The following is a 57,671-nucleotide window of genomic DNA, read 5'->3' as shown; positions in this document are numbered from 1 at the left end:
CAGTACGCCATCAACAAGCTGCACGCCATCCCCAACGTCTACATCTACGTCGACATTGCGCACAGCGGCTGGCTGGGCTGGACCAACAATTTCCAGAACGCTGTGACGCTGATCAGCAACACGATCAAGGGGACCGCAGCGGGCGTCAACAGCATTGATGGCTTCATCAGCAACACGGCCAACTACACCCCGACCACCGAGCCGTACATGACGGCCAACGAGCTGATCGGTGGGCAGCCGGTGCGCTCGGCGAACTTCTACCAGTGGAACAACTACATTGACGAGATGCCCTATGACATTGACATGCGCAATGCCTTCATTGCGCAGGGCTTCCCGAGCACGATCGGCATGCTCATCGACACCTCGCGCAACGGCTGGGGTGGGCCGAACCGCCCGACGGGGCCGAGCAGCGCCACGGATGTCAACACGTTCGTGGACCAGACACGCATTGATCGGCGCTACAGCCGAGGGAACTGGTGCAACCAGCCGGGCGGCATTGGAGCGCGCCCGCAGGCTAATCCGGCACCGGGCTTTGACGCCTTTGTGTGGATCAAGCCGCCTGGGGAGTCGGATGGCTCCAGCACGCTGATCCCGCAGGGGCCGAATAACCCGACGGGCAAGGGCTTTGACCCGATGTGCGATCCCAACTATGGCGGCAACGCCATGAACAACTATCAGCCGACGGGGGCGATGCCGAATGCGCCGGTGGCAGGGGCCTGGTTCCAGGCAGGCTTTGACACCCTGGTCCAGAACGCCTATCCGCCCTTCTAAGGCGGCCTGATAGCGCAGGAGAACCGGGAGAAAGGGCCGGAGAGCGTTACCGGGAGGCTCCCAGACCAGGTCGCTCCCAGGCGATCGGCAGATAGACCTCTTTCTCCCGGGGACTCCTCGTTCGGTCAGAGGCGGGTGCCGTGGCTGGCTCCTCCAGTCCAGTCGCGGCACCATCCTTTTTGGCGAAATACCTCTCTCTGCTGTCCGCCTGTCTGTCTACCGGCCTTTTCCCCGACTCGCACGGCTCTCCCGCTGCCTGCTCTTGCGCGCCCGCTTCCCTTTGCCCTGCCCTCACGGCGCTCGTGCTGCGCGGCAAATGCCCGACCAGGGGCTCTGCTCTGCTTCGTGTCTTGGCTCACAACGGCCTGACCGACCCTGGTCGCTGACCTCTGGCGCTCGCTATAGTATGTTGTGAGCGGGCCAGTGAAGACAGACAGGCAGAGCGCACAAACCTGGCTGGCCTGCCTCCCCGGCCTGGGCCTGTCGCGCCATCCAGGCCGAAGACCATCAGAGCAAACCCGCACACACATCCAAGACAAGAAAGGAGTTGGAGAAGAAGAGTATGGGCCATATCTGGCAATGGCAACGCTGGCCCCTCTGGCTGTGTGCTCCGCTGATCCTACTGCTGGTAGCCTGCGGTGAGGCGGCCTCGTCTCCGGGGGCCGCCTCGGCCCCTGCGGGCGCGCAGACCGTGACCATTACCGAAGGAGACTTTAGCATCAAGGCCTCACTGACCACCTTCAAAGCCGGCCTCCCCTATCACTTCGTGATCACGAATCAGGGCATCGTGGCCCATGAGTTTCTCATTATGCCGCGCAGCATGGGAGCGACAACGCAGCACATGTCAATGGAGGAGATGCATCATCAGGCCCTGGCGGCGGTTGAAAACATTCCGCCCGGGGCAACAGTAACCCTCGACTATACCTTCCCCGCCAGCGCGGCTGGCTCCCATCCCGAATTTGCCTGCTATCTCCCGGGACACTATGAAGCCGGCATGAAACTGGCTGTCTCTGTTCAGCGCTGACGACGCCTGGCCTCCCTGCCTGCCCTGTCTTATCCTATCCTGCCACCGCCGTCCTGGGGCGGGCGGACAGAGAGTCAGGCGAGTATGGGCGGCTGGCTCTCTGCTTGTCGCTGGCAGAGAGCGATGCTATAATCCTTGTGCGACAAGCATGCGCAAAAGCATGCAGAAGAGCAGCACCGACAGGCGCCGATGGTCGCCACGCAGCAGAGTGGCAGGCTCAGGCTGCCAGGCTGGCTGTCGGCGGGGTGCGCTTCCTTCCACCTATGCTATTCTCGATCTGCTCGTTGATTGGCTGCCTGCAGAGCCTGCGCGGGACCGTGGAGAAGTCATGACAGCGCACCATCCCCAGGGCCAGGACCCCAAAGGCGGAGGGGCTGCCGTTCAGACCCGGCTCCTCAAATCGCCGCTTTTTCAGCAATTTCTTGATCTATTGCCAGATGCCCTGATTGTCGTTGACCAACAGGGGCGCCTGGTCCATGCCAATACCCAGGCCACGACAGTCTTTGGCTATAGCCGTGACGAGCTACTTGGCCAGACGCTCGACCTCCTCCTGCCGGAGCGCTTTCGTGAGATCCATCGCCAGCACGCGGCCCACTACTTCAAAGCGCCGCGTCTGCGCCCGATGGGGGTAGGCCTGCACCTCTTTGCCCGTCACAAAGATGGCAGCGAAATCCCTGTTGAAATCAGCCTCAGCCCGCTACGCGTTGGCGAGCAGCTCTACGTCATTGCAGCCGTACGAGACATGACGGCCCAGCGGCGGGCCGAACGAGAGCGCGCCCTCCTTCTCCAGAATCTGAGCGTTCAGGGTGAGCTGCTCAACCAGGCCTATGACGCCATCATTCTGCGCGACCCACTGGACCGCATCCTGCTCTGGAACCGCGGAGCCGAGCGTCTTTACGGCTGGTCGGCGCAGGAAGCGCTTGGGCGCATCAGCACGCGCCTGCTCAAGACCGACTTTCCCGAAGGACAGGCGGCGGTGCGCACCATCCTGGAGCGAGATGGCCAATGGGAGGGGGAACTGACCCAGGTCTGTCGCGATGGGCGCCTGGTCATCGTCGAGAGCCGCCAGGCCCTGGTACGCGACCAGCAAGGCCAGGTTCTGGCCACCCTGGAGATCAACCGAGACATCAGCGAGCGGCGCCAGCGTGAGCGCGAGGCGCGGGCCATGCTGGCGGGCCATCTCTCGCTCCTGGAGCACCTCTTTGAGGCCCTGCCCTTTGCCGTGGCCCTGGTAGCTGGAGAGGCGGCCCGTCTCCTGCTAGCCAATCAAGGCGTCCGCCGCGTCTGGGGGGCAGACTGGCCAACGGGCATCTCCTTCCTGGAATTCCTGCAGACGCATGGCATCATCATCAGCGACATCCGTGGCAAGGCGCTGGCGCCCGAAGAACTCATCACCCTGCGCGTCCTTCGCGAGCAGAGGGCTATTGCACTCTATCAAGAGCAGATTCGCCGGGCTGACGGCTCGACCCTGCCCGTCCTGGTGAGCGCCCTGCCCCTGCGAGTGCCGTCGGAGGCCCTGCGGGGTGAGCTTCTGCGCCAATTAGAGCCTGGGGAGCCGCTGGCCCTAGTCATTCACCAGGATGTGACGCCGCTCAAAGAAGCCGAAGAGCTAAAAGATGAATTCATCAGCATCGCGGCTCACGAACTGCGCACGCCCCTGGCCGCCCTCACCGGCTATGCTGAAATGCTCCTGCGCCAGACCGAGCGCGGGCATGGTCCCCCGCTGGCCCCCTGGCAGCGCGAAGCCCTGGAAGAGATCCAGCAGGGCACGGCGCGTCTGGCCAGCCTGACCGAAGAGCTGCTTGACCTCAGCCGTCTGCAGGCCGGGCGCCTGCAGCTCCAGCGTCTACCGGCGGATATCGTGCCTCTGGTGCGCCAGGTAGGGCGGCGTCTGCAGCAGACGACCGCGCGCCATCAGCTAGAGATCCAGGCGCCGGCGGAGCCATTAGTGGCCCTGATCGACCCCCATCGCCTGGAGCAGGTCCTGACCAATCTCATCGAGAATGCCATTAAATACAGTCCCCAGGGTGGCCCGATCCGCGTGACCGTAGCGCGCGACGCCGGGGAGCAGGCGCCGGCGGTCTTGATCAGCGTACAGGATCACGGCATTGGCATCCCGCGTCATCAGCAGGGACAAATCGGGGGCCGCTTCATGCGGGCCGAGAATGCGCGGGCCTGGGGCATTGAAGGGACGGGCCTGGGCCTCTATCTGGCCCGCGCGCTCGTAGAGCAGCATGGCGGTCGCCTCTGGTTTGAGTCGGAGGAGGGCCAGGGATCGACCTTCTTTGTGCGTCTCCCCCTGTTGGGGGAAGAGAGCGAAGAGCGCTGCGACCGGCTGCCGCGTGCTGAGGCAGAAATCGCGACGCCGGGGATCGCTGAAGCTGGCGGCGGCCAGGCGCTGGGGTAGGCTCTGGGGAGGCGATCACCCCGTGAGGAAGCAGGGCTGCGCTGGTCCGCGGCTGAGCGCGGGCCGAGCAGCCTTTTTGCTGCCTGGCGCGGGGCGTCTCAGCCGCAAGCAAAGCTGAGCGCCTGGGCCGCGAGGAGAGAAGAGAGAGAAGGCCCAGGCGCTCGCTCAGGGCGCAGCCGCTCGTCGGGGAGCGGTGTCGCGGCGCAGCCGACTTGCTGAGTCGGCCATTCATCAGCGATCGTAAATGACCAGCATCACCAGGCCGCCCATCTCGCTCTCATTCTGCCCCGGGTTCATCAGGTGCGAAAGAATGTGACAATGGAAGGGGTAGATGCTGCCTGGGGCGGCCCAGGCTGTAAAGATCAGGTCGTAGGTCTCGCCGGGCGCGACCTGCAGGGTATCGCGCTGATAGGGCTGCGTTAAGGGATGACCATCCTGAGCGATCACCGTGAAGATGTGGCCGTGCAGGTGCATCGGATGGGTAGTCAGCGTATCGGCTCCGATCAGGCGCAGCCGTACCGTCTGGCCGTGCTTGACATGTAGCGGCTGCACATCAGGGAAGCTCTTGCCGTTGATGACGTAGTAGCCGCCGGGCAAGGTGCCGATGAAAGCAGTGTAGTCGACGTCGGCGTGCACTGCCGCGCGGGCCTGGGGCGAACCAGGGCGCGGATCAACGATAAAGGCCCCGTAGCAACCGCCGGCCACCTCGTTCACATCGTTATAGTGGCTGTGGTACCAGTGCGTACCGACGTCCTGGTCGTGGACCGTGAAATCGTAGACGTAGCTCTGACCGGGCTGGATCGGCTGCTGTCCGAGGCCGGGCACGCCGTCCTGTTGGCTGGGCACCTCCAGGCCATGCCAGTGGATGCTTGTAGCTTCATGGAAGTGGTTGATGACGGTAATGCGCACATGGTCGCCGGCAGTGACGCGGATCATTGGCCCTGGCACGGTGCCATTGAGGGTATAGGCCGGGACCCAGGTGCCCTTGACGACCTCCCAGAGCACTTGTTCAGCCACCAGCGTGAAGTGTTTGGCGCCGTCAGGATCGCGCACATAGGTGGCCAGTTGGTTGCCCTGGCTCTGTGTGGCGCGCGGCAGGGCCGCGGCTGTGGCTGTGGCGTTGGCGTCCTGTCCGCTGGTGCTCATGCCGCTCATGTTGCTCATGGCGCTGCTCTGCTCCTGGCCGCTGCTGGCGGGGCCGCCGCCGCTGGCGAGGGTGCTGCCGATGCCGAAGCTGAGGACGGCTACCATAATCAGCAGGGCGGTGACGAGCACGGCCAGGGGCGCTATGATGCGGCGCCAGGGATAGGCGGGCCTCGCCTGACGGCGGCGCACAAAGACGATACTGCCGTCCCCCGCGGCAAGCTGGCGGTAGATCTCCGGGCGATAGCTGCCCGCTTCCAGGATAATGGGCCGCTGCGTTGTGGCTTGCTCCTTGCTGGCCGGCCTGTCGGTCTCGGCCTGGGCGTGCGGCGACTGCTGTTGCTCTTGCTCTTCAAGAGCAGCCTTTCTCTCTTCTGGCGATGCCATGTTGCTGCCTCCTTATCTATGGACAAGGGTGGTTTTGCTCTTCTTTAGTTGATGGGCCTCTCTAGGCTGAGCGACCGTCTGGTGTGTCCTGGAAGCCGATCCGGCTTGCGGAATCAGCTCACATCAGCAACAGTAGGGCTGCCAGGTTTCAGCCGGCTCACAAAGCCGGCTCCTCTTCTCTCAGAGGCGTCACAGCTACGCCTTGGCCCGTCCGCGCTGGCTCAAGGATGAGGTCAAGGGGGGGGTGTCTTATAGTCATAATTGGGAGGATGGGATGGGGCCAGGGCTGGCGAGGAAGAGAGGAAGGAGGCGAAGAGAAGGCGGGTCGCTGGGGGCTGTGACGGCCCTGTGATGGAGGTGAGGGGGGCCGAGAGCGGCTTGTGAGAAAGGTGGGCTATATTCCCTCTCGGAAGCGGTGGAAGGGACTGAGGTAAAGGAAGAAGCAGCGTGGCGGAAGGGAGGGGGGCTAGCTGAGGGCTGGTGCTCACCGCTGCTCGTCTCGACGGAGCCGGGGCGAGCAGCGGTGGCCACCCAGATCGCCCGCCCACCTGCCTGCCTGGAGTTATCGGGAACGCTTATTCGCTCGGATACAGGAGGGAGGACCACCTATGAAAATCATCGGCGTCTTAAAGCCGCGTTCGGTAACGCAGATCCCCGAGCCGCCGCTAGCGCGTTTCCTCTTCGCCGACACGCGCATGGCCTGGCTCTGGCTACTGGTGCGCCTCTACGTCGGCTACGAATGGCTGACCGCCGGTCTAGAGAAGCTCACCGGCTACAACTTCGCCTTCGGGGCCGGCTTTGGCCAGCGGAGTGGCAGCCCCTGGGTTTTCAGTGGCCACGATGGGGTAGCCATCCAGGGTTTCGTCAAAGGAGCACTGGCCCTCAGCAGTGGGCCACACCCGGCGGTTCAGGGCTGGTACGCAGCCTTCCTACAGCATATTGTCCTGCCGAATGCCGGCCTCTTCGCCTACCTGGTGACCTTTGGCGAGGTCCTGGTTGGCCTGGGCCTGATCTTCGGCGCCCTGACGGGGATCGCCGCCTTCTTCGGCGTCTTCATGAATCTCAACTTCCTACTGGCCGGTGCCGTGAGCATTAACCCGGTGCTGGGCACACTCGGCCTCTTCCTGATGCTGGCCTGGCGCATCGCCGGCTACTATGGACTCGATAGCCTGCTGCTCCCCCTGCTGGGGACGCCCTGGACCGGCTCGCTGCTGAGCAGGCTGCGGGCCCAGCGCACAGAGCCACTGGAGGCCGGGACCGGAAGCCGCTAGCAGACAGTAGCGCTCGCTTCCAAAGCCGAGGGAAACGCTGACCGCGCTCTCCGCACTGCTCCCGCCCCAGCCCGGTGCCGGACTGGGAAGCGGGGGCAGCAGCGGACCAACACAGAGAGCCAGGCATGGTCACAATCCATGTCTGGCTCTCTAGCTGGTGTTGAGGGGAGAACAGTTTGACAGACAGCGAGCCGCCCGCCGGCTACGCGCGAACGAGTGAGCACATGGCGCCGAGGCCTGACCGACAGGCGAGCCAGGCCGACTCAAGCCGGAGGCGAACCGGCCTGAGCTGCGAGGTCCTCGGGAGCAACCAGCATGTAGCCGACGCCGACCTTTGTGCGGATGTAGCGCGGATGAGCCGGATCATCTTCCAGCTTGCGCCGCAGGCGATTGATATTCACCTGCAACATATGGCTCTCGCCGACATACTCCGCCCCCCACACGCGTTCTAAGAGCAGGTCCTGTGTCACCACCCGTCCGGCGTGCTGAGCCAGGTAGACCAGCAGCCGATACTCCGTTGGCGTCAGAGCGATCTCGCGCCCGGCCCGCATCACAAGGTGGCGCGTATCATCGATCGTCAGATCGCCGACCGTAATAATCGAGCGCAGCCCGCTCACGCGCTCGCCGCTGCTGAACTGGGCCCGGCGCAGCACGGCGCGCACGCGAGCTAGCAGCTCCTCAATGCTGAAAGGCTTGGTCAAGTAGTCATCGGCGCCCAGATCCAGGCCGCGCACCTTATCCTGATCCTGGCCACGGGCCGTCAGCAAGATAATGGGCACCCCAGAATACTCGCGCACCCGCTGGCAGACACTGAAGCCATCCAGACGGGGCATCATCACATCGAGCAAGATCAGGTCCGGCTGCTGCTCCTTGAATACAGTCAGGGCCTGCTCGCCGTCGCCGGCGGTCAGAACAGCGTAGCCCTCCAGCTCCAGGTTACGCGAGACCAGGCGCAGCAGATGCGGATCATCGTCGACACACAGAATCGTTGTCTTTCGCACCATGCTCCTCTCTTCCTCCTCTTACGAACGCGTGAAGGGGTTCAAACTGCTCAGCAGAGCAGCCAAGTCCGGCTGGCTCTGCTAGCTGCGCGGGCTGGCAGAGCCTGACCTTGCCCTGCCATACTGGGAGGCGGGCCTCACGTGAGCAGGGTCAGCGCCGGCAGCAGCAGATGAAAGCGGCTGCCCTGTTCCGGCTCGCTCTCAGCCCAGATCTGACCGCCCTGCAGCTCGACCAGATACTTACAGAGCGTCAGACCCAGGCCCAGCCCACCGCCCTGGCGCGCCAGCCCCGTATCACCCCGATAGAAGCGCTGGAAAATCTGCGGGAGCTGCTCCGGCGAAATCCCGCGCCCCTGATCGCTGACGCAGATCTCCACCGCTGGCGCGGGCGGGGCCATCCCTGCCGTGGGGGCCGGCTGGGGCTGCGGACGCAGGATCACGCTAATCTCTCCTCCCTCGGGCGAGAAGCGAATAGCGTTCTCCAACAGATGGTCAAGGATCTCGCGCAGGCGCCGGCGATCGGCCAGCACCGGAGGGACCCGCTCCGCTGGCCTGCCATGCGCGTCCAGCAGCACTACCCTAAAGCTGAAGATCCCCATCTGTTCGGCGGGCAGCCGCTGCTCAGCAGCCAACAGAGCTTCATGTACCACGCTCAGCGGATCGACGCCGGTCGGCTCCAAGCGCAAGAGGCCGGCCTCCAGCTCGCTCAGCTCCAGAAAGCGATCGCAGAGCTGGATCAGCCGCTCACTGGCCTCCTCCATCGCGGCCAGCAGTGAGCGCCGCTCGCTCAGGGGAAGGCGCCGCCCATGCCGCTGGAGCGTTGAGACGGAGGCGCTGATGACCGCCAGCGGGCTGCGCAGCTCGTGACTGAGCGTGGCCAATAGCTCGCTCTGGGGGCCAACCGTTCCACCTCTGGCCGACTCGCGAGAAGATCGGCCATCCGTTTCAGGAGGCAGGCGCCCGCTCAGCAGTTCAGCGGCCAGCGCCTGACGTATCAGGGCGGCTACCAGGTGCTGATTGGCCCCGATGACGGCGGTGCTCGCTTCTAACCAGGCCTCGGCCTCGGCTGGCGCTGGCCGACCCGAGCGCCCCAGCAGCGCGAGCAGCACAGGCCAGGAGGCCGCCGCCGCAGCCTGAGCCGTCGCGCGCCGCCCCGTCAGGGGCAGATGCAGCAGCAGCCAGCAGGCGTCAGCGGTCTGCACGCTGCTGTGGCGCAGCTCGCCGGCGTCGGGCATGGCGGATGACCACACGGCGCCGGTGCCGGCCACGCTCGTGAGGGCCCTGGCCTGCTCCTCATCTATACGCAAGACAGCCAGGAGCTGCAGCCCCTCGGTGGACCTGGAACCCTGCTGAGCGGCCTGCCATTGCAGAAAGAGCGCGCCATGTTCGGCGGCTGTCCCCTCGCGCAGCGTCTGGAGCACGGCTGACGCCACCTCAACCAGCGGCGCCGTCGCCAGGGCCGGCAGGAGGGCCTGCAGCTCTCGCTGAAGAGCCGCGGCCCGCTCCTCCTGGGCGACTCCATCGGCGGACAAAGAGCGATCGCGATAGCTCATAAGGAGGCTCCTGACTGGGTTCTTGAGCAAAAAGCCTGCGCCTGCTGCTCGCCTCTCCCCGCCGCGGCTCCGCTCAGGCAGCGGGCGAAGGGTCTGCCTGGCGGGGCCTGAACAAAGGCCGTCGCTGCGACCGGCCACGGTCGAGGCGGGCTGCTCTCATTCTAGCAAAGGCCGAATCACGGTTACCTCACGTCCGGCTTGCCCTCCCTCACAAACGTATCACAACCCGGCCCGCGGCCAGGCGACTTCCGAGATCCCCTGTATGTCGAGTGGCCTTGAGCACGTAAAGTTTCCTGCGCCCGAAAACCAGGCTGCGCCGGGTAAACATAGGCTTGCGCCAATGAGAGAAGCATGGTACCATGCTGCAAGGCACAATCGTGCAACGCGCGCAGAACCGTCAGCTTGCCTGTCTTGGTCCGACTGCAGAGACAGAAGGAGGAATCTCATGGACGAGCGGAGTGAAGAGCAGCCAGGCAGAAATACCTATGTCATTGACTCGGAGGAGGCTGCCGAGCTGGCTCGCCTGATGCAACAGGACCGCATATTGACCGAGGCTCTGGGGGGACTCTTCCCAGAGGGGCGGCTCTTGCCTGAAGATGGGTGCCTGCTTGATCTGGCCTGTGGCCCCGGCGGCTGGGCTTTGGAGGTGGCTTTTGCCTACCCTCACGTTGAAGTCATTGGGGTCGACATCAGCCCTCCGATTGTGGAATACGCCAACGCGCAAGCGGCGTCGCGACGTCTTTCCAACGTACACTTTCGCGTCATGAACGTCATGGAGCCGCTGGCTTTCCCCGACTCCTCCTTCGACCTGATCAATGGACGTCTGATGTGCGGCTTCATGCGTGCCGAGGCCTGGCCCAAATTGCTGGCGGAGTGTCGACGCCTGCTCAAGCCCGGCGGAGTGATTCGCCTGACCGAGATGGAGCCTACGCTGACCACCAGCCCGGCCTTTGAGCGCTTCTCGGCCCTGGGTTCGCTGGCCATGCAGCGCGCCGGCCAGAGCTTCTCACCCGACGCCCGCCACTTCGGAATCACCGCAGTGCTGCCGCGTCTAGTGCGTCGCGCTGGCTTTGTGGACATCCATCTCCACCCCGTCACGATCGAATGGTCGGCGGATACCCCCTATCACTACCCTTTCTTTAAAGACTACCTGGTCTTTCTCGACCTCATCCAGCCGTTCATGGTGCGCATGGGAGTGGCCAGCCGTGAGGAGCTGAGGCGCCTCTACCAGCAGGCCATCGCTGAGATGCAAGAGGAAGATTTCTGCGCTATCTGGAATTTTCTGCTCGTTTGGGGGCAGAAGCCAGAGGAGGAGGCTCGCTAGCTCCCCGCGAGCGGCTCCCCTCTTCTTGGGATGGCCGCCTCACATCAGGAAGCAACTGCGGGTAAGTGCGGCTACAATACAATAGGGATGGGGAGAGCCACTAGCCGGACAGCCGGACAGACCGCCAGCAGAGGCAGCCGGTCGCCGGCCAGCAGCGCTCAACTCCCAGACGAACGACGTAGGGAGCGGCCAGCTAGTGAGCCTCCCTGGACGCGGCGGTCGCTCCAGGTAGCCTCGTCGGCTGTGACCAACTCGCGCAGCCTGCCGGGCTATCAGAGACTGCCAGCGCCGCTCATCGCAGCACAGCAGAGGAGCAAGAAGGAGACGACAGCGCGCAATGCTCTATCCGCTCATGACCGCCACACGGGAAGTCTTTGATCTAAACGGCATCTGGCAGTTTCGTCTAGACCCGGGTCAGGGCCTGGCCGAACGCTGGTATGAGCGCCCGCTGCGCGAGGCGCGGCCCATGCCCGTGCCGGCCTCATACAACGAGCTAGGTGAGGAAGCCGCCTATCGCGAACACGTCGGGCGCGTCTGGTACGAGCGCGAGCTAATCATTCCCCGGCGTCTGCTGACACAGCGCCTTGTCTTGCGCTTCGGAGCCGTAGCCCATGCTGCGCAGGTCTATCTCAACGGGCAGCCGCTGGTCACTCACCGAGGCGGCTTCACGCCCTTTGAGGCTGAGATGAATGCCCTGGCCCAGCCGGGCAAGAACCGTCTGACCGTTCTGGTCGATAACACCCTCGACTACAGCACACTGCCCGTGGCCCACTATCGTGAGGAGCGGCTGCCCGACGGCACACACCTGATCACCGATACCCCCAACTTCGATTTCTTCAACTACGCCGGCATCCATCGCCCGGTCCGCCTCTACACGACGCCCCCCACCTACATCCGCGATATTGTGCTGACCAGCGCCCTGGCTGATGGCGACGGCCTGGTCACCTACCGCGTCGCCGTCGAAGGAGCTGAGCGCGATGCCGTAACTGTGCGCGTGACGCTGCTTGACGCCGAGGGCAGGGCAGTCGCCAGGGGAGACGGCGCCCAGGGCCAGCTACGCATCAAGGATGTCCAACTGTGGGAGCCGGGCCATCCCTATCTCTACACCTGCCGGGTTGAACTCTGGCGGGCTGGCGCGGCCGGCGAGTGCCTGGACAGCTACGAGGAGCCGTATGGCGTGCGCACAGTTGCCGTAGCAGATGGGCAGTTCCTGCTCAACGGCAAGCCGTTCTATTTCAAAGGCTGCGGCAAGCACGAAGATTTTCCCGTGCATGGGCGCGGCCTTGACGAAGCCGTCTGTGTCAAGGACCTCAACCTCCTGCGCTGGCTGGGCGCCAACTCCTTCCGCACCTCGCACTATCCCTACGCTGAGGAAGTGATGCGCCTGGCTGATCGTCTGGGACTGGTAGTCATCGACGAAGTGCCGGCGGTAGGTCTGCACCTCAACCTGAGTCCCAGCGCTGGCCCCGAGCGGCGTCAGACCTGGAGCGAGCTGGCGACTGCCGCCCAGCATGAGCAGGCCTTGCGCGAGCTGATCGCGCGTGACAAGAACCATGCCTGTGTCGTCATGTGGTCGCTTGCCAACGAGCCGGCCACCGAAGAAGAGGGGGCCCGCGCCTACTTTGAGCCGCTGCTGCGCCTGGCGCGCCAGCTTGATCCCCAGCGGCGTCCCCTGACCATTGCCCTGCAAATGCTGGCGACGCCGGCCACCGACACTGTCGCCGACCTGCTCGACGTCATTGCCCTCAACCGCTACTATGGCTGGTACGTCCACGGCGGGCGTCTGGAGGCGGCGCAGGTCCTACTGCGGGCAGAGCTAGAGGAGTGGAGGCGGCGCCTGCCGGACAAGCCAATCCTCTTAAGCGAGTACGGAGCTGATGCCATTGCCGGCATGCATGACGAGCCACCGACCATGTTCTCAGAAGAATATCAGGCGGCGCTCTTACAGACCTATCATGAGGTCCTGGATGCCTGCCCGGCGGTCATCGGTGAGCACGTCTGGAACTTCGCCGACTTCCAGACCGGACAGAGCATCACGCGCGTGCAGGGCAATCGCAAAGGGATCTTTACCCGCGAGCGGCGGCCCAAGCTGGCGGCCCATCTCCTGCGGGCGCGCTGGCGAGCCATTCCCGATTTCGGCTACAAGGCCGGGCTGCGCTAGTCCGTGGGGCGAGACAAGAGGAGGAAGTCGCTATACCTACCTTGCTGGGACCACAACGGCAGCCCCGGCTGGAGGCTGCTGTTGATCCCAGGCCTGCCTCCAAAAAAGGAAAGGGGAGACGTTGTTCCCTTTGGAGGCATCATCATGTGAAAGGAGACGTATTAGATGGGTGACTCCTCCCAGACAGCAGATAAAGGGCGCGCCATAGAGGTGGCTGGAAAGCCGGAGAGCGGAGCGACGACGGCTGGGGCGCTGGTCATCAGCTTGCGAGATGTGTTGATCATTCTTGCGGCTTTCCTAGGCATCTTTCTAGCCTTGATCCTGGTGCTAAGCAATGGGCGGCTCACGACCACCAGTGACATAGTAGCAGTCCTGAGCGTCGTCATTTCCGGCATCAGCACAATTACAGCAGCGGCCTTCGGGGTTGCTGTGGGGGCGCAGGCTGGCTCGCAGGCTGGCCAGGCTGTAGCCGCTGAGACGAAGCGGCAAGTGGCTGGTATCAGAAATCAGGCGCTGCCCAACCTTGAGCGGCTTGAAGAGGGCTTTAAGCTGATGGAGTCCGAGATGCTGAAACTGCCATTAGAGAATCGCGCCTTTGACCTGAACCCCGACGCCACCTCTCGCGGCCCGTCGCAGCCGATCGCCATTCCACAGGAGCTGCTCGGCAAGATGCGTATGAGCCTGGGGGCAATCAGGGGGGCACTGGAGACACTGCCAGGCTAGAACAACCGGAGCCAGGCCCGGCCTGAGCACTTGCCATGCGGGTGCGCGTGCCCAGGGGGAAGCTGCAACCGCTCAATCGGCCCGGCTTGACGTCACCTGAGGCTCAGAGCTACACTGATAAAGTGGTCTGAAAGAGCAACGGCCTGACCAAGGACAAAAGAACAACTACATAGCGATGAGGCCCGCATACCGCCGACTGACCCTGCTCTGCCGTTTCGGCCAGAGTGGTGCGAGCAGTCAGGCTGATGGCTTCTACTCACGGCCTGGAGGCACCGGTACCTGCTGGTGCGCGACGTGGCTGGTGTGTAGGGGCCATTTTTGTTGAGGTCGACCTTCCCTCCTTCCCCTCACTGTATCCTCTTTGCTGACAGTGACCGAGATTAGCAGGCCGAGGCCACTTCCATGCCTCCCTGTTGCAGTGACCTCCAGCTCGACCGCATCATCGAGTCGATCACCGCTCCGAAGCAAGACTACCATCTCAAACCTTTCTTCTACGCACCAATACGCGACCTTGATCTCATTGCCTATCGTCACAAAGTCATATTCTTCCGCTGGACCCTCGTAGGGAGCCGGCGCGATCGTGCTGGGGAGAGAGCCGGGGGACGAGCTGGAGCGACAAGCCAGCCCGGGCACTGGTGTGGGGAGCGGCTGGGGCAGCGACCAGGGAGAGGAGATGATCCCTGTTTGTCCTCTCGCTGGGCTGGCGCTCTGGCCCGCGCTCGGGTACTGTCTTCTCTATCATAGCTGAGCTGAACGGAACGGAGGCAGCCGCATCTGCCGGCTGGCCGGCCTCGCGCCCTGGTCGTGGCGGTCAACGCTGCTTCTGCGCCGGACAGTGGCCTGAGCGGTCTTCGCTTTGCTTTGCTTTGCTTTGCTTCACCCGTGTTCCCTATTTGTTCGCTGACAGGAGGGAGGACCCACTGCCATGAACGTTGAGCAAGGCCACAGTGGCAGCAGCCTCGCTGCCCCCCAGCGTAGTCGCCTCCTTTCGCTGGACTGGTACCGCACTCTGCGCGGCTCCTCCAGACATGCCTTTTGGGCCGCCTTTCTCGGCTACGCGCTCGACGCCTTCGACTACCAGATCTTCTCTTTTGTGCTCACGGCCACCGCGGCGGCCTTTGGCCTGACGACCGGCCAGTCGGGCCTGATTGCCACGGTGACGCTGGTGGTCTCGGCCTTTGGGGGCATTCTGGCCGGCGTCTTTGCCGACCTGATTGGGCGCGTCCGCACCTTGATGCTGACGATTGCCGTCTACTCGCTCTTTACCTTCCTCTCGGGTCTGGCTCCCAACTACGGCTTTCTCCTGCTTTTCCGCTCGCTGCAGGGCCTGGGCTTCGGTGGCGAGTGGGCTGCCGGGGCCATTCTGATCGCCGAGATGGCTGATCCGGCCCAGCGCGGGCGCGTGCTCGGCATGGTTCAAAGCTCGTGGGCTGTAGGCTGGGGGCTGGCCCTGGTGGCCTATACGCTGGTCTTCTCCTTCTTCCCGGCCTCCATTGCCTGGCGTATCTCCTTCTGCCTGGGCATCTTGCCCGGCCTGCTGACGCTCTATGTGCGCGCGCGCGTGCCGGAGCCAGAGGTCTTTGTGCAGACGCGGGCCGCCGAGCAGCAGGCCGCGGGGGGCCAGGTGCGCAGTACGCGCAGCTCGCTGCTGCAGATTTTCCAGCCGGACCTGCTCGGGCGGACGCTGGCGGCCACGTTGCTCGCCATCGGGGCCCAGGGCGGCTATTATGCTATCTTTACCTGGCTGCCGACCTTCCTCAAGACGGTGCGCCATCTCTCGGTCGTCGGCAGCGCCCCCTATCTGGCGGTGGTGATTATCGGTTCCTTTATCGGCTACGTGACCAGCGGCTACATCAATGACTGGCTGGGGCGCCGTCCGACCTTCGCCATCTACGCGCTTTGTAGCGCCGCTTTGATTTTCCTCTATACTCAGATTCCTACGGGGGCCAATGGGTTGCTCCTGGTTCTGGGGGCGCCGCTGGGCTTCTTCGCTTCGGGCATCTTCAGCGGCTTCGGCTCGTTCCTGGCGGAGATCTTTCCCTCGCGGGCCCGCGGGGCTGGCCAGGGCTTCTGCTACAATTTCGGGCGCGGTGTGGGGGCCTTCTTCCCCACGATTATCGGCTTCCTCTCGGCGGCCATCGGTCTGGGCGGTGCCATCGGCTTTGGCGCCTGTGCCTACGCGCTTTGCCTGATCGCCCTCCTGCTACTACCGGAGACGCGCGGCAAGCGCCTGGTGGCAGTCGATTAAAGTCGCTGTTGGGCTGGACTGGGTTAGGTCAGGCTGGGCTGGTGGCGGTCTCTCGGCTGCTCGCCGCCAGCTCGTTTGTCTGCTCGCCGCTTCTCTGAGATGAAAGGAGGTTCTGACGGTTGCCATGCAGAGAGAGGAACTCGCTCGCCTGAGCGCAGCGGAGGCGCGCCAGTTGATCCGTACAGGTCGTTGGCGCCGTCCGACGACTGGCCTGGCGCTGGGCCATGTCCAGGCCAATCTGGTGATCCTGCCGGCTGACTGGGCCGAAGAGTTTGCCGAGTTCTGTCGGCTCAATCCCCAGGCGCTGCCGTTGCTGGAGATGACGGCCCCTGGCGATCCAGAGCCGCGGCGCCTGGCGCCCGGCGCCGATCTGCGTACCGATTTGCCGCGCTACCGCGTTTATCGCGCGGGCCGGCTGGTCGAAGAGCGGGAGGATCTCCTCCCGCTCTGGCGTCCCGACCTGGTGGCCTTCTTGTTGGGCTGCTCGTTCTCGGCGGAGCGGGCCTTGCTAGAGGCCGGCGTCCGTCTGCGCCATCTGGAGGAAGGGCGCAATGTGGCCATGTACCGCACCTCTGTCCCCTGTCGGCCCACGGCCCGCTTACATGGGCCGCTGGTGGTGAGTATGCGCCCCCTCAAGCGCGACGAGGTGGAGCGCGCGACCGAGGTGACGGCGCGCTATCCGCTGGCGCATGGGGCCCCGGTTCACAGCGGCGAGCCGGCGACTCTGGGCATCGCCGATCTGGCCCGGCCCGACTGGGGTGATCCCATCAGCTTGACCTCCGATGAGGTGCCAGTCTTTTGGGCCTGTGGCGTCACGCCGCAGGCCGTGATTATGGAGAGCCAGCCGCCGCTTGCTATCACTCATGCCCCGGGATATATGTTTATTACCGATTGGCGCGACCAGGATATCGACCAGCGCACAGGCGCCTGTGCGCTCTAATCTCATCTGATTGCGTCTCGCGAGCGCGCTGCTCTCGTGGGCGTGGCGCGCTGAGGAACGGAGGAAAGGGCGGCGCCGGCTCTGCCTGCGCTGCGCTGGCCAGCTTGCTGCTTGTCGCTCGTAGTAGAGGAGAGAGGTCTGTCGAGGAGCACAGGAATGACTGCTATTCTTGCTGGAGTTGATACGGGAGGTACGTTCACCGATCTGGTGCTCTTTCAGGAGGGAAGGCTGCGCGTGCATAAGGTCTTCTCGACACCGCATGATCCGTCGCAGGCCATCCTGGAGGGCCTCCAGGAGTTGGGCGCCTTGCCGCGTCTGCGCACGCTGGTGCATGGCTCGACGGTGGCTACCAATGCTGTGCTGGAGGGCAAGGGGGCGCGTACCGGCCTGATTACAACGGCGGGCTTTCGCGATGTCTTGGAGATCGGGCGGCAGACGCGGCCCAGTCTCTATAATCTGCGCGTGCAAAAGGTGCCGCCGCTGGTGCCGCGTGAGCGGCGGGTTGAGGTGGTTGAGCGCCTCAATGAGCGCGGTGAGGTGCTCATTCCTCTGGATGAGAGGTCGCTAGAGGAGGCGCTGACCACGCTGGCGCGCGAGGAGGTGGAGGCCGTGGCGGTGGTCCTGCTCTTCAGTTTTGCCAATCCGGCCCATGAGCGGCGCGTGGCCGAGGCGGCCCGTCAGCGGGGCTGGTACGTCTCAGCCTCGGCGGAGGTCCTGCCCGAATTCCGCGAATACGAGCGCACCAGTACCCTGGTGCTCAATGCCTATGTCGGGCCGCTGATCGATCGCTATCTCGGCCAACTGGAGCAGGCTCTGCCGGCGGGGACGGGGCTGCGCATCATGCAGTCAAATGGCGGCTCGATTTCGAGTGCGATGGCGCGGCGCGAGGCGGCGCGGACGCTGCTCTCAGGCCCTGCGGCGGGTGTGGTGGGGGCGCGCTTTGTGGCTCGCGCCTCGGGCATCGAGCGCCTGATTGCCCTCGATATCGGCGGGACCTCGACCGATGTGGCGCTGGTCGATGGGGCGATCACGGAGACGACCGACGGGCGCATTGGGGGGCATCCGACGAAGCTGCCGATGATCGATATTCACACGGTGGGAGCTGGCGGGGGAAGCCTGGCCTGGTTCGATCTGGGCGGCGCTTTGCGCGTAGGGCCGCGCTCGGCGGGGGCCGTGCCCGGGCCGGCGGCCTATGGGCGCGGCGGTACGGAGGCGACGGTGACCGATGCACATGTGGTGCTGGGGCGTCTGCTGCCCGAGGCCTTCCTTGGCGGCAGCCGGCGGCTCGATGTGGCCCTGGCCCGGCAGGCCGTGGGGCGCATCGCCGAGCGCCTGAGCACGTCGCTGGAGGAGGCGGCCCTTGGTATTGTGCGCATCGCCAATGCCAACATGGAGGCGGCCATTCGCCTGATCTCCGTCGAACGCGGGCTTGATCCGCGTCACTTTACGCTGGTCGCCTTTGGGGGGGCCGGTCCCCTGCACGCCTGCGAGCTGGCGGCGGCGCTCTCGATTCCACGCGTGCTGATCCCGGCGGCGCCGGGCGTCCTCTCGGCCCTCGGCATGCTGGTGGCCGATGTGCTCAAGGACTATGTGCGCACGTTGATGCTGCCCATCGATCAGGAGCAGGCCCAGGCGACAATCGCTGCGACCTTGCAGGCGCTGGAGGAGCAGGGGCGCAGCGATTTGCTGCGCGAGGGCTTTGCGCCCGAGCAGATTCAGATTGAGCGCTACCTGGATCTGCGCTATGTCGGGCAGTCGTACGAGCTGACCATTCCATTTGAGGGCCACTGTGCGCGCGCGGCCCAACAGTTCCATCTGGCCCATGAGCGGCGCTTTGGCTACAGCGATCCCAATGAGCCGGTGCAGGTGGTCAATGTCCGTCTCAAGGCGCGGGGACTGGTTGAGCCGCCGGTCCTGGAGCGCCAGCCGCTGCAGCCCGAGGCGGTGGCCCAGCCGTTGGAGCGGCGGCGGGTCATCTTTGCCGGCGAGGGGGGGCCGGTTGCTCATGAGGCGGCCATCTATGAGCGGGGTGGGCTGGTGCCGGGCGTGCAGTTCGCCGGTCCGGCCATTGTCACCCAGTACGACACGACGACCGTCGTGCCGCCGGGCTGGCGGGCGCGTGTCGATGCCGTTGGCAATCTCTTGATCGAGCTGGCCGGCGATGGTCCGGCGCGCGCCCAGCATGGTCAGCAGCAGCGTGAGGCAGCGGCGCCGGCGACGCGGACGGCTCAGGTCCGGCTGGCGGAGGAGGAGATGCACGCATGGTAGATGCTATCAGTCTGGAGATCTTTCGCAGCGCTTTGACGGCCATCGCTGAAGAGATGGGGGCGGTGCTGATGCGTAGCAGCTACTCGCCCAATATTAAGGAGCGGCGCGACTTTTCGTGTGCGCTCTTTGATGCGCGCGGGCGCCTGGTAGCTCAGGCGGCCCATATTCCGGTCCATCTCGGTTCGATGCCGGACTCGGTGGCTGAGGCCCTGGTCGCCTTCGATCGCTTTGCGCCCGGGGATATTATCGCTCTCAATGATCCGTTTCTGGGCGGGACCCATCTGCCCGATATTACCTTGATTGCGCCGATCTTTGTCGAGGTTGAGGAGGAGCAGCGCCTGATCGGCTTTGCGGCCAACCGCGCTCATCATGCCGATGTCGGGGGCATGGCGCCCGGTTCGATGCCGCTGGCGACCGAGATCTATCAGGAGGGTTTGATCATTCCTCCGCTTAAGTTGTGGGAGGCTGGGCAGCCGAATCGGGCTTTGCTGGCGTTGCTGCTGCGCAATGTGCGGACGCCGGATGAGCGCCGCGGCGATCTGGCGGCCCAGGTGGCGGCCAATCGTACGGCGGCTCGCCGCCTGCAGGAGCTGGTCGATCGTTGGGGGCTGGCGGCTCTGGAGGAGCATATCGATGCCCTGATCGAGTATGCGGCGCGCATGGCGCGGGCGACGATCGCCGCGATTCCCGATGGCTGCTATCGCTTTACCGATTATCTGGATGATGATGGGGTCTCGGGGGAGTGTATTCCAATTGCGGTGACGGTAACGGTGCGTGGTAGTGAGCTGACGGTGGACTTTACGGGGAGCGCTCCCCAGGTGCGTGGCAATGTCAATACGGTGGCCTCGGTGGCGCGCTCGGCGACCTATTATGTGGTGCGCTGCTTGATGCCGGAGGATGCGCCGATGAATCATGGGACGTTCGCGCCGGTGACGGTGATTGCGCCGCGCGGTTCGGTGGTCAATGCGCGTCCGCCGGCGGCGGTGGCGCAGGGCAATGTCGAGACGTCGCAGCGCCTGGTCGATGCGATCTTTGGGGCTTTGGCGCAGGCGCTGCCGGAGGTGGTGCCGGCGGCCAGCCAGGGGACGATGAATAATATTGCGGCCGGGGGGATCGATCCGCGGACTCAGCAGCCCTTTGCCTACTATGAGACAATGGGTGGGGGTATGGGGGCGCGCCCGGGTCTGGATGGGCTGTCGGGCGTGCATACGCATATGAGTAATACGCAGAATACGCCGGTAGAGGCCTTTGAGTATGCCTATCCAATGCGCATTACGCGCTATGCCTTGCGCGATGGGTCGGGGGGCGCAGGCCGGGCGCGTGGCGGCGATGGGCTGGTGCGCGAGATCACGTTTGAGGCGCCCGCTGAGGTGACGCTGCTGACGGAGCGGCGCCGCCTGCCGCCCTATGGGCTGCAGGGGGGTGAGCCGGGCCGCTGCGGTGAGAACTGGCTCTATCGCCGCAATGGTGAGGCGACCTTGCTGCCGGGCAAGGTGCATTTCCGCGCTGAGCCGGGCGACCGCCTGGTGATTGCTTCGCCCGGCGGTGGTGGCTGGGGCCGGGCGGCGGAGCCGCTGGAGGCGCCGGCTGCTGGTGCGGCTGAAGCGGCGCGGGCCTAGCCAGTGAGTGGTTCGCGCCGGGCCGCCGGGCCGCTGCCAGGACCAGGCCGGTCGTCATCTCCTGCTGGGAGTGCCCACGATGAAACCGAATCTGCGTCTGAGACATGAGCGCGAGATGCGAGGCTGGTCGCAGGCCAGGGTGGCCGAGGCCATCGGCTCGTCGGAGAAGAATGTCAGTCGCTGGGAGCGCGGCGTCTCGTCGCCGCAGCCCTATTATCGCGAGAAGCTGTGTCAGCTCTTCGGTAAGAGTGCGCGTGAGTTGGGGTTTGTGGAGGATGAGTTTGAGGTGGGGGCGCCGTCCGCGGCTGGTGCTGCCGCTGGGGAGCGGGGCCGCCAGGAGCGGGTGATTGATCCGACGATCCCGCCGCTGCCCAATGAGGGGCGGGGCCTGGTGGGACGCGGCGCTCTGCTCGCGGAGCTGGTGGGCCAGCTCTGTGCGGGGCGCTCGCTGGCGCTCTGTGGGCTGCCGGGCGTCGGCAAGACGGCCCTGGCTGTGACGCTGGTGCATGATGCGCGTGTGCTGGAGCGCTTCGAGGCCGGGGTGTTGTGGGCCGGTCTGGGGCCGCGCCCCACTGTGGTGGAGCATTTGCGCCGCTGGGAGCAGTTGCTGGGGGTGCCTGCTGCGGCGGCGTCCTCTGCTGAGCTGTCGTTAGAGGCGCGGGCCCGCGTGTTGCGGGCGGCCATTGGGCAGCGGCGCTTTGTGCTCGTCATTGATGATGTCTGGGAGTTGGAGGCGGCTTTGGCTTTCAAGGTCGGCGGGCCGCAGTCGGTTTTGATCGCGACGACGCGCTTTCCGCGGCTGGCGCTGGCGATCGCCGGCGAGGGGGCGCGGACTATCCATGAGCTGGAGAGCGCCGATGGGCTGGCTTTGTTGGCGCAGTGGGCGCCGGAGGCGGTGGCCCATGATCGGCGGGCCGCTCTGACGCTGGTCGAGGAGGTGGGTGGGTTGCCGCTGGCTTTGACTTTGCTGGGCAAGTATTTGCAGGCGCAGGCGCATAGTGGTCAGCCGCGCCGTCTGCAGGCGGCTCTGGCCCGGCTGCGCAGCTCGCATCAGCGCTTGCATGTCAGTGAGATGCGGGGCCCGCTGGAGCAGCCGCCGCATCTGGCCTGGGGGACGCCGCTGTCGCTGCAGTCGGCGATCGCTGTCAGTGATCAGCAGCTTGATGAGCAGGCGCGCGAGGTGCTGCGCGCCTTGTCGGTCTTTCCGCCTAAGCCGAATAGTTTTAGCGAGGAGGCGGCCCTGGCTGTGGCCCAGGCTCCGCCAGAGGCGCTCGATGCCCTGATCGATGCCGGCTTGTTGGAGAGCAGTGGGTCGGGGCGTTATCTGTTGCATCAGACGATCGCCGATTATGCCAGTGCTCATTTGCGCGATCCGCAGGCCGGTGAGCGTCTGGTGGCCTATGTGACGGATCTGCTTGAGCGGCATGGGGATGATGATGCGGCGCTGGAGTTGGAGAGCCGCAATATTGTGGCCGGTCTGCAGTATGCTTTTGAGAATGGGCGCCATGCGCGTTTTATCCGGGGTGTGCTGGCGTTTGCTCCCTTTTTGCGCCGGCGTGGCTTTTATGATCTGGCACGCCTCTATTTGCAGCGCGCCTATCAGATTGCGATCTGGTCGAGCGATATGCTGACGCAGGTGCGCTTGTTGTTGGGGCTGGGCGAGGTGGCGCTGCGCCAGGGCGATTTGAAGGCGGCGGGTGGCTATCTGCGCGAGGGGCTGACGCTGGCGCGCGAGGGCGGGCTGCGGCGCGAGCAGCGGCGGTTGTTGCGGCTGTTGCGCTATCTGGCCTGGCGCCAGGAGGATGCGGAGCGGGCTGCGGCCTATGGGCGCGAGCTGGCGGCTTTGACGGCTGAGGGGGCCGATGGCGACTGAGCGAGGCGGCGACGCGACGAGGGGGCGGGCAGGGTCTCGCGCCTGAGCAGGGCAAGGCTGGGCGGTGTGGTGTTGGCTTGCTTTGTTCGCTGTTGGCGACGGCGGCAGGACGCGGAGGCTGATGTGGGTGTCGCCGCGCTGATGCGCTCTTTTTCAGTGTCGAAGCTGGCCTTCTGCTCTCTGCCAGGTCGGCTCATAGGCGCCGGCTTATTTGTTTCAAGGCTTCAATCACCAGGCGGGGCAGGCCAGCATTCCGACGCTAGCCCCGCTGGCCTGGCGTCTGGAGCGGCCCCTGTCCAGCCTTTTCACCGATCCCCGCTCAGTAGTGACCGCATGTGAGCGGTAATGATGCCAGCCAGAATCGAGCGGGCGCCGCTCCCATGCCTCCGAGAGTCGCTGCGTGAAAAGCCGGGCACCGCGATCCTCGCTGCCAACAGCTTGCACAGCCTGGGATATAATTCGCGTTTACAACGGCAGCAGCAAAACCCAGATCGTCATAGCCTCCCACGGTCCCACGCCGCTCGACTGCCGCTGCAGCGGCTCGCCGGCGAATCGTTTGCCTCTGCAAGCGGACTGCAGTGCTTCTGCAATGGCCAGCCTCCCCCAAAATCACCCATTGTAGACAGAGAACGACCATGTTATACTGTGAAACTGCGTTCCTGGCTGCAGACCACTATGACCGCAAGCCCAGGGATCAGTGACCGGCTTCCTGTCTCGCCTGTCAAGCAGATGGCAAGCCAAAGCACAGCGCCAGCGAGCCAGCCTTGCCCTGCCAGCCGGCTGACCCGGCCCGGCCCAGGCCGCCCGGTCGCGGTCCCAGCGAGGAGGATCTGTATAGTATGACGGCTCTTACCCGGCAGCCGCCCGCCCCCGGCCAGCTTGTCGAAGTGCGCCAGCGGCGCTACGCTGTGGCCAATGTCCGCTTTGGCGCCAGGCGCCCGCTGGTCATCTATGAGCAAGGTCTCTTCTTTGTCCGTTCTCACGTCGTCAACGAGAATCAGTCCTATCATATTGTCACCCTGACCTCGGTCGAGGACGACGCCCTTGGCGAAGAGCTAGAAGTCATCTGGGAGCTAGAGCCAGGGGCCCTCATCGTCGAAGAGCACGCCCTGCCCGAAGTGGATCGCTTCGATCCGCCTAAACGCCTCGATACTTTTCTCAATGCCGTGCGCTGGGGCGCCATCGCCAGCGTCGATACCCAGGCCCTGCAGGCTCCTTTCCGCAGCGGCATCGAACTGGAAGAGTACCAGCTTGATCCTGTCGTGCGCGCCATCGAGATGCCGCGCGTCAATCTGCTGATCGCCGATGATGTCGGCCTCGGCAAAACGATCGAAGCCGGCCTTGTCACTCTGGAGCTGCTCCTGCGCCACCGCGCCCGCCAGGTGCTCATCGTCTGCCCGGCCTCCCTGCAGATGCAGTGGCGCGACCAGATGCGCGATAAGTTCGGCCTGGAGTTCCGCATTCTGGATAGCGAGCGCATGCGCCGCCTGCGCCGTGAGCGCGGCCTCTATGTCAACCCCTGGACCCATTTCCCGCGCCTGATTACTTCGATCGATTTCTTGAAACGCGAACGCCTGCTGAACCTCTTTCGCGAGGCCGTCGAGGCCCAGAGAGAGGAGCTGGCCGAGGAGGCCCGGCAGGCTCAGGCGCAGCAGAGAGAGGCTGAGAAAAGGTCGGGCCGCGACGGGCGGAAGCAAGAGCAGAAGCGCGCAACGCCGGTCTATCGGCGGCCTTTCGATTTGTTGATCGTTGATGAGGCCCATAATGTGGCCCCCGCCGGGCGCGGCCTCTATGCCACCGATTCGCAGCGCACGCGCGCTCTGCGCCTCATCGCCCCCTACTTTGAGCATAAGATTTTCTTGTCGGCCACGCCCCATAATGGCTACCCCGAGAGCTTTACGGCCTTGCTAGAGCTGCTCGATCCGCAGCGCTTCGCCCGCGGCGTCCCCCCGAATCCGAAGCTGCTGCATCAGGTGATGGTGCGCCGCTTAAAGTCGGATCTGCTGGCCTGGGATGGGGCGCCGCGCTTCCCTCGGCGCCGCCTGGAACCTCTGGTCGTCTCCTATACGCAGGAGGAGCGCCATCTGCATCGCTTGCTGCAGGAATATGGGCGCCGGCGCCTGGAACGTACCCAGGAGAGCGAGGAGCGCTTTGCTGCGGAGTTTGTTCTCAAGCTGCTCAAGAAGCGCCTCTTCTCTTCTCCCCAGGCCTTTGAGTTGACTTTGCGCCAGCATCGCGAGACGCTGGCAGGCCGCTCCGCCAGTGCCTCCCCTCGCCCGGCTGTGCGCGGGCGCCAGAAGACGAGTGTGCTGCGCCGCCAGCTTGAGGACCTGGAGGAGGAGAGCGATAACGATGAGGAGCTGGAGGAGGCCCGCCAGGAGGCCATCGAGGAGGCAAGCCGCGTCCTCTCTCTGCCCACGCCCGAGGAGTGGCACTTGCTCGATGAGCTGCTTACGCTGGCCGAGCGCGCCAGCTCCCATGCCGATAGTAAGGCTCAGGTCTTGATCAATTGGCTGCGGCAAACGCTCTGCCCCAACGGCCCCACTGCCTGGCGCGATGAGCGCGTCATTATCTTTACCGAGTATCGCGCGACGCAGAAGTGGCTCTACGATCTGTTGAACCGGGCCGGTCTCAACGGCGCTGGCCGCCTGCTCTTGCTCTACGGCGGCATGCCCCTGGCCGAGCGCGAGCAGGTGAAGGCGGCTTTCCAGGCCGATCCACGTCAGTCGCCGGTGCGTATTTTGCTGGCGACCGATGCGGCTTCTGAGGGCATCGATCTGCAGAATTATTGTCATCGCCTGGTCCATTATGAGATCCCCTGGAATCCAATGCGCCTGGAGCAGCGCAATGGGCGCGTCGATCGCCACGGCCAGCGGGCCCCGGAGGTCAATATCTACCATTTTGTGAGTAGTAAGTATCGCGATGTGCCGCCGGGGGCGCTGGAGAGCTTTGAGGTGGGCGAGTTGGAAGATGATCTGGAGTTCCTGGCCCATACGCTGCGCCGCGTGGAGGCGATCCGTACGGATCTGGGAAAGGTGGGGCCGGTGATCGCCGAGCAGGTGGAGGAGGCGATGCTTGGCCGGCGCCGCTCGCTGGATACGCGCCAGGCTGAGCGCGAGGCCGCGCCGCTGCGGGCACTGCTGAAGCAACAGGAGCGCCTGGAGGAGCGCGTCCGCTTGCTCCATGATCGTTTGCTGCAGAGTAAGCAGGAGCTGCAGATTACGCCCGAGAATGTGCGGGCGGCGGTAGAGGTGGCTCTGGAGCTGGCCAAGCAGCCGCCGCTGCAGCCGGTGGAGGTGCGCGATCCTGCGGGGAAGCGTCCGCCGCTGCAGGCCTTTGCGGTGCCGTCTCTCTCGGGCAGTTGGGCCGCCAGTAAGGAGGGCCTGGCCCATCCTTTTACGGGCCAGGAGCGCCCGCTTGTCTTCGATCATGGTCAGGCCCGCCAGCGCGATGATGTGGTGCTGGCCCATTTGAATCATCGCCTGGTGGCCATGTCGCTGCGCCTGCTGCGCGCCGAGGTCTGGTCGTCCGGCGAGCGGCGTAAGTTGGCGCGCGTGACGGCCCGCCTGGCTCGCGCCCCGCTCTCGGCTCCGCCGGTGGTGGTGGCTCATGCGCGCCTGGTGCTGCTCGGCGGCGATAGTCAGCGCTTGCATGAGGAGCTGCTGATCGCCGGCGGGGAGCTGCGCCAGGGCCGCCTGATCCCGCTGCCCGCCGCGCAGTTGGAGCACTGGTTGTCGCTGGGAACGGATGCTTTGGCCCCGGAGTCGGTGCGCCTGCGCTTGCAGCAGCTCTGGCCTGCCTGTCAGGAGCCGCTGCGCCAGGCGCTGGTGAGCCGCATGCAGGAGCGCCTGAACGAGCTGCGGCGCGTGCTCAGTGAGCGCGAGCGTAAAGAGATGAAGGATATGCGGATGATTCTGCACGAGCTGCGCCGTTCGATCGAGCAGGAGCTGGCTCAGCCTTCGGTGACGCAGCTTTCGCTCTTCTCGAAGTCCGAGTATGAGGAGTATGAGCGCAATTATGCGGCCCTCCGCCGCCGCCTGGAGCAGATCGATCAGGAGCTTGAGCAGGAGCTGACGCTGATCCGTTATCGCTTTGAGAATCCTCAGTCGCGCCTCTTCCCGGTGGCGCTGACGTTCTTGATCCCGGAGCATCTGGCGTCGTGACGTGAGGCGCTGCCGGCCCGCTGGCGCCGGGTACGGCGTACCGGGGGCCCGGAGGTCGGGCCTGGGACGCCCTCGCGTATATTGCTCTTCGACTGGTTGGGTGGTCGCTGGTCGGGTCGGCGCCGCTGCCGCTGCTGGCCCCGCCGGCTCCGTTTGCGCTCTCAACCAGCCGGTATTTTCAGGAAAGGTGGCTGCTGTATGTCGGTTGCTCGTCAGCATGCTGAGTGGCTGTCGTTATTGGAGATATCCGGCCCCTTTTTGAGTCTGGAGGTGGTGCAGCGGGTCTTTCCGCATGGCCTGGAGGCGACGCAGGATGAGGGGGAGGTCCGCCGCGCGCTGCGGGCGGCGTATGGGGAGTGGGCCTCGCCTGAGTCGGGCTGGCGCGTGGAGCCGCGCTTGCATGAGTTGTGGCTGCGCTTTGTGTTGACGGAGGTGCTCGGCTGGAGTGAGGAGCTGCTGGCTGAGGGGGAGCGGCTGCCGTCCGCGTTGGAGGCGCCGGTCCCCGATCCGACCTGTACGGAGCGACTGCGCCCCGATCTGGCGCTGTTGGACCCGCGCTCGGGCCGCCCGCGCGTGTTGGTGCAGTGCTGGCCGCCGACGCAGTCGTTGGAGAAGGCGCCGCCCAAGGCGCAGTGGCGGGCTTCGCCGGCGACGCGCATGATGGAGCTGTTGCGGGCCTGTAATGTGCGTCTGGGCCTGGTGACCAATGGGGAGCGCTGGACGCTGGTGCATGCTCCTCGCGGGGAGACGACCGGCTATGTGACCTGGTCGGCTCCGCTCTGGTTGGAGGAGCCGCTGACGCTGCGCTCGTTCCGCGCGCTGTTGTCGCTGCGGCGCTTGTTTGGGGTGCCTGATGAGGAGACGCTTGAGGGGCTGTTGGATCAGAGCGCGGCTTATCAGCAGGAGGTGACGACGCAGCTCGGCTATCAGGTGCGGCGCGCGCTGGAGGTGCTGGTCCATTCGCTGGATGAGGTCGATCGCGATATGGAGCGCGAGCTGCTGCGCTCGGTGTCGGAGGAGCGTTTGTTTGAGGCAACTCTGACGGTGATGATGCGCCTGGTGGTGCTGCTGTCGGCTGAGGAGCGCGGGCTGTTGGCGCTGGGGAATCCGATTTATGATCAGAATTATGCGGTGTCGACGTTGCAGGCCCAGTTGCGCGAGATGGCCGATCAGGTGAGTGAGGAGGTGCTTGAGCGCCGTTTTGATGCCTGGGCGCGCTTGCTGGCGACTTTTCGCCTGGTTTATGCCGGTTCGCCTCATCCTGAGTTGCCTCTGCCGGCCTACGGTAGTCCGCTCTTCGATCCCGATCGCTTTCCGTTCCTGGAGGGCCGCCCCGAAGGGTCGCCGTGGTATCGGACCTGGGCCCGCACGCCTCGGGTGCATAATCGGACGGTGCTGCATTTGTTGGAGGCGCTGCAGTTTTTGGAGGCCCGCGGGCTGGATGGGTCGCTGGAGCGGCGCCGGGTCTCGTTCCGGGCCCTGGATGTGGAGCAGCTCGGGCATGTGTATGAGGGCTTGCTTGATCATCAGGTGCGCCGGGCGTCGGAGCCGATTCTTGGGCTGGCCTGGCCGCGCCGCCGGGAGTGCGAGCTGCCGCTACGGGTCTTGGAGGAGAAGCTGGCGGAGGGCCGTGAGGTGCTGCTGCGGTATTTGCACGAGCAGACAAAGGCCGATGTGGCGACGCTGGCCCGCGCGCTGGATGCGCCGCCGGAAAGCTGGCCGTTCCGCCTGGATCGCTTGCGCTCGGCTTGCGATAATGATGAGGCGCTCTTTGTGCGGGTGCGCCGCTTCGGGGGGCTGCTGCGAACGGATACGTTCGGGAGGCCGCTGGTGATTCTGCCGGGGTCGTTCTATGTGACGGAGGGGCCGGAGCGCCGGGTGACGGGGACGCATTATACGCCGCGCTGGTTGACGGAGGAGCTGGTGCGCTTTACGTTGGAGCCGCTGGTTTATGAGGGGGTGGCCGAGGGCCGCCCGCAGGAGGAGTGGCGCCTGCGCTCGCCGGAGGAGATTCTGCGGCTGAGGGTCTGCGATTTTGCGATGGGGTCGGGGGCCATTTTGGTGCAGTGCTGCCGCTATTTGGCCGAGAAGTTGCAGGAGGCCTGGAAGGAGGCTGAGGCGCGCTATCCCGGCCTGCCGCTGTCGCTGCGGGGGAGGCCGCTGAGGGCTGAGGAGGCAGCGGCGGACCCGCCGCCCGGGGCGCTGGCTCCCGAGGAGGGTGAGGCGCTGCTGCCCTCGCTGGCCGATTTGACGCCCGAGGGGCTGCCGCGCCGCCAGGAGCTGGATGAGCCGCTGCCCGAGGAGGATGAGGAGCGCGAGAGGCTGGCGCTGCGCCTGGTGGCTGAGCATTGTCTTTATGGGGTGGATCGCAATCCGCTGGCCGTGCAGATGGCGCAGGTGTCGCTGTGGTTGGTGACGATGCAATTCGGGCGCCCACTGCTCTTTTTGGGCCACGCTCTGCGCTGCGGCGATTCGCTGTTGGGGGTGCGCCTGGAGCAGTTGCTGCTTTTTTCGCTGGATGCCGAGGCGAGCGAGGTCCCGTGGCTGGCCGAGCTGGTGCGCCAGGCGCTGGCGATGGCCCTGGAGCGGCGTCAGCGTATTCATGCCCTGGCAGAGAGGGATCTCTATGCGGTGTTGTTGAAGCAGCAGTGGCAGGCCGAGGCCGAGGCGGCCTTGGCGGTGGTGCGCCTGGGGGCCGATCTGCTGGTGGGGCTGGAGCTGCAGCCGGAGGGCGAGCGCCGGCGCCTGAGCGACGAGCTGGCGCCGCAGTACGCTGTTCTGGTGGCGGGCCTGCACGAGCGGTGGCAGGAGCCGCTGACGGCTCTGGCAGAGGCCCTGCAATGGGAGGAGTACCAGCGCCTGCGGACCCGCGTCGATGAGCTGCTGGGCGGGCGCCGCCCCTTCCATTGGTCGCTGGAGTTCCCCGAGGTCTTTGGAATCGAGCCAGGCGCCGAGGTCGAGGGGCCGTGGGCCGGCTTTGATGGCCTGGTCAGCAATCCGCCCTTTATGGGCGGAAAGCGGATTTCTGGGCCTCTGGGGGGAGATTATCGTAGGTATCTAGTGAACCGGTTGGCCGGGGGTAAGCGTGGTAATGCCGATCTGTGCGCCTACTTCTATCTGCGGGCCACCGGGCTGGTGCGCCCGGGCGGGCTGTGCGGGCTGCTGGCGACCAATACGATCGCTCAGGGCGATACGCGCGAGGTGGGCCTGGAGCAGATCGTGGCCCGCAACTGGTGCATCGCACGCGCCGTCAGTAGCCGGCGCTGGCCGGGCACGGCCAGTCTGGAGGTGGCGCAGGTCTGGCTCTATCGCGGGGCCTGGCGCGGGCCGACGCTGCTGGACGAGCGCCCGGTGAGCGCCATTTCGCCTTTCCTGACGGCGGGCGAGGAGGGCCACGGGAAGCCCTATCGCCTGGCGGCCAACGCCAATAAGTCCTTTATCGGCACCTATGTGAATGGCAGGGGCTTTATACTACAACCCGAAGAGGCCGCCGGGCTGCTGGCCAAAGATCCGCGCAACCGCGCCGTGCTCTTCCCCTACCTCAATGGCGACGACCTCAACTCGCGCCCGGACCAGTCGCCGAGCCGCTGGGTCATCAACTTCCACGATTGGCCGCTAGAGCAGGCCGAGCTCTACCCCGATTGCCTGCGCATCGTGCGCGAGCGCGTCAAGCCGCAGCGCGAGCGCCAGAATGATAAGTATGGTAAAGAATATTGGTGGAACTTCTTGCGTACCAGCCCCGGTTTGCGTGATGCCATCGCCGGCCTGGAGCGCGTGCTTGTCATATCAAGGGTTTCTAAATACATGATCTGTGCCTGGCAACCGACAGGTATCGTCTATTCTGAAGCAACCTGCGTTATCGCTACAGACTCTGATGCCGACTTTGCCCTGCTCCAATCGACCATTCATGCGGACTGGGCCAGGCTACATAGCTCCAGCCTGCGTATGGACCAACGCTACACCCCCTCCGACTGCTTCGAAACCTTTCCCTTCCCGGAGGACCTCAGCGGACTGGAAGCGATCGGCCAGCGCTACTACGAGCGGCGTCAGGCCCTCCTGCTGGCCTGGCAGCTCGGCCTGACCCAGCTCTACAACTGCTTCCACGACCCCGACGACGCGCGGCCCGAACTGGAGGAGCTGCGCGCCCTGCACCGCCAGATGGACGAAGCCGTCGCCCGCGCCTACGGCTGGCACGACCTCGACCTCGGCCACGACTTTCACCAGACGGCCCAGGGCCTGCGCTACACCATCAGCGAAAGCGCGCGGCGCGAGGTCCTGCGGCGCCTGCTGGCCCTCAACCACCAGCGCCACGCCGAAGAGGTCGCCCTTGGCCTCAGCCCCAGCCGCAAAAAAGGGAGCGGCCAGCGGAAGAGCCGCGCCAGAGCCAGCGACCAGCCAGAGCGCGAGGCCCAGGAGGGCCAGAGCCGGCGCCTGCGCGAGCAGCCCGCCGCCTACCAGGTCGGGCCACTCATGCCCCTGGCCGGCCCCGGCGAGCGCGCCGCCCAGGACGACGAAGAAGAGCAAGATGACGACGCCTGGCAGGCCGCCCACGGCTAGCCCGGGGGCGCCGCCCCGCCGGCCGGAGCGGCCTCCCCAGCAAGGAGCCGGCGTTTCTACATGAAAAGATCGTCATGTTACTCGATATATTTCCTTTCGTTAAATTGAATAGGAGGGAGTGCGGCCCACGACGCCACAGCCCGGGCCCTCCTTCACGAGCGATGGCCGGTGACCGCCTGCTGAACGGCGAGAGATGAAGCGCTCCCTCCTACACTTGCCCCATGTGCGCGGCCACGGGCCCGGTGGGCGCCGGGGCGGAGCGCGCCAGGGAGGAGGAAGACCAAGGCATGACAAGGAGCCAGCCACTGCCAGAAGAAGACGAAACGCAGCCACGACCAGAGCGGCCCGCGCCGCAGCCGGCGCGGGCCGACCTCAGCCAGCGACCGGACGAGAGCACCGCCCCGGCGCCTGCCGCCGAAGGCGCCGGCGCCCCCCAAACGGCGCGCCAGAGCGGGCCGCAGCCCGGGCCTGTCCCCACGCCCGACCAACTGCGCGACGAACTCCAGCAGCTCATCATCCGCGACCTGCTCGGACCAGCCGACGGGCCAGAAGAAGCAGTCGAAGACCAGCGCCTCAGCGAGCGCTACCTGCTCGGCGTCCTGGCCCCGCGTGGCGCCCGCACCCAGCCCGAACAACTCGACGACCGGCCCCCACTGGCCAACAGCGACGAAGAGGGCAGCGGCGAAGAAAGCACCCTCTACAGCCCCAGCCTCTGCCCCTCCTCCATCGGCCTCAGCTTCACCGTCGACGGCGGAGCCACCGCCCTGCAAATCGAAGCCGCCTGGGGCCACTACCAGCGCACCGACAGCGAGCGCCTGCCCGAGCCCCTCAACCGCGGCCGGGTCTGGAAGCGCCACCAGCGCCGGGGCAGCACCATCCTCCCCCTCCGCGTCGGCGAACTCGGCCCCTGGTCCCCCTGTGAAGAACAGCCCGACGTCCGCGTCCGCGGCCTGGCGCGGCGCATCGGCGAGCGCTGGTCTGTCTCCCTCTTCCTCGTCAACGAACAACAAGAGCCGAAGCGCCTGCCCGACCAGGCCTGGGTCTTTCAGCCCGAACTCAGCGTCAGCGCCCCCGACGGCAGCCCCATCTTTCGCCAGAGCCTCTTCGAGAGCCTGCGCTCCCCCGCGGGAAGCCAGAGCGACCCCGAAGAGCAACAAATGGCCATGCTCTACCGCAACCACCTCACCTTTGCCATCGGCCACAACGTCAGCGTCCATACCGACATCCTGCCCGGCGACCCCACGCGCGCCACGCGCCTCAGCACGTGCGTCGTCCCCGTCTACGAAGTCCGGCCCGTCGAGGCCCCCACACCCGACGAAATCCCCGAACTCAGCGGCCTCGTCCTCGACATGAAAGCCCTGGCCGAGCTGCCCGCCGAGCCCGAGGGCTACCGCGCGCGCCTGCAGCCCCTCGTCGACGCATACAGCGCCTGGATCGAGCGCCAACAAGCCAGCCTGGACGACCCCGCCAGCCGGCTCAAGCCGCACCGGCCAGCCGCCGAGCGCGCCCTGAGCGAATGCCGTCTGGCCTGCGCGCGCATCCAGGCCGGCATCGACCTGCTGACCCAGAGCGAAGAAGCCCGCCGCGCCTTCGCCTTCATGAACGAGGCCATGTGGCAGCAGCGCCTGCATAGCCAGTGGGCCGAAGCGCGGCGCCAGGGCCGGAGCGAGCCCCTGGAGAGCTACGACCGGCCCGAAGGGCGCAGTTGGCGGCCCTTCCAGCTCGCCTTCATCCTCCTCAACCTGCCGGCCCTCAGCGACCCGCGCCATCCCGAGCGCAGCACCAGCCCCGACCAGGCCGTCGCCGACCTCCTCTGGTTTCCCACCGGCGGCGGCAAAACCGAAGCCTACCTCGGCCTCACCGCCTACACCTTCGCCATTCGCCGCCTGCAAGGCACCATAGGCGGGCGCGACGGGCAGCACGGCGTTGCCGTCCTCATGCGCTACACCCTGCGCCTCCTCACCCTGCAACAATTCCAGCGCGCCGCCGCCCTCGTCTGCGCCTGCGAACTCATCCGCCGGCGCGACCCCGAGCGCTGGGGGCAGGTCCCTTTCCGCCTGGGCCTCTGGGTTGGCCAGCGCACCACCCCCAACACCACCGAACAGAGCCAGGAAGCCGTCAACCAGGCCCACAGCCGCCAGCACCTCGGCAGCCTGGGCGGCATCGGCAGCCCGCACCAGCTCCTTACCTGCCCCTGGTGCGGCAGCCCCATCGACCACAACCGCCACATCCGCGTCGAACCCGCAAGCAGCGCCCGCGGGCGCACCATCATCTACTGCGGCGACGACCTGGGGCGCTGCCCCTTCTCCCAGCGCCACAGCGCCCGCGAAGGGCTGCCCGTCCTGGTCGTCGACGAAGAGATCTATCGCCAGCCGCCGGCTCTGCTCATCGCCACCGTCGACAAATTCGCGCAGCTCCCCTGGCGCGGCGCCACCCAGACCCTCTTTGGCCAGGTCAAAAAGCACTGCCAGCGGCATGGCTTCTGGACGCCGGACCTGCCGGACCGCGACCAGCATCCCGCCGTCAACAAAGGCCCATACGCCCCCCTGCCGGCGGCGCGCAGCCAGGAGCATCCGCCCCTGCGCCCGCCCGACCTCATCATCCAGGACGAACTACACCTGATCTCTGGCCCGCTCGGCTCCCTGGTCGCCCTCTACGAGAGCCTCATCGACCGGCTCTGCACCTGGGAAATCGCCGGCCAGCGCATCCGGCCCAAAGTCGTCGCCGCCACCGCCACCGTCCGGCGGGCCAACGAACAGATCCATGCCCTCTTCCTGCGCCGGGCCTGCGTCTTCCCGCCCGCCGGCCTCAACGCCGAAGACAACTTCTTCGCCCGCCAGCGCCCGGACCGGCCCGGGCGGCGCTACCTGGGCATCTGCGCCAGCGGGCGCCGGCTCAAAGCCGTCCTCATCCGCGTCTATGTCGCCTGCCTGGCGGCGGCCCAATACCTCTACGAGCGCTACGGCCCCAGCGTCGACCCCTGGATGACCCTCGTCGGCTACTTCAACTCCATGAACGAGCTGGGCGGCATGCGGCGCCTCGTAGAGGATGACGTCCGCTCGCGCCTGGGGCACATGGACCGGCGCGGCCTGGCCCGGCGTCGCCCGCCTGTCCTCGAAGAACTCACCTCGCGCAAAAGCTCGGTCGACATCCCCAAGGTCCTGGAGCAGCTAGAGCGGCCCTTTGGCGCCGCGGACGGAAGAGCCGAGCGGCAGCCCATCGATGTCCTGCTGGCCACCAACATGCTCTCGGTCGGCGTAGACATCAAGCGCCTGGGCCTGATGGTCGTCAGCGGCCAGCCCAAAACCACCGCCGAATACATCCAGGCCACCAGCCGGGTCGGGCGCGCCGCCCCCGGCCTGGTCTGCGTCGTCTTCAACTGGTCGCGCCCGCGCGACCTCTCGCACTACGAAGCCTTCGAGCACTACCACGCCACCTTTTACCGCCAGGTCGAAGCCCTCTCCGTCACGCCCTTCGCTGCGCGCGCCCTGGACCGCGGCCTGACGGCCCTACTGGTGAGCTACGTGCGCCTGCTCGGCGACGAATTCAACGACAACGGCGGGGCCCAGCGCGTCAGCCAGGACAATTACCGCCTGGCCTTCCAGCGCTACATCAAAGCTGCCCTCAACGAGCTGCCGGCACGAGCGCGGGCCGTCACTGGCGACGAGCGCTGCGGCAAACTCGTTGAAGAAATGCTGCGCCAGCGTATCGAGGCCTGGCAGCGGGAGGCGCGCGAGCGAGAAGGTACCGGCTCGCGGCTCGGCTACAGCGACCAGACGAGCGAGCAGTGGATCGGCCTGCTCAAGCATGCCGGCCGCGGCCCCTGGACCATCTTTAGCTGCCTGGACTCCCTGCGCGACGTAGAGCCGACGGTCAAACTCATTCTCGACGAAAGCGAGCCGATCAGCGAGGCCGGAGCCGGAGCCGGAGCCGGCAACGAGAGCCAGGCCGCAGGGGAGCAGGCTGGCGGCGGCGACGACCCATCCTTGTCGACAGGAGGAGCAACTGAGGTATGAATGGCACGGAATCATGGCAAACCAGCCCAGGCTTGCAGCCGGCGCGCGGGGGGGCGGGAACGAGGGCAGGAACTGGGGCGGGCAAGAAGCGCAATCTACGCCAGAGCGTCGGCGAACTGCGTCCCAGCCAATTTCTCTTCACCTACGGAGTGGGGGCCATCGTCGACCTGCCCTATCTCTCCGTCCTGGTCATGGGGCTAGAGGACTGGGAGAGCCTGCTGCCCTATGACAAGCCGGGCGGCATCGAATTCATACATGAAAAGCGGCTGCTCGAATCCGTAAAAGCCGTACTGGGGCCGCAAGTAGAGCGCCTGCAGGCCCTGCCGCGCGCGCCCGAAGACGGCGGTTCCCCCAACCCCTTTGACCCCAGCCAACTGGTCGGCATTCCCGTCACGCCCTTCCCGCGCTGGCTGCTCTGCCCGACCTGTCGGACGCTGGCCTCAATCAAATCGGGCCTCTTCTCCCTGCGGGCCAACCTCTTCCACCCCGACCGTTCGCGCTACGTCCACACCCACTGTCCCAAGAGCAAGAAGTCGCCGACGGCAGTGCCAGCGCGCTTCCTGATCGCCTGTCGCAACGGGCACCTGGACGACTTTCCCTGGCACTATTACGTTCACCAGGGGAAGCCGTGCCCCCAGGCGCGTTTCAAACTCATCGAAATGGGGGTCAGCGGCGAAGTCACCGATGTGCAGATCCGCTGCGAGGAATGTGAGACCTGGAAGCCGATGTCTGACGCCTTTGGAACCGAAGCGAGCAAATACCTGCCGCCCTGTCCCGGACGGCATCCGCATCTGCGCCAGAGCGAAGACTGCGGCGAAGCGCCGCGCGCCATTCTGCTGGGGGCCTCCAATAGCTGGTTCCCGCTCCTGCTCTCCACCCTGGCCGTCCCTGAAGTTCAGGACCCGCTAGAGGAGCTGGTCATCCGCTACTGGGCGCTGCTCTCCAAGACGGCCAGCGAGCGAGAGATAGCCCTCTTGCGCAGCATTGGCCAGCTTGCAGGTCCTCTGGAGGCCTATGACGACGGACAGATCTGGGAAGTCGTGGCGCGGCGTCAGCGAGCGCAGGAGGAGGCGGAGGCGAGCGGCGAGAACCAGGCTGCCCGGCCCTCGTTGCTCAAAGTACCGGAGTGGCGGGTCCTGAGCCAGCCGCAGGAGGCGCCCGACGTCGACGACTTTCGGCTCAGGCCCGTCGAGGTACCGGAGGGCTATGGAGGAGTGCTGGCGCGGGTAGTCTTAGTTGAGCGCCTGCGCGAGGTGCAGGCCATGATCGGCTTTACGCGCATCGAGGCCCCTGATGAGCTACTGGATCTGCGAGCCAGCAGTGCCCAGAGCAAGCCGGAGCGGGTGCATCTGACGCGCCAGGCGCCGCGCTGGGTGCCGGCCATTGAGGTGCGGGGAGAGGGCATCTTTCTCCAGCTTTGGGAGGAGCCGCTGAGGCGCTGGGAGGAGCGGCTGATGGGCAGCGTCTATGCGCGCGACTTTATCAGGGCGCATAGCGAGTGGCGGCAGCGGCATGGGTTGCTAGCTGATCCGGTCACCTTCCCGGGCTTGCGCTATGTCTTGTTGCACTCGCTGGCCCATGCGCTCATTCGTCAGTTGACCCTGGAGTGTGGCTATGGGGCGGCCAGCATTCGCGAGCGGATCTATGCCCTGGAGCCAGAGGATGAGCATGGGCCGATGGCGGGCATTCTGCTCTATACGGCGGCCCCCGACAGCGAGGGGACGTTGGGGGGGCTGGTCAGTCTGGGGGAGCCGGCGCAGCTTGGGCGGCACTTGCGTGCGGCTTTGGAGCATATGCAGATCTGTACGTCGGACCCGCTTTGTGCCGAGCATGGGGCATTGGGCGATGGTTCGCTCCATCAGGCGGCCTGTCATGCCTGTTTGTTTCTGCCCGAGACCTCGTGTGAGCGGGGCAACAAGTATCTGGATCGCAGTGTGCTGGTGCCGACGATTGTGCCGGAGCGGGCGGGGCTGGCCTTCTTTGGGGAGCTTTTCCCTGAGCTATTGACGGGCCAGTGAGTAAGTGAGTTGGCGCGTGAGAGTGAGTGAGTAATAAGTAAGTAAGAGAACAGATCGGGCCAGGTAGTCCGTGCGGGCGCGCTTCAGGCTCGGGAGCCTGGCCTGATCTGTTTGTTCTCTGAAGGGGTTCTGCTGTCGTTCCCTCGTTCAAGTCCTTCTTTCTGGCTGGCTTGTTTTCTTTCCTCCCTTGCTTCCTCTTGCTTTCAGCCCTAGACGAGCAGAACAAGCCTTCCGACCTGTCGCTATGCGCTTCCAGAGGCTGCTTATGACCCTGGATTCAAACCCCAAGCGGGACAAGCCAGTGTTCCGACTGTCATAGCATCAGCCGACCATATCCTTCCTGGGGTGTTTCAAACCCCAAGCGGGACAAGCCAGTATTCCGACCGCCATGCAGCCTTTGCAAACGTCTATTGCTACGCTCGGTTTCAAACCCCAAGCGGGACAAGCCAGTATTCCGACCACGACAACAATAGCCGCAACTACCCACATGGTTATGTTTCAAACCCCAAGCGGGACAAGCCAGTATTCCGACTTTGACTTCTTTCGGTTGCTCTGGCAGGTCGATGGTTTCAAACCCCAAGCGGGACAAGCCAGTATTCCGACCTCGAATAGCCCGAAGCTGACCTGAAGAAACAAGCCTGTTGTTTCAAACCCCAAGCGGGACAAGCCAGTATTCCGACTGTCAGCAAATTCCCTGCGCATTGACGAACGCAACCCAGGTTTCAAACCCCAAGCGGGACAAGCCAGTATTCCGACTCTGCAGCATGGTTAGCAGCGCGATTGGCTGCTCGGTTTCAAACCCCAAGCGGGACAAGCCAGTATTCCGACCCTGCTCGTGCCCAACCCTCGTGCCCAGCCCTCATGCCGTTTCAATCCCCAAGCGGGACAAGCCAGTATTCCGACAGGGAAGATCCGGTTTAGGGTCTCCGAGACATGGGTGTTTCAATCCCAAAGCGGGACAAGCCAGTATTCCGACACGCTAGGAGCGTCCCTTCCGTTGCGTCCTCCATATGTTTCAATCCCAAAGCGGGACAAGCCAGTATTCCGACACCGTGACTGTGCAACTCTACGCCAAAGACTGGTCGTTTCAATCCCAAAGCGGGACAAGCCAGTATTCCGACTTGTAGTGGAGGATGAGGGCACGACACGAGAGATGCTGTTTCAATCCCAAAGCGGGACAAGCCAGTATTCCGACGCCCGGCAGCAATTTCATCGATTCTTTGACATCTGAGTTTCAATCCCAAAGCGGGACAAGCCAGTATTCCGACACGCTAGGAGCGTCCCTTCCGTTGCGTCCTCCATATGTTTCAATCCCAAAGCGGGACAAGCCAGTATTCCGACCATCTCCCCCCGGCGGACCAACCTCCTGCCAGAGTGCCCAGTTTCAATCCCCAAGCGGGACAAGCCAGTATTCCGACCTCGATTCTGCGGCGGTGGCCGTTGGGCAACTTGTCGGTTTCAATCCCCAAGCGGGACAAGCCAGTATTCCGACCCATTGCATCCGCAAGCCCTCCTCCTCTCTCTCTCGAAGTTTCAATCCCAAAGCGGGACAAGCCAGTATTCCGACCGAGGTAACAGCGTTCGGAAACCAGTGGAAGCTGCAACGTTTCAATCCCAAAGCGGGACAAGCCAGTATTCCGACTCGGCCGCCTCGCCGCTGCCGGTGGTACAGTCTGGGGTTTCAATCCCAAAGCGGGACAAGCCAGTATTCCGACCCGGACAAGAAGCAGGAGCCGGCGGCGAAGAAGGCCGCGTTTCAATCCCAAAGCGGGACAAGCCAGTATTCCGACTGGATTCTCTCTTCTTCTGCCAGGATCGGGATGAGCGGGTTTCAATCCCAAAGCGGGACAAGCCAGTATTCCGACGGTACCCTCTCTAGAGTAGCATCTGGAGCGGCCCCAGTCAAGCCTTTGCGATGATCCCAAAAAAACGGTCAGTAGTGACCGCATTTGAGCGGTAATGATGCCAGCCAGAATCGACCTGGCGCCGCTGCTCAAGCCATTCGATGATCGCTACGTGAAAAGCCGGGAACCGCGATCCTCGCAGCGAACGGCATCAGCGACAAAAGAGGCACGACCTCCGAACCTGGCTGGCCCCAAAAGACCAGCGCGCCGCCCTTGAAGAGCTAGCGCACAGCACAAAGTGAGACTGCTGTACAGCATGCAGTATTGCTTGCCAGACTACAGACAAAGAGAACAGCTCTTCTGGCGTCCACCGCCCGCGCTGCAAGAGAGCAGAGCGGACAGCGCGGGCGAGCCTTGGGCCGTCCATACCAACCCTCCGGCTGGTGACAGGAGGCGAGCATATGGTATCATCTCTGTGTAGCAGGTAGACAGAGAGATAACCAACGGCCTGCCCTGCCCCTCCTGACTGCAAGCCGTGCGTGGCGGAGAGAGAACACGGCCAGGGCCAGGAAGGAGCACAGGCCAGCAAGGAAGGAAGCGAGGGGAGTCCGGAGAGCCGGGCTGAGAGTGCGACCCTGCAATGTCGCAGACCCTGCAGCAGACACCTGATCTGGATCATACCAGCGGAGGGAACGCTTTCTTTCTCCCACCAGCTCCGCTGCCCGACGACTGTGCAGGTCGCGCAGCCGGAGCGCGTCGACAAGAAGCCGTTTCCCGGCCCGTCTGGGGAAGCGGCCTTTTTTTATGGGGCCGCCTGTTCAAGGAAGAGAAAGGCAAAGCCTATGCAACGGCGAACCTATGACGTTGTGGTAGTTGGAGCGGGCATCGTCGGCAGCGCCACAGCCTACCATCTGGCGCGGGCCGGGCAGCGTGTCGCCCTGCTGGACCGCAGCGGCGTCGCTGCCGAAGCCTCAGACGCCGGGGCCGGCATGCTCACGCCCCTGGCCGAGGCCGGCGCCAGCGACCTGAGCGATCCCCTCTTGCGTCTCGGCCTGGCCGGCCTGAGCCACTACGAGACCCTCGCAGCCCAGCTAGAGCGCGAAACCGGCATGTGGGCCGGCCTTGTCCATCTACCGACCCTCTATCCCGCCTTCGACGACCAACAGGCCGAGGCCCTGCGTCGCGACCTGGCCGCCCTGCAGACCCTGCGCCCCGAGCTGCGCTGGCTGGAAGCCGACGAAGTCCGCCAGCGCGAACCGCTCCTGGCTCGCCACGTACGCGGGGCCATTCTCTCGCCCGCCGAAGGCAACGTCGCCATCGGCCACCTCACACGCCTGCTCGTGCGCGCCGCACAACTGCACGGCGCTGAACTGCTGGCCCCCCGCAGCGCCCTGGCCCTGCTCTGGGACGGCGCCCGCGTCCAGGGCGTTCTAACCGAAGAGGACCCCATCGAAGCCCCCCATGTCGTCCTGGCGACTGGCGCCTGGAGCAGCGCCTGGTCTGATCGTGACCAGCAGGCGGGCATCGTCTTCCCGCTCAAAGGCCAGCTTCTGGCCCTGCGTCCCAGCGGCCAGCCCCTGCGCCACACCATCTACGCTGGTCCCCTGGGCTATCTGGTGCCCAAAGCCGACGGCAGCGTCTTTGTCGGGGCCACCTCCGAGCGGCGCGGCTTCGACAAAACGCCGACCGCTGGCGGCCTGATCCAGCTCCTGGAGGTCGTGCAACGGGTGGCCCCTGCCCTGAAAGAGGCCGCCGTTGAACGCACCTGGGCCGGCCTGCGGCCCGTCTCTGTTGATGGCCTGCCCTTCATCGGCGAGGCGCCCAGCAGCCCCGGCCTCTGGCTGGCCGTCGGACACGGGCGAGTCGGCGCCATCACTGGACCTGTCACCGGCTTCATCATCGCCGAACTGATCCAGGGGCGGCCCGTTCCCTACGATCTCGACCTGCACCCCTTTGCCCCCGAGCGCCTCGGCTCCTGGCGCCGCCGGCTTGCTCCCTTCAGCGAGGCCGAGGCCGCGAGCCGCCAGCTCGAACTGTTCAGCCAGCCTTCCAGCCAGGCCAGCCAAACTGTCGCCCAACAAGACCAAGCAGACAGGAGAGAACGACCATGACAGAGGACCTGCTCACCATTGGCTCACGGACCTTCCGCTCCCGGCTCCTGCTGGGCACGGGCAAGTACCGCAGCTTTGAAGAGATGCGGGAGAGCCTGGAGGCCAGCGGCACCGAAGTCGTCACTGTGGCCCTGCGCCGCCTGGACCTCTCGCGTCCCGGGCAGCCGACGCTGCTCGACTATCTCGACACCGAGCGCTACACCATTCTGCCGAATACCGCCGGCTGCAAGACCGCCGAGGAGGCCATTCAGATCGCCCACCTGGCGGCGGCGATGGGCCTGCCACGCTGGGTTAAGCTAGAGGTCATTCCCGATCCCGACTATCTCTTGCCTGACCCCGTCGCCACCCTGGAAGCCACGCGCCAGCTCGTCAGAGAGGGCTTCGAGGTCCTGCCCTACATCAACGCCGATCCCGTCCTGGCCCGGCGCCTACAGGATGCCGGGGCCGTCACCGTCATGCCCCTCGGCTCGCCCATCGGCTCCGGTCAGGGGCTGCTCAACCTGCCACAGATCCAGATCATCATCGAACAGGCGCGCGTTCCCGTGATCGTCGACGCCGGCATCGGCGCCCCCTCGGACGCCGCTTTTGCGATGGAACTGGGGGCCGCAGCCTGCCTGATCAATACCGCCGTCGCCCAGGCCGGCAACCCCGTCCTGATGGCGCGCGCCATGAAGCTGGCCATCGAAGCCGGACGAGCCGCCTTCCTGGCCGGGCGCATCCCACGTCGTCCCCAGGCCGTGCCCAGCAGCCCCCTGACCGGCCTGGTCGGCAGCCCATCCTGAGCGAGCAGAAGAGCGAGAGCGGTATATGTCAGAAGAGAGAGCATCAGAAGCAGGAGGAGAACGAACAGCGGGCCTGCCCCTGGGAGAGAGGCCGCTGCTCTGTCTGGTCACCGACGAGCGGCATCCGGCCCTGGTGGATATCGCGCGCCAGGCCCTGGAGGCGGGGATCGATCTCCTCCAGCTACGCGGTCCGGGGCTGTCGGCGGCCCAGCTCTACGAGCTGGCGACCATCCTGGGGCCGCTGGCGCGCCAACACGGTGCTCGCCTGATCATTAACGACCGCCTCGATGTGGCCCTGGCTGTTGGCGCCGACGGCGTCCAGCTCGGCAGGCGCTCGCTGCCGCTGGCCGTCGCCCGCGCCCTGCGGCAGCGCTGTGGTCAATCCTTGCTGCTCGGGGCCTCGGTCCACTCGCTGGCCGAAGCGGAAGAGGCGGTCGCCTCCGGCGCCGATTATCTGCTGGCCGGCACCATCTTCCCCTCACCTTCCCATCCTGGTGAGAGTGGGGCCGGCCCCGCGCTGATTCGCCAACTGCGCGCCCGCTGGCCCCGACTTCCGCTCCTGGCCATCGGCGGACTGAGCGCTGCCAACGCCGCCCAGGTCATCGCCGCCGGCGCCGACGGGATCGCCGTTATCTCGGCGATCTACAGCGCCGCCTCTGTGGCCCAGGCCGTGGATGCGCTGCGCCAGGCTCTGGCCGCCGGCAACCAGGCCCGCCGGCAGCCAGGCCCGCCGGTGGCTGCCTATAACAGCCAGGCGACCTGAAAGCCAGCCAAACAAAAGAGCAAGCAAACAAGCAAGCAAGAAAGAAAGAAAGAAAGAAAGGAGGAGACACCTGGACCAATGGCAGAAGATGCTGCGTCCCAGGCGGAACTGATGACCATCGTCGCGAACGGCCAGCCCTGGCATGTCCCGCGCGAGAGCACCATCGCCGACTTTCTGGGGCGGCTCGCCCTGACGCCGGGCCGCGTTGTCGCCATGCTCGACGGCGTCATTGTGCCGCGCGAGCGCTTCGCGGAAACCCGCCTGCGTGAAGGCTGTCGCCTGGAGCTGGTCACGATGGTCGGCGGCGGCTGAGCGGCTAAGCCCCGCCTCGCTCTGAGGTGGGGCCGCCTGTGATGGCTGGGAGCCTGACGGCGCCGGCTCCAGATACCTCACGTGCCTCATCGCGCGTCGCTGCCACCTTCCTCCCCAGAAATGCGACTATGCCAACGAAGGAGGAGCTAAGGAGGACCGCCGTAGACATGAGATGGGGAGCGCTGACGCGAAGCTCTCACCTGGGACTGGTCACCATCGCCAGCGGGCGGCTGAACCGGAGCCGTGGCCGCAGCGCAGAGAGCAAGCAAAGAAACTGGCGCGGCTCGCCCCCCGGGGGAGAAGGAGCAAGACCGCGCCAGCCTATCTCAGACGCGGGCCGCGGAGCCGTCGCGCGCCCGGCCCAGCGCTCCCGCGTGGAGTCGGCCCCCTCCTTAGCTGGCCGCTGCGGCGAAGAGATGCAGGTTACTATTGGTCGGCAAGATCAGATAGGCCACCGGCTTGCCGGCCTGCAGCGGCAGCGCCGTATAGTAGACGCTCACCGCATGAGGGCCAAGCGTATCGCCGGGCGGACGGTTCCAGTGATCCGCCGTCGCCAGCAACTCATCGCCCGGAGCTGGCTGGTTGGCATACCAATCAGCCAGCGTCAGCGTAGCCTGCTGCTGCGACCCATCGCTGTAAACGATCGTCAGCGTGCCGCTCTGGGTTCCGAAGGCCGCCGCCCCTAGAAAGGCCAGCTTTGTACCCTGGGCCGAGAAGGCGATCACCTGTCCCTGGGTACGCACATTATCGGGCTGCCCAGGCGGCACATTGGGCCAGGTGAACGTAACCCCAGCGTGGGTTACCGTCGCCCCCGGCGTCAACCCGACCGCCGCCAGCGCCTGAGCCGAATAGCTATAGCCGCCGCCGTCGAAATTGCCCGCCGAGGGATTGCTATCATCGCTGATGCCCACATTGTTGTAGGCTGCCGCCAGCGACGGATAGGGAACCGTCAGGCTGGCTGAAGCCTGCACGCGTCCCGGCCCGTCCGCGCTCACAAAGCTGGCACTCGCCTGCAGACTATAGCTGCCCGGCGCCGTGCCCGCCGGGGCCGTCACCTGCCAGCGCGTCCGCACCGTCTGGCCGGCTCCTACCCTGGCGAACGTACTCGGACTCAGCGCGCGCACCTGCCAGCCCTGGGGAACCTGCAGCCCCAGCCGCACCGCCTGAGCCGTCAGGTCCCCGCCGTTCGTAAAGCTCGTCTCAATCCACTCACTTTCACCGGCGGCCAGCCACTGCGGCGCCTGCACGCTGACGTAGCGCGGACCGTTCGTCACGCGCACCGTGAAGCTGCCCCGCAGGCGGATATCGCGCGACGACGACCCCACCTGCACCGAGTAGGTCCCATCCTGGACAACCCAGGTATGGGCGTGCACGTCCCAGTACGAGAGATCGCGCGGATTCAGCTCAAAATGCACGTGCTTCGTCTGACCGGGCTGCAGAAAGACTTTCTGGAAGCCCTTCAACTGGCGCGGCGGCTCCGGCACATTCGTCGCTGGGATGCCGACGTAGAGCTGCACCACCTCGGCCCCAGCGCGCCGCCCCGTATTCGTCACATCCAGATCGACGGCAATCCGGCTGCGATAGTCCGCCTGCGTCGGCGTCACCCGCAGGTGGCTGTACCGGAAAGTAGTATAGGAGAGGCCATAGCCGAAGGGAAAGAGCGGCACAATACCGCGCTCATCATAATAACGGTAGCCAACAAAGACCCCCTCCGAATAGTCGGCCTGATCGTTGATACCCGGATATTGCGCCGGCGTACTGGCCGGCAGATCGCTGGCCGAGCGCGGGAAAGTCATCGGCAGCTTCCCCGCCGGATTGACATCGCCGAAGAGCACCGCCGCAATCGCGTTGCCATCCTCCTGGCCGGGATACCAGGCCTCCAACAGCGCCGGCACCTGGTCGACCCACGGCATCAGCACCGGCCCACCCGTATTGAGCACCACAATCGTATGGGGGTTGGCCTGAGCCACGGCCTCGATCAACTGATCCTGGGCCCCCGGCAGCTCCAGGCTGCTGCGGTCGGAGCCTTCCGACTCCACATCGTTGACAAAGACAATGGCCACGTCCGAGCTTCGCGCCAGCTCCACCGCCTGCGAGAGGAGTGCATTCTCCTGGCCTGGAATGCTCCAGCCCAAGGCCACATTGCTCGCGCCGCCGTTCTGATAGTACTCGACGCGAATGGCATAAGGCTGGCCTGCCGTCAACTGGATAGTAGCCGTCTCGGTGGTCGTCGCCTGATCGCGCCAGTTATCGATCAAGAGCTGGTTATTAATGTAGAGCCGGCTACCATCGTCGCTCGTCAGCGAGAACGTGTACGTTCCGCTCACCGGCGGCGTCAGGGTGCCAGTCCAGCGGACCGACCATTGCGTGGCTGGCACGCCCGGACCCGGCGACTGGCCGTTCCAGTCAAAATTGATCTGGCTGTCAACGCGCGTCAGCACCGGACTGCCCGAGAGCGTCATATTGTTAAAGTATTCGCCCAGCAAGCCCTGACCGCTGCCCGAAGGCGGCGTCAGATACTGAGCCTCGACCGGCGGCAGCGTGCCGGTCGTCGTAATGCCCTGGGCGTAGCGCACCGTCACCCCGCTCCCGGCGCGCTGCGTAATGCCCTGCAACGGCGTCACCACATAGGGCGGGATCACATGCGCGCTGCCGCCACCGGTCACCTGGGGAGAGAGCGAGGCATCGGGACCGATCACCGCAATGGAGTGGATCTTGTTCGTATCGAGCGGCAGCAACTGGCCATCGTTCTTCAGCAGGACCGTGCCGGCCTCAGCGGCTTCGCGGGCCAACTGCGCATGCTGGGCGTTGGTCACCGTCGCATTCGGGCTGCCGGTCGTCGGATAATCGAAGAGGCCGATTGCGAACATCGTACGCAGAATACGATGCACCGCCTCATCGATCGTCGCCATGCTTACCTGCCCGTTGAGTACCGCCTGCTTCAGAGCGGCGCCAAAGTAGGTGCTGTCCGGCATCTCCATATCGAGGCCCGCCGTAATGGCGGCTACCGTGCTGTGGGTCGCCCCCCAGTCCGACATGACGAAGCCTGGAAAGCCAAAGGTCCCCTTGAGGGTCGTGGCGAGCAGATAGGGGTTCTCACAAGCGTAGACGTTGTTGACCTTATTATAGGAGCACATCACCGCGCCGACGCCGCCCTGCTTGACGGCATACTCGAAGGCCGTCAAATAGATCTCATGCAGGGTACGCTCATCGACATTGGCGCTCACCGTCGTGCGATGGTACTCCTGATTATTGGCCGCGTAGTGCTTGACGGTCGCGATAACATGCTGGCTCTGGATGCCCTGAATATCGGCGCTGGCCAGCATCGCCGTCAGATAGGGGTCCTCGCCCAGCGTCTCGAAACTGCGGCCCCACTGCGGATTACGCAAAATATTGACCGTTGGCGCCAGGGCCACATTGGCCCCTTTCCCCCATTCCTCGCTACCGAGGTCCTGGCCGTACCGGCGCATCAGGCTTGTATCCCAGCTTGCCGCCAGCGCCTCGGGCGCTGGGAAGGCGGTCACGCCCGTCATTCCGTCGGCGACCCCGGCGGGGCCATCCTCCAGGCCGAGGGCCGGAATACCCAGGCGCGTATTGGCCGGAATGTAGCCCACATAGCTACCACCGGACCAGCCATGCAGCATGGCGATCTTTTCATCAAGCGTCATCTGGGCCAGGAGCAGATCAGCGCGCCGGTCGGGCGAAAGCGTGCGGTTCATCCAGGGGCGAGCCGTGGCGGCGGTCCGCGCCTGGACTCCTGGCACAGCGGGGGAGAGGCTCCACAAACCGAGCAAGAGCAGCGTTAGTAGCAGAGTCAGCAGCGTTCTGCGCGCCATCCTGGCGCCATCTGGCAGTCCAAGGTATCGGTATCGCATCTAGCACGCTCCTTCGTCGGCAGACTGAGCCAGAGAAGAGAAGACACTCAGCGTTGCGTGCTCTGGCACCCTTGTTGATCAGCCAGCCCCACGCCTGCGAGCCGCGACAGCGCGGCGACAGCGCGGCGGCGACAGGCGACAGGCGAGAGGATGAGCGCCTTGCGTTCCGGGGCGAGAGAGAGACGCGCGGCCTCTCCACTCAGGTGCCTGTGCCTGCCGTGCCGGCGTGGTACCGAACCGTGTCTTGCCGGGCAATCCCCCATTGCCCGGGCAGTGGCAGGACCCATCGGAGGAAGCGAGACGCAGCGGAGGCAAGCGACTGGGTCCTGCACTCACTCTCCTCTCTTGCATAAAGCATGCCTATAACTGTGCTCTGCCATACGCATGCCCCTCTCAACGACCCCTACCCATTTTTGTCGTTCATAGTGTGTTACACAGGAAAACTCTGTGCTACACTGAAACCTCTGCTCACCCTGTTTCAATGTTCTACCGAAAAGCTCCACAAAAAGCGCCTGTGTCGATTGAACCTCGGCCTTCACGGAAGATAAATCCCAGACGAACCAGCCCCGCGCACGCTAACCATGCGCGCAGCGTCAACTCTCACACCTTCCGTCCATTCATGACCCAGTGGGCAGCCGCGAGCCAGCCACAGCGAGCCGCCTGCCCGGACCGGGCGCCGGCGGCCTCCCTCAGCGCATCTCCCCCTCAAAAGACACAGTGGCGGCGGAGAGGAAGGCTAACCAACGCCTTTCTCCCCGCCGCCGCGCAAAGCAGAAGCCGAAGCGCCTCAGAGAGCACCGTATGAATGAGCAGGCGGACAACAGCAAGACCAGCAAGAGCGGTCTAGTCGCTGCGCCGCAGCCGGCCCTTACTCCGCCTCGCTGGGCACGCGCACCGCCTCGCCCTTGGTCTCCGCCGTCCCTGACTTCGTCATACCGCGGGCCTCCAGCACCTTGCCGATCGTAAAGTCGTAGATGAAAGCACCGACCACACCGCCGAGCAGCGGCGCCACAATGGGAATCCAGAAGTAGTAATTATTGGCCGACAGGCTGGCCCCACCGCTCACGAGGGCGATCCACAAGCGGGGACCGAAGTCGCGGGCTGGATTAATCGCATAACCCGTATTCAAGCCGAAGGAAGCACCGATCGCCACCACCAGCAGGCCAATGATCAGCGGATTCAAATTAGCCTGCACCGGCTGATTGCGCCCGTCGGTGATTGCGAAGATCAGGCCTACCAGCAGGGCCGTACCCACGAACTCATCGCAGAAGGCCCCGAACGTCCCCACGAACGGCTTGGGAGACGTATAGAACACGCCGCCGTAGCCATTGGGATCGGCGATCTGCCCGATGGTCAAGTGATTGAGCGACAGGGCATGCACCAGCGCCCCTTGATAGACGAAGTAGAGAATAGCAGCAGCGACAAAACCACCGAGCACCTGCGCGACCCAATAAGGGACCACCTTGCTCCAATCGAACTTGCCGCGAACGGCCAGCGCCAGCGTCACCGCCGGATTGAGGTGAGCGCCACTGATTGCCCCAGCCACATAGATGCCCAGCATCACCGCCAGGCCCCACCCGAGGATAATGACGATCCATTCATTAGCGAAGGGCGTCGCCGCATTGTTCGCCCCGATATTCGTAAAGAGGGCGAAAGTGGCCACGCAGCCATCGCCGAAGAGCAAAAGGATCATCGTGCCGAAAAACTCGGCGAGGCATTCTCCCCACAGGCCCGCAAGCACTGAGGGCCTGCTTGTAAATTGACGGGCCATTGATCCAAACTCCTTTGTCACTCAGAGAGATAGGAAGAAGAAGGAAAAGAAAGACAAGCATGAGCGAGACAGGCCAGGCCATCCGCCGCGGAGCGGGGCGCAAGCGTGGGCGCGAGCGGCAAGCGTACCCGGCGGATGGCTGGCTGAGCAGCGGGCAAGCCGAGCCTGCACTGACCAACCAGGCGAGGCGAAACTTGCCCGCCCCACCACTCGACGAGAGAGGCCCGAGCCGAAGCGCGGCGGCTAGGCCGAAGCGGGCCGCTCCCACTGCAGCGAGCGCTCCACCGCCCGTTTCCAGCCGGCATAGAGCGCATCGCGCTGATCGGCGCTCATCTGCGGCTCAAAAGTACGGTCGACCGCCCATTGCTCGGCTACCTCCTGCTGGCTGCTCCAGAAACCGGTAGCCAGACCGGCCAGATACGCGGCCCCCAGGGCCGTCGTCTCGGCCACCTTCGGGCGCTGCACTGGCACTCCCAGAATATCGGCCTGGAACTGCATCAGCAGATTATTGACCACAGCGCCGCCATCGACACGCAGCGCCTTCACGCGCACGCCGCTATCCGCCGTCATCGCCTCCAGCACATCGCGCGTCTGGTAGCACATCGACTCCAGGGTCGCGCGCGCAATATGAGCGATGCTCGACCCGCGCGTCAGGCCCACGATCGTCCCACGCGCATAGGGGTCCCAATAGGGCGCGCCCAGACCGACGAAGGCCGGCACCAGATAGACGCCCCCATTATCGGGCACCGACATCGCCAGTTGCTCCACATCGCTGCTCGACGCGATAGCGCGCAGCCCATCGCGCAGCCACTGCACCGCAGCCCCTGTAATGAAGATGCTCCCCTCAAGGGCATAGGTCGTCTGACCATTGATGCGCCAGGCGATCGTTGTCAGCAGACCATTCTTTGAGGCCACCCCGCGGTCGCCGGTATTCATCAGCATAAAGCTACCGGTGCCGTAGGTATTCTTCGCCATACCGACCTCGAAACACGCCTGACCGAAGGTCGCCGCCTGCTGGTCGCCGGCCACACCAGCGATCTTGATCGGCCCGCCGAAGAACTCCGGGTCGGTCTCGCCGTAGACCGTGCTCGACGGCATCACCTGGGGCAGCATAGCCCGGGGGACGCCCAGCTCCTTGAGGATCACATCATCCCAGTCGCCCGTGTAGATGTTGTAGAGCATCGTGCGCGAGGCGTTGGTGGCATCGGTCACATGGACGCGACCCTTGGTGAGGCGCCAGATCAGGAAAGTGTCGACATTGCCAAAGAGCACCTCACCGCGCTCAGCCTTCTCGCGAACGCCGGGCACATTATCCAGAATCCATTTGACCTTTGTGCCCGAGAAATAGGCATCGGTCACCAGCCCGGTGCGCTGGCGGATCTCGCTATCAAAGCCCTTGGCCTTCAGCTCATCGCAGATAGGAGCGGTCAGGCGGCTCTGCCAAACGATGGCGTTAAACACTGGCTTGCCGGTGGCCTTCTCCCAGACGAGTGTGGTCTCGCGCTGGTTGGTAATGCCGATGGCGGCGATATCGGCGGCGCTGGCCCCGGCCTTGTGCAGGGCCTCCTGAGCAACGCTGAGCTGGCTGGACCAGATGGCCTCGGGATCATGCTCGACCAGCCCCGGGGCCGGATAAATCTGCGGGAATTCTTTCTGTGCGAGGCTGACGACCGCGCCGTCGTGATTGAAGACGATGGCGCGCGAACTGGTAGTGCCCTGGTCAAGGGCGAGGACGTACTTCGCCATAGGTAGACAAGCCCTTTCTTGTTGCTGTGACGTCTTCCGTTGTCCAAAGGCAATTGGCCAGACTGGACGCCGCGCCGCTCTCGCCGCGGAACGGACCGCCGCGTCCGTAGCTTCCAGAAGCCTCCAGAAGCTTCCAGAAGTCTCCGGGATGTCCCAGGCTATCCGAGGGCATCCGGGCACGCTACCCGCCTGCTGAACCTGCCGCCAGACTGACTGGCTCACGCCAGGCAACGGCGGCGGGCAGGCTGGCCACTGGGCCACACGACTGCTGGCAACACTGCCATTGACCCATGCTTCGCTGCGCCTGACCTGTGCTGCTGCTGCTACCTAGTCTCCTGCTCCTGTCTTGACGTGACAGATCCCCCTCGCCGGGTAGGCCTCTCTGCCGGCTGTCCGCTTGCTTGCAGACCGGCTCGCTCCGCGTGCCTCCCTGAGCGGACGGCGCCCTCCGGGCCAGACGCCCCCGCCATCGCTGGCGCCCTCCTCGGGAATCGATTGTTAATCGAAGGGGCAGCGCCAACAGTGACGGGCAAGCTCTGCCAGCCAGGAGCAAAAGAAAAAAGTCCCAAGCCGTGTTGTTCACACTGGCTCAGGACTTTTCAGATCACTGTCCTGTCAAATTCTATATTTAGTTGTCTCGTGGTTGCTACAATGGTAGCAGCACAGGCCGGCTAATGACCCGTGCCTTGCTTATAATATAGTTAACCCACCCTGCTTTGTCAAGTACCGAATTGCTGACCGCTCGTCTACGCAGGCCCTGGCCGGTGGCGGGGGACAGGGAGGCGTGGCTGACCAACAGCGGGGGAGGTTGAGAGAGACCGGAAAGGAAGAGCGCCACCATCGGGTGGGCGGGCGAGCGCTTCGCGCCGGGCCTCAAGCCGGTTCACGCTAGACAAAGCGGCTGTGCTCTGACTATAATAACAATAACAGTGGATTACTGCTAGAAGATATTGAGGGACGGTCCTCTTGTTGCACCGAGGCGTGTATACGCAAGCAGCCCTGGAAATCATGCGCCTGGCGCGCCGCTACCCTGTGGCGGCGGCCCTTAAATCTGAGGAGGACATGCGCCTTGCTCTAGAGGCGGATGCTCCTCTGCTCTTCCTGCTGAAAGGCGATGCCTTCCAGCTTGCTCCCTTTGTCGAGGAAGCGCGCCGCCGAGGCAAGCGCGTCGTGGTGCATGTCGACCTGGTCAGCGGCATCGGCAAGGACCGCGCCGGTATCCAATATCTACACCAGATCGGCATCGATGCCATCATCACCAGTAAGTCGCAACTGGTGACGGCGGCGCGTGCCGAGGGGCTGATCACCATTCAGCGCCTGCTCCTGCTCGACGACTCCGGCCTTGAAAAGGGTGTTCGCACCATTGCCCATGCTGGCCCCGACCTCGTTGAGGTGCTGCCCGGCATCATGTTCCCCGAAGTAGCCGCCACCCTGCGGCGCCTGCTGCCCGGCCCCTTCATCGCTGGCGGTTTCATCCGCACCGCCGAAGATGTTGCCCGCGTCCAGCAGGCCGGAGCCATCCTCAGTAGCAGCAGCACGTATAGCCTCTGGCGCAACCTCTCCCTGGCCTGAGCTGGGAGAGCATGGCCAGCGCTCTCCTCTTCCCGTCTGCAAAGCCAGCCGGGGGCGCCAGGCAGCACGGGCCTGCCGAAGAAAAGAAGGGACGCACACCCATCGGGCGACTAAAAGGCTGGCCTTGCTGAGATCGACAGCGTGGCTGAACTCACGGCGGCTCTTCGTCGCCGCTGCCAGTTACGATGGACCAGCCAGAAGAAGAAAAGGACAATGGGCAGAGGCAGGCCGGGGATGTCGATGAGCGCTTTGTTTCCCCAGCTATTCTTCTGACGAATACTACCCACAGTCTCGCCGTTCTGCTCTAGCAGGTAGGTCCCCCACTTCCAAAATGACTGCGGGCGCAATCTATAGTACTGACCCAAATAGTAAGCGTCAATGTGCTTCTTAAAGTAGTAGGTCTGCGCCTGTGCCAGGAGCGTGCCATCCGCCAGGCAGAGAATAAACGGCCCCATCCAGCCGAAGCGCCGAATACTATACGTCTGGTCTTCCGCTGTGGTGATAATGGCCTCTGGGCGAAAGAACCTTCTCTGGATCTCTGCAAGCTCCTGCCCATCCTGACGGATGACATAGGTCATGCTTGAATACCAATGGCGTGGTGCAGCTTCTAGCATGGCAGATGTTCCCTTGCCTGCTTGCTCGTGGCCGCGTGTCTGTTCTTGCTCTGCCTTTGAAGCCTTCTGCGAGGAGAGAGGAAAGAGCCACGGACTGCCTGCCTGTCTGTCTGCCTGCCGACCTCTGCCCGACCCGTGCCCTGCTCGCTCACATAGCTCCGCCGCCAGCGTCGCGCCCCTGAGTATGTATGATGACCAGCCAGAAAACAAAGAGGATCAATGGCAGGGGAAGATCAGGTACATCAAGCACAGCTTTCCGAAGCCACCAGAGGCGCCGCATCTGCGGGCGGATCGTCCCAACGATGGTGCCATTGCGCTCTAAAACAAAGGTCTGGGCCAGCGGTCGCCTGGGACGCAGGCGATAGCCATGCTCATCTCCGCCATAAGAGATGGACCATTGACGTCCAAACCCCGACCCTGAAGGCTGGGCCTGCGCCATCAAAGAGCCATTGACCTCCAGCAGATAGGTCTGAATCAGACCGTAGCGCCCGCGGCGCACGGCCTGCGAACGTCCTACGACCGTCAGGCCGTCCACCCGGCAGGATAGCGCAGGGCCAATTTCGGCCAACAGCGTACCATCCCGGAAAAGACGATAACTGTTTGACCAGCGCGCCCCTGGAAGCGCTTCAAGCATGACTGGCTCAAACTCCTCTCTGCCTGACGGCGCGAAAGACCAACCCACGCTTGAGACGAGCTAGCTAGCTGACCGGTCCCTCCCTGGCCGTCTTCTCCGTCTTTCTTGTCTATCTGCCAGAGACCGGCGGGCTTTGGTCCCTGGCGGGCGAGCAGCATCATGGCCGAGAACCAACCAGGAGCCAAAGCCGCAACAGCGGCGCAGCGCGTCGCCATTGCTCGACGCAGGTCGATCTGTGTTCATTGCGCATCCTTGAGTTTCTTTCCTATTTTGAGGATAGACTCTTCAACAGGCTCTTGTCAAGAGAATAGTGGATCAAATTCTTTACAGCGAACGCTTGACCACAAAGAGCATATCTTGCCCGGCCTGGACCGTGCCACTGGCGCGCCGGACCAGGGTTCCGCTGCCGCTAAAGACCACGGGACTGAGCAGGCTCTTCCCCCGGGCTGCAATGCGAGCGCGATCGAAGCGTACCACCGGCGTGCCGGCCTCGACGCGGTCGCCTTCCTGAGCCAGGAGCGTAAAGCCGTCGCCGGCCAGCTCTACCGTATCGAGGCCCAGGTGAACGATCACGGCGGCCTCCTCCTCACGGTCCTCGGGACCAGCGGCGATCACAAACGCATGGCCGCCCGGAAAGAGGCGCACCAGCCTGCCACTAATAGGGGCAAGCGCAACGCTGCCCCACGGCTCAATGGCCAGGCCATCGCCGACCAGCTTCTGAGCGAAGACCTCATCAGGTACCCGCTCTAACGGCACTACCTGGCCATCGAGTGGGGCCAGAATCACTAACTCACTCTTGTGCAGATGTAAGCTCCTCACAGCAGCTCTCCTCGCTTCACTTACGGATCGCTCCAGGGTATATGTTGATCTGACTAACTCAGAGCAAAGGCTGAGCGCAGAGCGGGCAGCCTTTGCTCAAGCGCTGCCCGCTCACGAGAGAGATCAACCAGGCTGCCGCTTCGCTTCAGCGCCTGCTCTTCGGCTATTTCTGGCTCATCCCTGTGGCTCGCCCGGCGCGACCGGAGGAACAGCGGCCTGCTCCTGCTCGCTGCCGCCCTCCTTCATGAGCTGTTTCATGCGGCTGGCCAGACGATCGGACTGTGTGCCCATCACTACTTGGACGATCTTGCCGTGCCGGATGACGCCGGCGGCGCCCAGGCTCTTGAGACGAGCCTCATCGATACGCCCTGGCTCGTTGATAAAGAGACGCAGGCGTGTAATGCAGCCCTCAACGCTCTCGACGTTTCCCTTGCCGCCCAGGGCTGCCAGCAGCTCCGCCGCCAGGCGCTCATCGGCATCGCCTGCCTTACCGCCTGACTCTGCCGTCGCTCCCGCTTCTGCTATCACTCGCCCCGGACGCGGACCGCGCTGGCTCTCGGGCAGAATCCAATCGCTGCGGCTGTCTGTCGCGGTGCTGCCTCGCCCGGGCGTCGCCAGGTTAAAGCGCTTAATACAGAAACTGAAGATAAAATAGTATATCACGGCGTAGAGCAGCCCGATCGGCAGGAGCAGCAGGGGATGGGTCGTATTCGCCTTGCTGAAATTGATCAAGTAGTCGATCAAGCCGGCGGAGAAGGTAAAGCCAATATGGATGCCGAGGGCGGTACAGATGGCCAGGGCCGTACCGGTGAGCAGGGCATGGATCAGGAACAGCCCAGGAGCTACAAAGAGAAAGGCGAATTCAATGGGTTCGGTGACGCCTGTGAGAAAGGAGGTCAGGGCGGCGGAAAGCAAGATGCCGGCGGCCAGGCGCGGATACTGGGCGCGGCGGATCATCGCCAGACAGGCCGCAGGCAGGCCAAACATCATGATCGGGAAGAAGCCAGCCATGAAATTGCCCGCCGTCGGATCGCCGGCAAAGTAGCGGTTCAGGTCGCCGGTCACAATACCGTGATCTGTGTGGTAGGTGCCAAGCTGGAGCCAGACGTAGGTATTCAGCACGTGGTGCAGACCGAAGGGGATCAGCAGCCGATTGAGGCAACCGTAGATGCCGGTCCCGATTGGTCCGAGGGCAACGATGCCCTGGCCGACGGCGTTGATGGCCCCCTGGATCGGTGGCCAGATCAGGCCGAAGATTGCCCCAAGCACCAGCGTCACCAGGGCCGTGATGATGGGGACGAAGCGCTTTCCTCCAAAGAAGGCCAGGTAGTCTGGCAGGCGAATATCGTGAAAGCGCCGATAGAGGCCGGCGGTGACCAGGCCGACGAGAATGCCAGAGAAAACCCCCATTGAGATCGAGGGGTCAGGGGCACCGTGCACTTGGGGAATGATGGCGTTGAAGACGCCGGTGAAGACCAGGTAGCCGACCAGTCCAGCCAGCGCGGCTGCTCCCTCGCCTCCGGTGAGGCCGATCGTAATGCCCACGGCAAAGATCAGCGAGAGGTTGGAGAAGACGGCATTACCCGCCGCCGCCATCCAGGGCAGGTTCAGCAGGTCCGCTTGCCCGAAACGCAGCAGCAAACCTGCCGCCGGGAGCACGGCGATGGGGAGCATGAGCGAGCGCCCAATGCTCTGCAGTGCGCCTAAGATGCGATCCAGGCCGCTGGGAGGGGTGGAGGGGATAACGCCAGAGGGTGAGGGATTTGCGACACGCATGACCTTTTCTCCTCTCTTGAAGAGACAGGTTCATCCTATGCGAGGACGTTTATGCGTATACTATACCCGCCAGACGTCCATTCGTCAAGTCATCTATACCACATCATGCGCCCTCTAGCGGGCAGGCAAGGTGTATGCGGGCTGCCACCGGCAGCCAGGATGATGCTGGCTGGACGGTCACGGTTGCCAGCTCCTTGAGCAGGCTGGGGCGAAGCGGACGGCCTGCCCCGGCGGGTCGCACGGCTCTCGCGAACGGTCGAGGAGCGACCCACTCCGTTCATTGCTGACCAGAGCGCTATCGTCGAGCGACGGTCTTGTCGGGACGGTGTTCTCAGCGAGCGTACCGGCATAGCCTGGACGCGAGGCGGAGGAGGTCCGGCCACTGGGCAGGCAAGCCTCACCCGGGCCGGGCCAGCGGCTTGCCTGTGGTGACAGCGCTGCTCGGCCTGGCCCAGCGCGAGCAGCGCCCGGGGCAGCTTATACCTCGTGCCCCGACTCTTTGGGCGGTACGTTGGCGCTGGCTGGGGCAGTCAGCGGGGCGCCGCAGTTGCCGCAGAAGCGGGCAGCGACCACACGCTCGTTGCAGCTTCCACAGGTCACCAGCTCGTGCCCGGCGACTGACGCGGCCTGGACGGGCTGAGGCTGCTGGAGAGCGGTGCCACAGAGATGGCACTGTTGAGCGGCTTCATCGTTCATGGCGCCGCAGCGTGTGCAGTAGAGACCATGCAGACTGCTGCTACTGGTGCGCGTCGCCTGGGCCTGGGCGCAGTAGGTTTCGATGGCCTGCCAGACATCCTGATAAAAGCTGAAAGCTCCAATCCCCCGAATAAGAGGAAATATCAGGAGCGGCGGGAAGAATAAGGCCCCCCAGAGGATGCCAGTCAGCGGGGCTTGAAGCCAGTGGCTTTGACCAACGCTCACACTAATCCCGTCGGGCAGGCGTGAAATGCTGACGCCAAGGGCGGCGCGCAGGCGTCCACTCCAGGAGCCGGCTTGCGCGATCTGGACCAGCACGTGATCGCCCTGGCCAACCTTCTGGGCGATGGTACTCAAGGGGCTGCCGCCCCAACCGAGATAGGTATAGTTCTGGCCAAAGGTCTGCACCAGGTAATCAGCAAGGCCGTCCGGGGAGAGGTTGCCGCGGTAGATGCGTTGTTCCATACAGGTTGCTCCTCCTTTGCGTAGGAACTGTTAGCGTTAGGGGTGGAAGCGTGAAGTGAACGTTGAGACAGCAAGGGAACGCGGGGTACACAAGGTAGTCTCAGCTGAGCAGCGCCGCCATCCTCTGCCTGGTTGAGCCTGAGACCGTAACGCGACCCGGTGGCTGTGAGGCTCCAGGCGAGCGGCAAAGGACATCTGCAAGGACAGGCAGGCCTGGATGTGGATAGAGGGAACTGCACAAGAGAGGGAAGTCGGGAGGAGCATGAAAGACAGCAGGCAGGTCGCTCTCTGCCTACCGAGGCGAGGCAAGGCAGGACCTTCAATACGCCTGCTTGTTGGTATTGCGGGGCCACTAGTGTCGACAAGGGCTATCCTCCCGGGCGAGGACCCAAGCGTGTCTGCACTCAGCTGGCTGCCGTGACAG

At 64.7% G+C, this 57,671-nt stretch carries 32 protein-coding genes and 1 CRISPR repeat array (1 of these 33 cut by a window edge); of the genes, 21 read left to right on the top strand and 11 right to left on the bottom strand.

The window, feature by feature from the left end:
• The 3 genes from AC6H1L_RS02765 to AC6H1L_RS02755 all read left to right on the top strand — a co-directional run.
• On the top strand, positions 1–771 hold the final stretch of the coding sequence (locus AC6H1L_RS02765; protein WP_497601494.1) for a glycoside hydrolase family 6 protein. Its footprint begins 1,128 nt before the window's first position; only the last 771 of its 1,899 coding nucleotides appear in the window; its start codon lies beyond the left edge, outside the window; it ends in the stop codon at positions 769–771.
• 562 nt (positions 772–1,333) lie between these two features.
• The gene (locus tag AC6H1L_RS02760) at positions 1,334–1,795 is read left to right on the top strand and encodes a hypothetical protein (protein WP_497600025.1); all 462 of its coding nucleotides are present in this window, start codon (positions 1,334–1,336) and stop codon (positions 1,793–1,795) included.
• Between the two features lie 328 nt (positions 1,796–2,123).
• Positions 2,124–4,202: a PAS domain-containing sensor histidine kinase gene (locus AC6H1L_RS02755; protein WP_497600024.1), complete on the top strand. Its 2,079-nt coding sequence runs from the start codon at positions 2,124–2,126 to the stop codon at positions 4,200–4,202.
• 231 nt (positions 4,203–4,433) lie between these two features.
• Here AC6H1L_RS02755 and AC6H1L_RS02750 read toward each other — a convergent pair whose 3' ends face one another.
• On the bottom strand, positions 4,434–5,732 hold the full coding sequence (locus tag AC6H1L_RS02750; protein ID WP_497600023.1) for a multicopper oxidase family protein: 1,299 nt from the start codon (positions 5,730–5,732) through the stop codon (positions 4,434–4,436).
• Positions 5,733–6,340: 608 nt separating this feature from the next.
• Between AC6H1L_RS02750 and AC6H1L_RS02745 the strand changes: the two genes are divergently transcribed.
• Positions 6,341–7,003 (top strand): DoxX family membrane protein, encoded by a 663-nt coding sequence (locus tag AC6H1L_RS02745; RefSeq protein ID WP_497600022.1) that lies wholly within the window; start codon positions 6,341–6,343, stop codon positions 7,001–7,003.
• A 263-nt stretch (positions 7,004–7,266) separates the two neighbouring features.
• Here AC6H1L_RS02745 and AC6H1L_RS02740 read toward each other — a convergent pair whose 3' ends face one another.
• Positions 7,267–8,007 (bottom strand): response regulator transcription factor, encoded by a 741-nt coding sequence (locus AC6H1L_RS02740; protein WP_497600021.1) that lies wholly within the window; start codon positions 8,005–8,007, stop codon positions 7,267–7,269.
• A 134-nt stretch (positions 8,008–8,141) separates the two neighbouring features.
• A complete protein-coding gene (locus tag AC6H1L_RS02735) occupies positions 8,142–9,557 on the bottom strand; it encodes a sensor histidine kinase (protein WP_497600020.1) in 1,416 nt (471 codons plus the stop codon).
• Between the two features lie 445 nt (positions 9,558–10,002).
• On the opposite strand from AC6H1L_RS02735, the gene AC6H1L_RS02730 reads away from it, so the two are divergent.
• The 16 genes from AC6H1L_RS02730 to thiS all read left to right on the top strand — a co-directional run bounded on the left by AC6H1L_RS02730 (position 10,003) and on the right by thiS (position 43,279).
• Positions 10,003–10,881: a class I SAM-dependent methyltransferase gene (locus AC6H1L_RS02730; RefSeq protein ID WP_497600019.1), complete on the top strand. Its 879-nt coding sequence runs from the start codon at positions 10,003–10,005 to the stop codon at positions 10,879–10,881.
• 337 nt (positions 10,882–11,218) lie between these two features.
• On the top strand, positions 11,219–13,042 hold the full coding sequence (gene uidA / locus AC6H1L_RS02725) for a beta-glucuronidase (RefSeq protein WP_497600018.1): 1,824 nt from the start codon (positions 11,219–11,221) through the stop codon (positions 13,040–13,042).
• Between the two features lie 165 nt (positions 13,043–13,207).
• Positions 13,208–13,765, top strand: a complete 558-nt coding sequence (locus AC6H1L_RS02720) for a hypothetical protein (RefSeq protein ID WP_497600017.1) — start codon at positions 13,208–13,210, stop codon at positions 13,763–13,765.
• 925 nt (positions 13,766–14,690) lie between these two features.
• Complete coding sequence (locus tag AC6H1L_RS02715) at positions 14,691–16,013, top strand: MFS transporter (RefSeq protein WP_497600016.1); 1,323 nt, start codon at positions 14,691–14,693, stop codon at positions 16,011–16,013.
• A 124-nt stretch (positions 16,014–16,137) separates the two neighbouring features.
• A complete protein-coding gene (locus AC6H1L_RS02710; protein ID WP_497600015.1) occupies positions 16,138–16,953 on the top strand; it encodes a putative hydro-lyase in 816 nt (271 codons plus the stop codon).
• 156 nt (positions 16,954–17,109) lie between these two features.
• Positions 17,110–19,221, top strand: coding sequence for a hydantoinase/oxoprolinase family protein (locus tag AC6H1L_RS02705; RefSeq protein WP_497600014.1), 2,112 nt, complete (start codon positions 17,110–17,112; stop codon positions 19,219–19,221).
• The gene (locus AC6H1L_RS02700) at positions 19,215–20,840 is read left to right on the top strand and encodes a hydantoinase B/oxoprolinase family protein (protein ID WP_497600013.1); all 1,626 of its coding nucleotides are present in this window, start codon (positions 19,215–19,217) and stop codon (positions 20,838–20,840) included. The genes AC6H1L_RS02705 and AC6H1L_RS02700 overlap by 7 nt, the downstream gene beginning before the upstream one ends.
• Before the next feature lie 79 nt (positions 20,841–20,919).
• Positions 20,920–22,713, top strand: a complete 1,794-nt coding sequence (locus AC6H1L_RS02695) for an NB-ARC domain-containing protein (RefSeq protein WP_497600012.1) — start codon at positions 20,920–20,922, stop codon at positions 22,711–22,713.
• A gap of 839 nt (positions 22,714–23,552) precedes the next feature.
• Positions 23,553–26,876, top strand: coding sequence for a DISARM system SNF2-like helicase DrmD (gene drmD, locus AC6H1L_RS02690; RefSeq protein WP_497600011.1), 3,324 nt, complete (start codon positions 23,553–23,555; stop codon positions 26,874–26,876).
• A 198-nt stretch (positions 26,877–27,074) separates the two neighbouring features.
• A complete protein-coding gene (locus tag AC6H1L_RS02685) occupies positions 27,075–31,433 on the top strand; it encodes an Eco57I restriction-modification methylase domain-containing protein (protein ID WP_497600010.1) in 4,359 nt (1,452 codons plus the stop codon).
• 221 nt (positions 31,434–31,654) lie between these two features.
• Positions 31,655–35,449 carry a DISARM system helicase DrmA gene (gene drmA, locus AC6H1L_RS02680; protein WP_497600009.1) on the top strand — a complete coding sequence of 1,265 codons (3,795 nt, stop codon included), beginning with the start codon at positions 31,655–31,657 and terminating at the stop codon, positions 35,447–35,449.
• Complete coding sequence (gene drmB / locus AC6H1L_RS02675) at positions 35,446–37,467, top strand: DrmB family protein (RefSeq protein WP_497600008.1); 2,022 nt, start codon at positions 35,446–35,448, stop codon at positions 37,465–37,467. Before drmA ends, drmB begins: the two co-directional genes overlap by 4 nt.
• A gap of 274 nt (positions 37,468–37,741) precedes the next feature.
• Positions 37,742–39,332: direct repeats of the CRISPR family, unit length 37 nt; unit sequence GTTTCAATCCCAAAGCGGGACAAGCCAGTATTCCGAC.
• 821 nt (positions 39,333–40,153) lie between these two features.
• Complete coding sequence (gene thiO / locus AC6H1L_RS02670; protein ID WP_497600007.1) at positions 40,154–41,422, top strand: glycine oxidase ThiO; 1,269 nt, start codon at positions 40,154–40,156, stop codon at positions 41,420–41,422.
• Positions 41,419–42,204 carry a thiazole synthase gene (locus AC6H1L_RS02665; protein ID WP_497600006.1) on the top strand — a complete coding sequence of 262 codons (786 nt, stop codon included), beginning with the start codon at positions 41,419–41,421 and terminating at the stop codon, positions 42,202–42,204. The genes thiO and AC6H1L_RS02665 overlap by 4 nt, the downstream gene beginning before the upstream one ends.
• A gap of 25 nt (positions 42,205–42,229) precedes the next feature.
• Positions 42,230–42,967, top strand: a complete 738-nt coding sequence (thiE, locus tag AC6H1L_RS02660) for a thiamine phosphate synthase (protein WP_497600005.1) — start codon at positions 42,230–42,232, stop codon at positions 42,965–42,967.
• A gap of 78 nt (positions 42,968–43,045) precedes the next feature.
• Positions 43,046–43,279, top strand: coding sequence for a sulfur carrier protein ThiS (thiS, locus tag AC6H1L_RS02655; protein ID WP_497600004.1), 234 nt, complete (start codon positions 43,046–43,048; stop codon positions 43,277–43,279).
• 392 nt (positions 43,280–43,671) lie between these two features.
• Here thiS and AC6H1L_RS02650 read toward each other — a convergent pair whose 3' ends face one another.
• The 3 genes from AC6H1L_RS02650 to glpK all read right to left on the bottom strand — a co-directional run bounded on the left by AC6H1L_RS02650 (position 43,672) and on the right by glpK (position 50,671).
• Positions 43,672–47,154: a glycoside hydrolase family 3 C-terminal domain-containing protein gene (locus AC6H1L_RS02650; RefSeq protein ID WP_497600003.1), complete on the bottom strand. Its 3,483-nt coding sequence runs from the start codon at positions 47,152–47,154 to the stop codon at positions 43,672–43,674.
• A gap of 868 nt (positions 47,155–48,022) precedes the next feature.
• On the bottom strand, positions 48,023–48,925 hold the full coding sequence (locus tag AC6H1L_RS02645) for an MIP/aquaporin family protein (protein ID WP_497600002.1): 903 nt from the start codon (positions 48,923–48,925) through the stop codon (positions 48,023–48,025).
• Between the two features lie 243 nt (positions 48,926–49,168).
• Positions 49,169–50,671, bottom strand: coding sequence for a glycerol kinase GlpK (gene glpK / locus AC6H1L_RS02640; protein ID WP_297164076.1), 1,503 nt, complete (start codon positions 50,669–50,671; stop codon positions 49,169–49,171).
• A 981-nt stretch (positions 50,672–51,652) separates the two neighbouring features.
• Here glpK and AC6H1L_RS02635 point away from each other — a divergent pair.
• Positions 51,653–52,243: a glycerol-3-phosphate responsive antiterminator gene (locus tag AC6H1L_RS02635; RefSeq protein ID WP_497600001.1), complete on the top strand. Its 591-nt coding sequence runs from the start codon at positions 51,653–51,655 to the stop codon at positions 52,241–52,243.
• Between the two features lie 110 nt (positions 52,244–52,353).
• Here the strand turns inward: AC6H1L_RS02635 and AC6H1L_RS02630 are convergent, their stop codons facing one another.
• The 5 genes from AC6H1L_RS02630 to AC6H1L_RS02610 all read right to left on the bottom strand — a co-directional run bounded on the left by AC6H1L_RS02630 (position 52,354) and on the right by AC6H1L_RS02610 (position 57,247).
• Positions 52,354–52,821 carry a hypothetical protein gene (locus AC6H1L_RS02630; RefSeq protein ID WP_497600000.1) on the bottom strand — a complete coding sequence of 156 codons (468 nt, stop codon included), beginning with the start codon at positions 52,819–52,821 and terminating at the stop codon, positions 52,354–52,356.
• A 184-nt stretch (positions 52,822–53,005) separates the two neighbouring features.
• Complete coding sequence (locus tag AC6H1L_RS02625) at positions 53,006–53,491, bottom strand: hypothetical protein (RefSeq protein WP_497599999.1); 486 nt, start codon at positions 53,489–53,491, stop codon at positions 53,006–53,008.
• Between the two features lie 324 nt (positions 53,492–53,815).
• Complete coding sequence (locus AC6H1L_RS02620; protein ID WP_497599998.1) at positions 53,816–54,310, bottom strand: PTS sugar transporter subunit IIA; 495 nt, start codon at positions 54,308–54,310, stop codon at positions 53,816–53,818.
• A gap of 174 nt (positions 54,311–54,484) precedes the next feature.
• Positions 54,485–56,086: a PTS transporter subunit EIIC gene (locus tag AC6H1L_RS02615; RefSeq protein WP_497599997.1), complete on the bottom strand. Its 1,602-nt coding sequence runs from the start codon at positions 56,084–56,086 to the stop codon at positions 54,485–54,487.
• 477 nt (positions 56,087–56,563) lie between these two features.
• Complete coding sequence (locus AC6H1L_RS02610) at positions 56,564–57,247, bottom strand: zinc ribbon domain-containing protein (protein ID WP_497599996.1); 684 nt, start codon at positions 57,245–57,247, stop codon at positions 56,564–56,566.
• Between the last annotated feature and the right edge of the window lie 424 nt (positions 57,248–57,671).

The sequence above is a fragment of the Thermogemmatispora argillosa genome (assembly GCF_059696725.1).
Note: the sequence above shows the minus strand (reverse complement) of the source record. Positions and strands in the feature narration are given on the sequence as shown.

Bases quoted from the DNA above. Each gene is read 5' to 3' on its own strand.
- AC6H1L_RS02650 (WP_497600003.1), bottom strand. From the start codon at position 47,154: ATGCGATACCGATACCTTGGACTGCCAGATGGCGCCAGGATGGCGCGC.
- AC6H1L_RS02720 (WP_497600017.1), top strand. From the start codon at position 13,208: ATGGGTGACTCCTCCCAGACAGCAGATAAAGGGCGCGCCATAGAGGTG.
- drmD (WP_497600011.1), top strand. From the start codon at position 23,553: ATGACGGCTCTTACCCGGCAGCCGCCCGCCCCCGGCCAGCTTGTCGAA.
- AC6H1L_RS02740 (WP_497600021.1), bottom strand. From the start codon at position 8,007: ATGGTGCGAAAGACAACGATTCTGTGTGTCGACGATGATCCGCATCTG.
- AC6H1L_RS02730 (WP_497600019.1), top strand. From the start codon at position 10,003: ATGGACGAGCGGAGTGAAGAGCAGCCAGGCAGAAATACCTATGTCATT.
- AC6H1L_RS02715 (WP_497600016.1), top strand. From the start codon at position 14,691: ATGAACGTTGAGCAAGGCCACAGTGGCAGCAGCCTCGCTGCCCCCCAG.
- AC6H1L_RS02665 (WP_497600006.1), top strand. From the start codon at position 41,419: ATGACAGAGGACCTGCTCACCATTGGCTCACGGACCTTCCGCTCCCGG.
- AC6H1L_RS02630 (WP_497600000.1), bottom strand. From the start codon at position 52,821: ATGACCTATGTCATCCGTCAGGATGGGCAGGAGCTTGCAGAGATCCAG.
- AC6H1L_RS02760 (WP_497600025.1), top strand. From the start codon at position 1,334: ATGGGCCATATCTGGCAATGGCAACGCTGGCCCCTCTGGCTGTGTGCT.
- uidA (WP_497600018.1), top strand. From the start codon at position 11,219: ATGCTCTATCCGCTCATGACCGCCACACGGGAAGTCTTTGATCTAAAC.
- thiS (WP_497600004.1), top strand. From the start codon at position 43,046: ATGGCAGAAGATGCTGCGTCCCAGGCGGAACTGATGACCATCGTCGCG.
- thiO (WP_497600007.1), top strand. From the start codon at position 40,154: ATGCAACGGCGAACCTATGACGTTGTGGTAGTTGGAGCGGGCATCGTC.
- AC6H1L_RS02710 (WP_497600015.1), top strand. From the start codon at position 16,138: ATGCAGAGAGAGGAACTCGCTCGCCTGAGCGCAGCGGAGGCGCGCCAG.
- AC6H1L_RS02705 (WP_497600014.1), top strand. From the start codon at position 17,110: ATGACTGCTATTCTTGCTGGAGTTGATACGGGAGGTACGTTCACCGAT.
- AC6H1L_RS02615 (WP_497599997.1), bottom strand. From the start codon at position 56,086: ATGCGTGTCGCAAATCCCTCACCCTCTGGCGTTATCCCCTCCACCCCT.
- AC6H1L_RS02610 (WP_497599996.1), bottom strand. From the start codon at position 57,247: ATGGAACAACGCATCTACCGCGGCAACCTCTCCCCGGACGGCCTTGCT.
- AC6H1L_RS02755 (WP_497600024.1), top strand. From the start codon at position 2,124: ATGACAGCGCACCATCCCCAGGGCCAGGACCCCAAAGGCGGAGGGGCT.
- AC6H1L_RS02645 (WP_497600002.1), bottom strand. From the start codon at position 48,925: ATGGCCCGTCAATTTACAAGCAGGCCCTCAGTGCTTGCGGGCCTGTGG.
- glpK (WP_297164076.1), bottom strand. From the start codon at position 50,671: ATGGCGAAGTACGTCCTCGCCCTTGACCAGGGCACTACCAGTTCGCGC.
- AC6H1L_RS02700 (WP_497600013.1), top strand. From the start codon at position 19,215: ATGGTAGATGCTATCAGTCTGGAGATCTTTCGCAGCGCTTTGACGGCC.
- thiE (WP_497600005.1), top strand. From the start codon at position 42,230: ATGTCAGAAGAGAGAGCATCAGAAGCAGGAGGAGAACGAACAGCGGGC.
- AC6H1L_RS02685 (WP_497600010.1), top strand. From the start codon at position 27,075: ATGTCGGTTGCTCGTCAGCATGCTGAGTGGCTGTCGTTATTGGAGATA.
- drmB (WP_497600008.1), top strand. From the start codon at position 35,446: ATGAATGGCACGGAATCATGGCAAACCAGCCCAGGCTTGCAGCCGGCG.
- AC6H1L_RS02695 (WP_497600012.1), top strand. From the start codon at position 20,920: ATGAAACCGAATCTGCGTCTGAGACATGAGCGCGAGATGCGAGGCTGG.
- AC6H1L_RS02750 (WP_497600023.1), bottom strand. From the start codon at position 5,732: ATGGCATCGCCAGAAGAGAGAAAGGCTGCTCTTGAAGAGCAAGAGCAA.
- AC6H1L_RS02625 (WP_497599999.1), bottom strand. From the start codon at position 53,491: ATGCTTGAAGCGCTTCCAGGGGCGCGCTGGTCAAACAGTTATCGTCTT.
- AC6H1L_RS02745 (WP_497600022.1), top strand. From the start codon at position 6,341: ATGAAAATCATCGGCGTCTTAAAGCCGCGTTCGGTAACGCAGATCCCC.
- AC6H1L_RS02735 (WP_497600020.1), bottom strand. From the start codon at position 9,557: ATGAGCTATCGCGATCGCTCTTTGTCCGCCGATGGAGTCGCCCAGGAG.
- drmA (WP_497600009.1), top strand. From the start codon at position 31,655: ATGTGCGCGGCCACGGGCCCGGTGGGCGCCGGGGCGGAGCGCGCCAGG.